This window comes from Psychrobacter urativorans, from assembly GCF_904846695.1.
In the GTDB taxonomy this organism is placed as follows: Bacteria; Pseudomonadota; Gammaproteobacteria; order Pseudomonadales; family Moraxellaceae; genus Psychrobacter; species Psychrobacter urativorans.
Map to the genome: position 1 here is coordinate 1 of NZ_CAJHBR010000021.1, position 47,240 is coordinate 47,240.

The 47,240-nt window shown below is 42.5% G+C and carries 47 protein-coding genes and 1 pseudogene; 20 read left to right on the forward strand and 28 right to left on the reverse strand.

The genetic code is table 11. The features are described 5' to 3' along the window. The first annotated feature begins 325 nt into the window (after positions 1 to 325). Complete coding sequence (gene gorA / locus JMY09_RS11900) at positions 326 to 1,690, forward strand: glutathione-disulfide reductase (protein WP_201623817.1); 1,365 nt, start codon at positions 326 to 328, stop codon at positions 1,688 to 1,690. A 326-nt stretch (positions 1,691 to 2,016) separates the two neighbouring features. Here the strand turns inward: gorA and JMY09_RS11905 are convergent, their stop codons facing one another. From JMY09_RS11905 to JMY09_RS11915, 3 genes are all read right to left on the reverse strand, one after another. After that, a complete protein-coding gene (locus JMY09_RS11905; protein WP_201623818.1) occupies positions 2,017 to 2,385 on the reverse strand; it encodes a hypothetical protein in 369 nt (122 codons plus the stop codon). A gap of 39 nt (positions 2,386 to 2,424) precedes the next feature. Beyond that, the gene (locus JMY09_RS11910; RefSeq protein ID WP_201623819.1) at positions 2,425 to 3,516 is read right to left on the reverse strand and encodes an XAC2610-related protein; all 1,092 of its coding nucleotides are present in this window, start codon (positions 3,514 to 3,516) and stop codon (positions 2,425 to 2,427) included. Positions 3,517 to 3,738: 222 nt separating this feature from the next. After that, positions 3,739 to 4,107, reverse strand: a complete 369-nt coding sequence (locus JMY09_RS11915; RefSeq protein ID WP_201623820.1) for a hypothetical protein — start codon at positions 4,105 to 4,107, stop codon at positions 3,739 to 3,741. A gap of 192 nt (positions 4,108 to 4,299) precedes the next feature. Here JMY09_RS11915 and JMY09_RS11920 point away from each other — a divergent pair, with 192 nt between their 5' ends. Next, on the forward strand, positions 4,300 to 4,512 hold the full coding sequence (locus JMY09_RS11920) for a hypothetical protein (RefSeq protein WP_201623821.1): 213 nt from the start codon (positions 4,300 to 4,302) through the stop codon (positions 4,510 to 4,512). A gap of 126 nt (positions 4,513 to 4,638) precedes the next feature. Here JMY09_RS11920 and bilR read toward each other — a convergent pair whose 3' ends face one another. From bilR to JMY09_RS11935, 3 genes are all read right to left on the reverse strand, one after another. Continuing rightward, positions 4,639 to 6,555 (reverse strand): bilirubin reductase, long form, encoded by a 1,917-nt coding sequence (gene bilR / locus JMY09_RS11925; protein ID WP_201623822.1) that lies wholly within the window; start codon positions 6,553 to 6,555, stop codon positions 4,639 to 4,641. A 224-nt stretch (positions 6,556 to 6,779) separates the two neighbouring features. Continuing rightward, on the reverse strand, positions 6,780 to 7,388 hold the full coding sequence (locus JMY09_RS11930; RefSeq protein WP_201623823.1) for a GNAT family N-acetyltransferase: 609 nt from the start codon (positions 7,386 to 7,388) through the stop codon (positions 6,780 to 6,782). A 155-nt stretch (positions 7,389 to 7,543) separates the two neighbouring features. Continuing rightward, positions 7,544 to 9,151: an FAD-dependent oxidoreductase gene (locus JMY09_RS11935; RefSeq protein WP_201623824.1), complete on the reverse strand. Its 1,608-nt coding sequence runs from the start codon at positions 9,149 to 9,151 to the stop codon at positions 7,544 to 7,546. 363 nt (positions 9,152 to 9,514) lie between these two features. Between JMY09_RS11935 and truD the strand changes: the two genes are divergently transcribed. Further along, positions 9,515 to 10,801 (forward strand): tRNA pseudouridine(13) synthase TruD, encoded by a 1,287-nt coding sequence (gene truD, locus JMY09_RS11940; protein WP_201623825.1) that lies wholly within the window; start codon positions 9,515 to 9,517, stop codon positions 10,799 to 10,801. Between the two features lie 76 nt (positions 10,802 to 10,877). Here truD and JMY09_RS11945 read toward each other — a convergent pair whose 3' ends face one another. Both JMY09_RS11945 and JMY09_RS11950 read right to left on the reverse strand, forming a co-directional pair. Further along, positions 10,878 to 12,350, reverse strand: a complete 1,473-nt coding sequence (locus JMY09_RS11945) for a GGDEF domain-containing protein (protein WP_201623827.1) — start codon at positions 12,348 to 12,350, stop codon at positions 10,878 to 10,880. A gap of 194 nt (positions 12,351 to 12,544) precedes the next feature. Continuing rightward, positions 12,545 to 13,426: a PHP domain-containing protein gene (locus JMY09_RS11950; protein WP_201623828.1), complete on the reverse strand. Its 882-nt coding sequence runs from the start codon at positions 13,424 to 13,426 to the stop codon at positions 12,545 to 12,547. Positions 13,427 to 13,677: 251 nt separating this feature from the next. Here JMY09_RS11950 and ispZ point away from each other — a divergent pair, with 251 nt between their 5' ends. The 4 genes from ispZ to mnmC all read left to right on the forward strand — a co-directional run bounded on the left by ispZ (position 13,678) and on the right by mnmC (position 17,436). Further along, the gene (ispZ, locus tag JMY09_RS11955; protein ID WP_201623830.1) at positions 13,678 to 14,229 is read left to right on the forward strand and encodes a septation protein IspZ; all 552 of its coding nucleotides are present in this window, start codon (positions 13,678 to 13,680) and stop codon (positions 14,227 to 14,229) included. Positions 14,230 to 14,283: 54 nt separating this feature from the next. After that, on the forward strand, positions 14,284 to 14,595 hold the full coding sequence (locus JMY09_RS11960; RefSeq protein WP_201623832.1) for a YciI family protein: 312 nt from the start codon (positions 14,284 to 14,286) through the stop codon (positions 14,593 to 14,595). A gap of 13 nt (positions 14,596 to 14,608) precedes the next feature. Continuing rightward, on the forward strand, positions 14,609 to 15,070 hold the full coding sequence (locus JMY09_RS14560) for a hypothetical protein (protein WP_227677306.1): 462 nt from the start codon (positions 14,609 to 14,611) through the stop codon (positions 15,068 to 15,070). Between the two features lie 143 nt (positions 15,071 to 15,213). Then, positions 15,214 to 17,436 (forward strand): FAD-dependent 5-carboxymethylaminomethyl-2-thiouridine(34) oxidoreductase MnmC, encoded by a 2,223-nt coding sequence (mnmC, locus tag JMY09_RS11970; RefSeq protein WP_201623834.1) that lies wholly within the window; start codon positions 15,214 to 15,216, stop codon positions 17,434 to 17,436. A 51-nt stretch (positions 17,437 to 17,487) separates the two neighbouring features. Here mnmC and JMY09_RS11975 read toward each other — a convergent pair whose 3' ends face one another. From JMY09_RS11975 to ffh, 7 genes are all read right to left on the reverse strand, one after another. After that, the gene (locus JMY09_RS11975; protein ID WP_201623836.1) at positions 17,488 to 18,180 is read right to left on the reverse strand and encodes a DUF4112 domain-containing protein; all 693 of its coding nucleotides are present in this window, start codon (positions 18,178 to 18,180) and stop codon (positions 17,488 to 17,490) included. Then, positions 18,173 to 19,123, reverse strand: coding sequence for a 4-hydroxybenzoate octaprenyltransferase (ubiA, locus tag JMY09_RS11980; RefSeq protein ID WP_201623838.1), 951 nt, complete (start codon positions 19,121 to 19,123; stop codon positions 18,173 to 18,175). Before ubiA ends, JMY09_RS11975 begins: the two co-directional genes overlap by 8 nt. A 28-nt stretch (positions 19,124 to 19,151) precedes the next feature. Continuing rightward, on the reverse strand, positions 19,152 to 19,391 hold the full coding sequence (locus tag JMY09_RS11985; RefSeq protein ID WP_201623840.1) for a hypothetical protein: 240 nt from the start codon (positions 19,389 to 19,391) through the stop codon (positions 19,152 to 19,154). A gap of 72 nt (positions 19,392 to 19,463) precedes the next feature. Continuing rightward, the gene (locus tag JMY09_RS11990) at positions 19,464 to 20,378 is read right to left on the reverse strand and encodes a class I SAM-dependent methyltransferase (RefSeq protein ID WP_201623842.1); all 915 of its coding nucleotides are present in this window, start codon (positions 20,376 to 20,378) and stop codon (positions 19,464 to 19,466) included. A gap of 141 nt (positions 20,379 to 20,519) precedes the next feature. Continuing rightward, positions 20,520 to 21,362, reverse strand: coding sequence for an undecaprenyl-diphosphate phosphatase (locus tag JMY09_RS11995; protein WP_201623844.1), 843 nt, complete (start codon positions 21,360 to 21,362; stop codon positions 20,520 to 20,522). Between the two features lie 191 nt (positions 21,363 to 21,553). After that, entirely contained in the window at positions 21,554 to 22,249 is a 696-nt protein-coding gene (gene tsaB, locus JMY09_RS12000) for a tRNA (adenosine(37)-N6)-threonylcarbamoyltransferase complex dimerization subunit type 1 TsaB (RefSeq protein WP_201623846.1), read from the reverse strand. A gap of 223 nt (positions 22,250 to 22,472) precedes the next feature. Continuing rightward, positions 22,473 to 24,026: a signal recognition particle protein gene (gene ffh, locus JMY09_RS12005; RefSeq protein ID WP_201623847.1), complete on the reverse strand. Its 1,554-nt coding sequence runs from the start codon at positions 24,024 to 24,026 to the stop codon at positions 22,473 to 22,475. 385 nt (positions 24,027 to 24,411) lie between these two features. On the opposite strand from ffh, the gene JMY09_RS12010 reads away from it, so the two are divergent. The 9 genes from JMY09_RS12010 (at position 24,412) to JMY09_RS12050 (ending at position 31,610) form a co-directional block, all read left to right on the forward strand. Beyond that, positions 24,412 to 25,203: a cytochrome C assembly family protein gene (locus JMY09_RS12010; protein WP_201623849.1), complete on the forward strand. Its 792-nt coding sequence runs from the start codon at positions 24,412 to 24,414 to the stop codon at positions 25,201 to 25,203. 394 nt (positions 25,204 to 25,597) lie between these two features. Then, positions 25,598 to 26,482 (forward strand): urease accessory protein UreD, encoded by an 885-nt coding sequence (locus JMY09_RS12015; RefSeq protein WP_201623851.1) that lies wholly within the window; start codon positions 25,598 to 25,600, stop codon positions 26,480 to 26,482. 39 nt (positions 26,483 to 26,521) lie between these two features. Then, on the forward strand, positions 26,522 to 26,824 hold the full coding sequence (locus JMY09_RS12020; RefSeq protein ID WP_201623853.1) for an urease subunit gamma: 303 nt from the start codon (positions 26,522 to 26,524) through the stop codon (positions 26,822 to 26,824). A gap of 146 nt (positions 26,825 to 26,970) precedes the next feature. Continuing rightward, complete coding sequence (locus JMY09_RS12025; RefSeq protein ID WP_201623855.1) at positions 26,971 to 27,303, forward strand: urease subunit beta; 333 nt, start codon at positions 26,971 to 26,973, stop codon at positions 27,301 to 27,303. Further along, entirely contained in the window at positions 27,296 to 29,002 is a 1,707-nt protein-coding gene (gene ureC / locus JMY09_RS12030; protein ID WP_201623857.1) for an urease subunit alpha, read from the forward strand. Before JMY09_RS12025 ends, ureC begins: the two co-directional genes overlap by 8 nt. Before the next feature lie 27 nt (positions 29,003 to 29,029). Next, on the forward strand, positions 29,030 to 29,506 hold the full coding sequence (gene ureE, locus JMY09_RS12035; RefSeq protein ID WP_201623859.1) for an urease accessory protein UreE: 477 nt from the start codon (positions 29,030 to 29,032) through the stop codon (positions 29,504 to 29,506). Beyond that, entirely contained in the window at positions 29,463 to 30,218 is a 756-nt protein-coding gene (locus JMY09_RS12040) for an urease accessory protein UreF (protein WP_227677307.1), read from the forward strand. Before ureE ends, JMY09_RS12040 begins: the two co-directional genes overlap by 44 nt. Positions 30,219 to 30,310: 92 nt before the next feature. Continuing rightward, positions 30,311 to 30,979, forward strand: a complete 669-nt coding sequence (gene ureG, locus JMY09_RS12045; RefSeq protein ID WP_201623861.1) for an urease accessory protein UreG — start codon at positions 30,311 to 30,313, stop codon at positions 30,977 to 30,979. Positions 30,980 to 31,028: 49 nt separating this feature from the next. Beyond that, positions 31,029 to 31,610, forward strand: coding sequence for a HupE/UreJ family protein (locus JMY09_RS12050; RefSeq protein ID WP_201623863.1), 582 nt, complete (start codon positions 31,029 to 31,031; stop codon positions 31,608 to 31,610). A 173-nt stretch (positions 31,611 to 31,783) separates the two neighbouring features. Here JMY09_RS12050 and JMY09_RS12055 read toward each other — a convergent pair whose 3' ends face one another. Beyond that, positions 31,784 to 34,084, reverse strand: coding sequence for an Ig-like domain-containing protein (locus JMY09_RS12055; protein WP_201623864.1), 2,301 nt, complete (start codon positions 34,082 to 34,084; stop codon positions 31,784 to 31,786). A 479-nt stretch (positions 34,085 to 34,563) separates the two neighbouring features. Between JMY09_RS12055 and rpmB the strand changes: the two genes are divergently transcribed. Together rpmB and rpmG are read left to right on the forward strand one after the other, a co-directional pair. Next, entirely contained in the window at positions 34,564 to 34,800 is a 237-nt protein-coding gene (rpmB, locus tag JMY09_RS12060) for a 50S ribosomal protein L28 (RefSeq protein ID WP_201623866.1), read from the forward strand. A 33-nt stretch (positions 34,801 to 34,833) separates the two neighbouring features. Next, positions 34,834 to 34,989: a 50S ribosomal protein L33 gene (rpmG, locus tag JMY09_RS12065; protein WP_062533708.1), complete on the forward strand. Its 156-nt coding sequence runs from the start codon at positions 34,834 to 34,836 to the stop codon at positions 34,987 to 34,989. Between the two features lie 94 nt (positions 34,990 to 35,083). On the opposite strand, the gene JMY09_RS12070 is transcribed toward rpmG, so the two are convergent. From JMY09_RS12070 to ispH, 11 genes are all read right to left on the reverse strand, one after another. Further along, positions 35,084 to 35,395, reverse strand: coding sequence for a hypothetical protein (locus JMY09_RS12070; RefSeq protein ID WP_201623868.1), 312 nt, complete (start codon positions 35,393 to 35,395; stop codon positions 35,084 to 35,086). Between the two features lie 194 nt (positions 35,396 to 35,589). Beyond that, entirely contained in the window at positions 35,590 to 35,901 is a 312-nt protein-coding gene (locus JMY09_RS12075; protein ID WP_201623869.1) for a hypothetical protein, read from the reverse strand. A 150-nt stretch (positions 35,902 to 36,051) separates the two neighbouring features. Beyond that, positions 36,052 to 36,447 carry a hypothetical protein gene (locus tag JMY09_RS12080; protein ID WP_227677308.1) on the reverse strand — a complete coding sequence of 132 codons (396 nt, stop codon included), beginning with the start codon at positions 36,445 to 36,447 and terminating at the stop codon, positions 36,052 to 36,054. Positions 36,448 to 36,616: 169 nt separating this feature from the next. After that, complete coding sequence (gene rpe / locus JMY09_RS12085; protein WP_201623871.1) at positions 36,617 to 37,306, reverse strand: ribulose-phosphate 3-epimerase; 690 nt, start codon at positions 37,304 to 37,306, stop codon at positions 36,617 to 36,619. Positions 37,307 to 37,480: 174 nt separating this feature from the next. Beyond that, a complete protein-coding gene (locus JMY09_RS14825; protein ID WP_373416615.1) occupies positions 37,481 to 37,741 on the reverse strand; it encodes a TIGR03643 family protein in 261 nt (86 codons plus the stop codon). Positions 37,742 to 38,016: 275 nt separating this feature from the next. Next, on the reverse strand, positions 38,017 to 38,943 hold the full coding sequence (fghA, locus tag JMY09_RS12095) for an S-formylglutathione hydrolase (RefSeq protein WP_201623891.1): 927 nt from the start codon (positions 38,941 to 38,943) through the stop codon (positions 38,017 to 38,019). Between the two features lie 232 nt (positions 38,944 to 39,175). Further along, on the reverse strand, positions 39,176 to 40,645 hold the full coding sequence (locus tag JMY09_RS12100) for a C13 family peptidase (RefSeq protein WP_201623873.1): 1,470 nt from the start codon (positions 40,643 to 40,645) through the stop codon (positions 39,176 to 39,178). Between the two features lie 254 nt (positions 40,646 to 40,899). Then, positions 40,900 to 42,903: a molecular chaperone HtpG gene (htpG, locus tag JMY09_RS12105; protein WP_201623893.1), complete on the reverse strand. Its 2,004-nt coding sequence runs from the start codon at positions 42,901 to 42,903 to the stop codon at positions 40,900 to 40,902. A gap of 287 nt (positions 42,904 to 43,190) precedes the next feature. Then, complete coding sequence (locus JMY09_RS12110) at positions 43,191 to 44,006, reverse strand: thioesterase family protein (protein WP_201623875.1); 816 nt, start codon at positions 44,004 to 44,006, stop codon at positions 43,191 to 43,193. 36 nt (positions 44,007 to 44,042) lie between these two features. Then, positions 44,043 to 44,288, reverse strand: a complete 246-nt coding sequence (locus tag JMY09_RS12115; protein ID WP_201623877.1) for a hypothetical protein — start codon at positions 44,286 to 44,288, stop codon at positions 44,043 to 44,045. A 62-nt stretch (positions 44,289 to 44,350) separates the two neighbouring features. Further along, positions 44,351 to 45,307 (reverse strand): 4-hydroxy-3-methylbut-2-enyl diphosphate reductase, encoded by a 957-nt coding sequence (ispH, locus tag JMY09_RS12120; RefSeq protein ID WP_201623879.1) that lies wholly within the window; start codon positions 45,305 to 45,307, stop codon positions 44,351 to 44,353. Between the two features lie 279 nt (positions 45,308 to 45,586). On the opposite strand from ispH, the gene gmk reads away from it, so the two are divergent. Beyond that, entirely contained in the window at positions 45,587 to 46,243 is a 657-nt protein-coding gene (gene gmk, locus JMY09_RS12125; RefSeq protein ID WP_201623881.1) for a guanylate kinase, read from the forward strand. A gap of 202 nt (positions 46,244 to 46,445) precedes the next feature. Then, positions 46,446 to 46,706: a DNA-directed RNA polymerase subunit omega gene (rpoZ, locus tag JMY09_RS12130; RefSeq protein WP_201623883.1), complete on the forward strand. Its 261-nt coding sequence runs from the start codon at positions 46,446 to 46,448 to the stop codon at positions 46,704 to 46,706. 416 nt (positions 46,707 to 47,122) lie between these two features. Here rpoZ and JMY09_RS12135 read toward each other — a convergent pair. Further along, positions 47,123 to 47,240 (reverse strand): annotated as a pseudogene (locus tag JMY09_RS12135) (IS982 family transposase); the annotation flags it as partial.

A 47,240-nucleotide genomic window follows, 5' to 3' on the forward strand; every position in this document is an offset into this window, starting at 1 on the left:
GGTCATTGTTGCTTTAATGCGTAAGATATTAGCCATCGCTCAGGCAGTGTTGAAAAGTCAGCGACCTTTCGATGCTTCTTTACATGTTAATTGAGTCTTTAGGCTTGCTTTTTCTCATGGTATCTACGAATTGTCTAAGCTTATTCAAACTTTCACCTTTTATCTTCTGCACTCATAATTTCACCTACCTAAAAAAACAGCGCAAATTATGCTATCGTAACCTTGGTTTATTATGACCTTGATAAGTCGCTCACCACCCTAATAATAGAGCTACCCAGTATTAACAGACATTGCATCAACAGACATCAAATAAAGAGACTTAACCATGACCAAACATTATGATTATATCGCCATTGGTGGCGGTAGCGGCGGTATTGCTTCAATCAACCGTGCGGCAAGCTATGGCAAAAAGTGCGCGATTATCGAAGCCGAGCAATTAGGCGGCACTTGTGTCAATTGGGGCTGCGTGCCCAAAAAGGTAATGTGGTATGGCGCGCATGTTGCTGAGACTATTCATAAGTTCGCGCCAGACTATGGTTTTGACGTTGAGGTCAAAGGCTTTGACTTTCAAAAGTTAGTGCAAAGTCGCCAACAATATATCGAGAATATCCACCGCGCTTATGATAATAACCTCGCCAAAAACGGTGTTGAAGTGATAAAAGGCTTTGCTAAGTTTGTCGATACCAATACCGTCGAGGTTAATGGCGAACATATTACCGCTGACCATATCTTAATCGCTACAGGTGGTCATCCTATCAAGCCCAATATCAAAGGCGCAGAGCATGGTATCGACTCTGATGGGTTTTTTAAATTAAACCATTTACCAAAGCGCGTAGCTATCGTTGGTGCAGGCTATATCGCGGTTGAGATTGCAGGCGTGCTCAATAGTCTCGGTTCTGAAGTGCATCTCTATGTACGCAAACACTCGCCACTACGTACCTTTGACCATACCATTATCGAGACTTTATTGATCGAGATGGAGCAAGCGGGCATTCATTTGCATACCAATAGTGTAATAGACGAGGTTAATAAAAATACCGATGATAGCCTGAGCTTATCTATCAATGATGATAGCGAAGGCCATATCGACACCGTTGATTGCTTGATTTGGGCAATAGGTCGTGCGCCCTCTATCGATAATATTAACCTGCAAGTCACTGGCGTTGCGACGACTGATGACGATAAAATCAAAGTCGATAAGTTCCAAAATACTAACGTTGATGGTATTTATGCAGTAGGTGATATTATTGAGGACAGCGTTGATTTGACCCCTGTCGCGGTTGCCGCAGGTCGTCGATTATCGGAGCGCCTATTCAATGACAAACCTGATGAGCATCTAAGCTACGATTTGATACCGACGGTGATTTTTACCCATCCTCCTATCGGTACTATTGGCTTTTCTGAGATTGAGGCTGTCAATCAATTTGGTAAAGAGGCTATTAAATGCTATAGCTCAAGCTTTACCGATATGTTTAGTGCAGTGACCCAGCATCGACAAAAGTGCACGATGAAGTTAGTATGCTTAGGTGAGGATGAAAAGGTGATTGGCCTACATGGTATTGGCTTTGGGGTAGACGAGATGATTCAAGGCTTTGCTGTGGCGATAAAAATGGGCGCAACGAAGGCGGACTTTGATAATACTGTCGCTATTCATCCAACGGGTTCAGAAGAGTTTGTGACTATGCGTTAAAGGCTATGCGTTAGAGGCTATGCGTTAACAGCTATGCATCAGGCGCAAGAATTGTGCTTGATGCTGGCGGCGTAGCTTGTGATATCTAATTTATCGAACAGACAATTAAAAATTTATTACTTTCTATAGATTGGAGCCGTTAAAAGTTTCCATTGTCTAGTATCACTATTGGGGGTCACAGCCTGCGCCCAGCCTACTTATTAACTATTATATTTTCGCAATAACCATTTAAAAAGTATTTTAGCCCTGATTGTAGCTAGTGATAACCACAACCCCTCTCTAACCCTCTCTAACCCTTCTAAATAACACTGCTATCAGATCACGGTCTACAGATCCAATAGCCATTCATTATTTGCCTTATAAACTTTGAAATTGCCCTGATTGATACTAGTATGACCGTTCATAGTTTGGGTAATATCAGCGCTACACAGATAAGCATCAACGCTATCAGTAGCTACACAATCGATATTATCTACACTATCAAGAGTGGGCATGGCCTTTTCAATAACGCTGTTAAAAGACTCATTATCTTGCTCATTACCAGCTAAAGTCGTTGTCTTATCAGTCATAGTATCGGTTTGTTTATAGTGCTTTTTAACTAAGCCTTTAACCGTGCGATTAGAAGGATCATCAGAGCAAGCCGTTAGGAATGCTATTAATACAGTGCTAATGGCTAAGATTTTAAAGCTATTCATAACTGTCTCAATTTAAGGTAACCATCAACTTTAACTTCCTTATTTAACGGTCACATTAGTATACTGGGTCAGACTATCGATACTTCCCTGTACGCTTGTCGGTTGTGACTTTAATAACTTGCTGCTGTGAGGCAGCTTTACAGTAATGCCTTGCTTGTTAACTTGATAGAGGACGGGTTTATTAGTGAAGCTCAGAGTTTTTTGCTTAGTATCATAAATAAACGGCCCATCATAATACAGCTCAACTCTGCCCTCTTTATTAGCAAACACATAGTACAGTTGCTCGCTGTCTCCAACAAAATAGCTAGCCAAGACCATTATCTTTTCGTTGTCTAAATGAAACGTATAGATATAAGGCGATTTGCCGTCTGTTTTAGGATCGTACACAGCTAAAGCTTGATAGTTATCTACCCGCATTTTGCCATTAACTCTTGTGCTTTGAGTAATAAAAAGCAAACCTTTCGCTTGGTATTCTTCCTCCACAATGCGTATGGCCACGGGTTTATTATTAATTACTTTATAAGTTGAATACTTATGCCATGCTGCGCCACTCTTGGTCATAGTACTTAAAGTCTGCCTATCATAATCGATATCAAAAAATCCACAGTTACCCTGCGCCAGCTCAGTGAATTCTTCACTATGCACGAAGCTATGGCCTTTTTTTAGATAGACTTGATAAGAAGGACCGCCATAACAACCGTAGCGGCCATCCTTTAGGGCTAAGTCGTTTTTATTATCAAAATTAAAGTCATCATAGATCAGCACGCTACTGTCACCGTAGGGAATATTGACAATATTCGCACTGAGTTTTCCGCCCAGCTGCAATGATGCACTGTCCTGTAGCTCATAATCCATAGTAAGACTAGAAGGCTGAGCTATTAAAGTTTTTTTAGTTTTAGCGTCTATGATTTCGATAATATAGTTTAATTCACTAAATTGTTTATCAGTATAGTCTTTAATGGTGGCGTAGTAGTCGTCAGAGAAATCTTCAATCTGGTACTGGTTTGACGCCTGAGCCAAAGCGGAGTATGGCAAGGAGAGAATAGGCAAAGCCAGAAGCGTTATAGCCGCTTGAAAGATTTGATTAGATACGACTTTAGGCAAGGCATTGAATGTTTTAACCTTAGACATAACCTACTCCTTATTGGCTAGCCGCTACTAGCAAAATAGTTATCACCGCATAATCAATAAGGTAGCATAAAATAGCTCATTGACTAACTATTAAACATTGGTATTAAGTCCTAAATATTGGTGTTAAGTCCTAAACATTGGCATTAATTATTAAGCACAAAAAAAGGCTAGCACTTACGCAGCCTTTTTCCATTATCATCGTCCTGCCAGCTATTTCGATTGCTATTGGGTTAGTACCCAAGTGCCGTTAACATCATTGACCTTGAACACGCCACTATCAGTACGGCTAGTGCCGCCGATAGTTTGGGTAACGTCAGCCGTGCACAAATAAGCATTATCACCATCGGTATTGTCACAGCTCACGTTTTCTACCTTTTCGAGGGTCGGCATCATCCCCTCCATCATGCCACTCATAGCTTTTGCCGTCTCGTCATCACCAGCTTGTGCCATCGCATCATTCATCAGGCTATTGGCTTTATCATACTGAGTTTGAATAAGTTCTTCCACGTCGCTTTCAGAAGGCTTATTAGAGCAAGCGATAAGTATCGGGGTCAACAGCAATACAGCACCTAGCTTTATTAAATAATTCATAACTACCTCAGCGATTAATTAGTGATTAATAAGCAAAATTTTATAGACCTTTAGGCCATCTTAAACAATATTTAAACTATACCTAATTAGCTATTAAAAATCAGCAACATTTATTAATATTTCTTTACTAAGGCGTGTTGAACATTCACAAGTAGACACTGCTATGATGCTCGTAATGAAATTGGTTGCGAGATGACTGTGTGGCAAGTATATTTATTTATTCTTCCTATTGGCTTAGGTATTATGACTTTGGTAGGCAGCCTAATGTGCTTATTTGCTTACCTGATGTCCGATGATAATGCCACGCGCTTACCGGCTTTTACTTGGTTTAAGCGCTTACTTATTGTGGCATTCATACTGATAAGTATTGGGCTGTTTATGACTTTTAAGCATTTTTGGGGCTAGCTGGTGTTAAGTTTACACCGCTTTGCTTTGATTATGGTGTGCACTGACAAAAGCTGGTAGAACAGGATAGTTAAAGGGGCTGAGCTCAAGATTTTAAGCACTATTGCTTTGGGTTTAAAGATAACTTTAAAGCGCATTAGCCGCATCATAAGCTGTTTTTGTAGCATACGAGATATCAGCTACTGTACAACAATCTCCCACTTTTACTACCTCTATCCCCGCAGCGATTAACGCCTCTGCATCAAATAAAACCGGACGTGCGCCACTAGCGATTACTACGTAGTCGTGAGCAATATAGATATTATTACCATAATGATCTTCACAGCGTATCTCATCTGCAGCAATATCCATTACTCTATGGTTAGTGTATATTTTTACCCCATACTGCTCATAGTTCGCAAGCATAGAGGGTAGAATGGTCACACTTATATGATCAGTAATTTTATCCGCTATCTCTACTATCGTTACTTGGCAACCCCGTTCAGCTAGATATTCAGCAGTCTCACAGCCGACTACCCCGCCACCAACTATGGTCACTCGACCAGATACTAGTTGCTCACCGGCCAACACTTTCCAAGAGTCATAAATATTATGGCCTTCTATACCAGCAATGGGTGGCATAAAGCTAATCGCCCCTACCGCTACTATCACCGCATCAGGCTTTAGGGCCATTATACTTTGAGTAGTCGCCGTTTCGCCTAAACGCAATGCCACCCCTTCTCTATGTACTGCCCGTATCAAGTCTTCTGTAGCCCGATGTAGCTCTGCTTTACGTGGTGGCACATCAGCGATATTTAACTGCCCACCTAACTGTGCTTGCTGTTCAAACAGTGTCACGCTATGGCCTTTATTAGCAGCGACCCTTGCCGCTTCAAGTCCAGCAGGCCCGCCGCCAATCACTACTATATTTTTCTTGACCTTTGCCGCAGTAATAACCCTACTCTCTTCAAAGCCATTCTCTGGATTGACAGTACAGATAACAAAAGATCTGTTCATAATAGAGTCAACGCAGAAATTGCAGCTGATACAACGCACAATATCTTTTTGCTGACCTAAGGCGGCCTTATTTGGCCACTCAGGGTCAGCCAGTAGCGCTCGGCCAATGCCAATCATATCGGCTTTACCAGTTTGCAGCATAGTTTCAGCCATGTCAGGATCAATGATGCGTCCTGAAGTACTCACAGGGATAGAAACAGCTTGTCTAATAGCGCCAGCGATATCTGCAAAGAAGCCATAAGGCTGCACACCCATTGGCGGTATAGTATCTGCCAAGTTGACGGTATGGTTAGCCTGACCTACGTGCAACATATTCACGCCTGCATCCTCAAGCCATTTTGCGAACTGCGGGGCATCGACTTCATCAACGCCGCCTTTGCCGCGCACAGGAGTGACTACTGATAACTTATAATCAATGATCATATTCGGCACAGCCTGTTTTAAGGCGCGAACTAGTAGCAAGGCAAAACGGGTGCGGTTTTTTAGTGAGCCACCAAACTTATCGGTTCGGCTATTCATTTTGGTGCTACATAACACCCCTACTAGCCTATCGCCATGTACTTGAATAACGTCAATACCGGCCTGTTGCGCCCGCAGCGCACAAGCACACATCTTATCGATGATCGCCATTAAAGCCGTTTCACTCACCTCATTAACGAAGTGCTCCATGTCATAATGCAAGCGCTCACGTACCTCGTTTTTTTGGCCATTAACCAACATCTCATTGATGGCATCGACATCGTATTCTGGATGAAATATCTGCACCCCAATTTTGGCGCCATAGCTATGAACACTATCAGCAAGCCGACGAAAACTGTCAATTTGACTATCATCAAACAGTTTTGGCGTGGGCGCAAAGCTACGAATGGGCGCAACGTCGCCTAGCACAATATACCCTACGCCCCCTTTGGCAAGACGAGTATAAAAAGCATAGCTTTGTGAGCTGATGCTCCCATCCTTAGCTTCATAACCAGTAGTAAGCGGTGGTAACATCAAACGATTTTTAAAAGTCACACCGCCAATAGTGATAGGTTGTAGTATTTTCATTATTCTTCTCTTCTGCAATAGCCTATAAATAAACTTATTTTACTTTTGTAATAATACAAACACCTAATACATGGTGCTTGTTAGTTAGGATTTACTGTCTCTAGTAAACCAACTGATGCGTCTAGCCCTGATTAGCCTTAGTGAGATTGGTTGCTAAGACTAATCAGCACTATTGATTACTAGTGCTAATTAGAGCTAAAAACCTAGGACAAAACCCTATTTAATCAAAGCTCTGCTAAAGGAAGACTTAGCTTTTCTAATTCTAATAGCTGTAAATCTTTGCGCTTTGGCTCGCCATTATTGCCGTCTTCTGGAAACGGCATAGAGACCCCTGTAAGCTTGTAGCCACGGCGCTCATAGTAAGCCAATAGTTCAGGGCGATGACTCAATATACTCATAGTCAAACGGCTAGGCTGCGCAGCTGACTGACGCTTATTACCTTGTAAATGCCGACTAGCAAAAGTCTCTGCTGCTTGTAGTATCACGTTGCCAACTCCCTCACCTTGCAGCTCAGGATGGACGGCAAACATACCTATATAGGCATTATCGCCAGACGGTACGTTGCTATTAATATCCACAGCAATACAGCCTAGCAACTCGCCAGTCTCTTGCCCCTCTCGATCGCCAGTATTGGTTTTTGGGTAGACGAAAATATAATGCTTAGGGTCAGCAATGACCGCAGCCAGCTCAGCCTTAGTAGTGCGAATACCAGCAACTAAATCTGCCTCATTAGTCCAGCCTTCTGCCTGCCGATAACAACGGTCAAGTAGCTGCTTAAGAGCGTCAAGGTCTTTTGACTGCGCTTGGCGTAAAAACACGGTATCTTTATTCATATGACGGTCACACTTTTTATAGATAAATGGTAAAAAAGACTGCCAGCGTAGAATGGCAGCCTTTATCGTAACTTTATCAGTGCCAAATAAGCGCTAAGATTTACTGTTGCTTAGCACTTAAACGCTTAAGCACTTAAACGCTTAAGCACTTAACACTAACGCGACAAAGCATGCGCTTGCTCGATAATATTGAAGCCGGCATTAATCTGTGCTCGTGTTGGCGCATGACCACGGCGTAATAGTTCACTAAAAGCCACTAACTCTTTATCACGGCCTAAAGTACTAGCAGCGCTGGCACGAGTATCCTCGCCTTTATCATCAAAATAATATTCGATATAGTTGAGCGTATCAGGCGAACCCAGCAATATATTATGATCAGGGGTAGCTGCATGACCACTATAGCGTAAGCTTTTGCCATACTGCATAGTCCAAAAGAAGGGAATTCGCTCATCTAAAGAAGGTACAGTATCGTCTCCTAAGATAGCCGCTGCGGTAACTAAACCATGTTGCAATGCTACCCGCCAATGCTCAATACGCATACGTCCCATCTGTCCAGATGCCTTGGCAATATCGCCTAGCGCATAGACCCCATCACGTAGCTGCAAATGACTATCGACTTGCACACCATCGGGGTCATTGACCTCTTTAAGCAAGTCAGTAAGCGGCGATACACCTGTACCTAAAATTATAATATCTGCGTCTAACTTAGTGCCATTTGCCAGAGTAACGCCACTAACCTGCTGACCGTTACCATTGATTTCATTAACCGTAGCATCCAGTACAAAGTTAATGCCATTGTCTTCATGCAATTTAATTAAAGCGTTGCTCACTGTTTCGGAGATGATAGTCTCCATTACTCGTGCGCTCTGACCGATCACTGTAATAGAGGCCGTATTGCCCGCTTGCGACAAGGCTGCGGCTACTTCCATCCCGATAAAGCCAGTACCGACGATCACTACGTGCTGATCTTGACTAGCCGCTTTGATAGTTTTGGCATCATCCATGCTGCGTAAAGTATAGACTCCTTCTAACTGGGCGCCTGTAATAGGAGGAACAATAGGCTTAGCACCGGTTGCTACTACTAAGAAATCAGCCGTTATATTATATTCAACATGGTGCTCATCTTTAATAATAACCGTACGCTCATTAGCAATAACGGCACTGACCGTTTGCTTTAGGCGTAATTCTATATTGTTTTTTTGTGCCCAATCCGCGCCGCCAAGCAGTAGCTTTTCTTCGGGCATATTACCTGCTAAAAAAGCTTTAGATAACAGCGGACGATTATACGGTGCTTTGTCCTCTTGGCTTAGTAAGGTGATTTTGCCACCATAACCTGTATTACGTAATTGATGGGCAGTCATAAAGCCTGCTGCCCCGCCACCAACGATAACCGTATGCGTGCCAGTGAGCTGATCGTTTTTAACAGCCCTATCTATTTTGGCGGCAGTATTAACGATCAGATTATCCCCATCATCCGTCAACTGATACTGGGTGAGCCCTTCAGTAGCTACTGGCTCTAACAAAGTGCCGTCACGACTATCAAAAGTCGCATGATGCCAAGGGCAGACTACCCGATTGCCACACCGTAGACCTGTGCCTAAGTCTGCCCCAGCATGCGGACACTTGCCATCGAACGCCTGAAAGGTAGTGTCATCGCGGGTGATTAAAATGATACTATCATCCGCTTGCTTATATGACTTCATACCGCCATCTTCAATATCGGCTTTATTAATAGTGACTGTGGTAATAGTGGCCTGAGACATAAGTTATCCTTAACGGTGGCGATTGCTACCTGATGGGTTATGATTGATTGCTATTGATTAGATGGTAAAATATCGACTAGCCTTACTATAAAATAAATATTTCACTCAGCAGCAACTTATTAAACATTATGTTATGCGTTGATAATATGTTATTCATTGATAGTATGTTATTCATTGATCGCATGTTACGCATTGATAGTAACAAGACCCCTTAGCATTCGATGTGTATTTGTATATCTGCCACGTTGCAAAACGTAACTTCTGCATTCAACGACTTAGTTCCACTATAGAAAACCTACTTTTTAAGCCTTCTATTTGCTTATAGGCTGCTTTGCCCTTAACCCTATCATAGACGATCATTTTATGACTTCTCAAGACCCTAATATTACTGAGCCTGTATCTACTCCTATTACTAGTAATCAGCCTTCTGATTCACAACATTTTGACCGCTCAAGCTCAAATGACTCAAGCTCAAATGATTTGAGCTTAGCCATTGCAAACTTCGACAGCTTAAGTTTAGAGGTTGCGACATTGATAGATACGGCGCTACTAGCGCAACCAACGTTGCCACCTATTAAACTAGCGTACTATAAATCGTCTAATGAAGACTTTATAGTCAATGAAATAATGGCTGTAGACTTTAGCGATAAAGGCGAGCACTTGTGGCTACATATCCAAAAATCAGGCATGAATACCGCCTATATTGCCAAACTACTAGCTGAGTGGGCAGACATCCCCTTACGCGATGTCGGCTATTCAGGACTAAAAGATCGGCATGCACTAACAACACAATGGTTCAGCTTACGCATTCCCAAAAAGCAGTTGCCAGCAACCGTTTTTGCCCCAAGCGACTTAGGTGATAACGAGACGGTAGAAATTATTGACCAACGTTGGCATAACAAAAAACTCAACCGTGGCGCACATCGGGCTAATGAGTTTGTTATTACTCTGCGTGATATAGAATTCGCTAATGATCTACAAGTGACGGCTAACCATGAACTTGTCGAGCAGCAGCTAAAAACCATAATGAGTACTGGCGTGCCCAACTATTTCGGTCCACAGCGCTTCGGTCGTCATGCCAGTAATATCAGAGAGGCGCTTAGACTGTTTGCTCAGCCTATTGAAAAAGACAAGCCCAGCGGCAAAAAGAGTAAACGTAAACGTGTGCCACGCGAGCAACATACTATGGCACTATCTGCAGCGCGCAGTGTTATTTTTAATGAAATTTTGAACGCCCGAGTGGTTGATGGCAGCTGGAACACGGGACTGGCAGGAGAAGTATTCAATCTTGACGGCTCAGGGTCGATCTTTAGTAGTGAGCAATTGGACGATACTTTACAAGCACGTCTCGATAGCGGAGATATTCATCCGACCGCAGTAATGTGGGGTGTAAATAACGATAAAGTGGCAGGCCCAGCGGCTCAGTTAGAGACTGAGGTAGTACGGAAAAGCGCTTTATTGACTGTGCTGGCTACAGGTCTAGAGCATCATGATATCAAAGCACAGCGTCGAGCTTTGCGGCTGCCAATAGAAGCATTGTCATGGCAGTGGCTAGATGAGCAATCACTAGTATTGCGCTTTAGCCTAACTACCGGTAGCTTTGCTACTAGTGTATTGGCCAGCTTGACTCAAGTATTAAAGACAGCTTAGGGCCTAGTTTACATAAACGCTTAGCTGCTGTTTCAGTGACTGTTTCAGTAGCTGTTTCAATATCTAGGTCGGGTATTTAAGTACCATAAATCGACTCAGCTACAGGGGGCTCTAAAAGTCCTTCTGCTTGCAAATTATTGGCACTCACTACTTGATTACGGCCACGATCTTTAGCTTTATATAAAGCTTTATCAGCGGTACTAATTAAGTGTTGACAGAGATCTGCAGGCAGCTTTACTTTTGCAAGAGCTAATGCTGCCTTTGATTGACTATGTTCGGCTGATCTAAGAAAGCTCAACTTACTCTTGCCAAGTTTTCGCCTTGCTGCTGGGATGTTGCGATTCGCACATTCTTCTTTAATAAGTCTCAATTTATTATGAGTCAAAGTATAAAGACCAAGGCTAACTGTAACCATCAAGTCAATGTCCTTAGTAACTCGTATAATATGCTGAGCGATATTTACACGCAGTTGCTCAGCGATTGCTAGCGCTTCATCATGAGAAGTATCCGGCAAAGCCATCAAAAACTCTTCACCACCATAACGGCTAATAATGGCTCGATCCGGTACAGTAGTAGAAAAAATATGCGCCACTTCACGCAGCGTTTGGTCTCCCACTTCATGCCCATAACTATCATTAATATTTTTGAAAAAATCTAAATCCAATAACACCACACTATAATCTTTTTCCGAACACTGCATAAGTGTTTGCTGCATCTGTTTAAGACCATGGCGGCGATTATTCAATAAAGTCAATTCGTCTTGGTTAGCGTGTTGCAAGATTTCGTTTTTACTATTGTCTAATACTACTAATAAGGTTCGAAAGGCATAAACTATAAAAATAGCTTTGGGCAATGCCAGATATATATGAGTTAAGCGCCAGAAAAAAGCTGATGAGAGCTGTACTTCATTGACGCTATTCCAGCCTAGTGCATCATTTTTGAAGATTGAGGCCGCAATAGCGTTCTCGATAGCCATGACCTCATTATAAGTAAGATAACTATAAGCATCGAACACAGGGTAAGTTATGGTGAGCTGACGTAGATTGGGTAAATTAATGCCGAAATAAGGAGTAGCAATTGCCAATAAAATCAACACTACTTGTAACAAAAACACGCGCCAGACATACAGACGTTTCATTAGCATCATACCCAGCATCGAGCCACCAACTAGTGACACGCCAGCATATAAACTGCTATAGCCCATCATCACTATGACGGTAGCTATATAGAGGGTATAAGGTAAGATAAGACCGATTTGCCATCTATTTAAAGCATTATCGTCATTTTTGATACCAGATAAGCGTCCTATCATCCACCAAAAAAACAACCCTGAGAGGGTGATACCTAGCCACAACGGATACAAAGAATGGATATCAACGTAACCACTAAGTTCGTCTTGTCGTATCCATACCATCAGACACCATAGCCAATGTAAAGCTACCTCCATCGTTATAAATAATGCTAATAGCGATGCTCGGTCTGCGGCTGGCAAATCAAAGATAATGTGAGTGAGTTTTTTATAGCCAGGTTTATAAATCGAAACTGCCATCAATAACTGCCGCATAAAAATAAATGAGGTTAAACAACTTTATATTGGCAAGCTTTAAATCAATTAGCAATACCTCACTCATAAAGGGCGCTAATTAAAGATGGACGGTCGATATTGCTATCAGAACTGCTGATTAACCTGTAAAAATATGGGCTTTGTCGATGCACAGACTAACATTAACGTCGAATAATAAGTTAGGCTAAACTGGCAAAGGCCTGCCAGATGCCTTGCTGATCAGCATTGACAGTAGGCACGTCACCGATGCGTCGCCAAGGCATATTACTACCATGAAAATCGCTGCCAACAGAAACCGCCAACTTATGCTCAGCAATACTCCGATCTACCATTCTACGGGTACTTAATGGCTCACTGTCAGCCGGCAGCTCACAGCCATCGCCGCCAAGCGCAGCAAATTCTTCAATAAGCTTACGTACTCGAGTTGCCGATAGTTGATAGCGAGTCGCATGGGCCAATACTGCCTTGCCACCACAAGCTTGAATCAATTCAATCCCCTTCTGCATACTCAGGGCTTCAATGGCAACATAAGCTGGCTTGTTATCAGCTAAGTATTTATCAAAAGCTTTTTGTACCGTTTTAACTTCGCCACGCTCGAACAATACTTGTCCAATATGAGCGCGCCCAACTGCTTTAGCGTTGCCGCCAGCTTTAGTCAGAATCTGTTGCCAAAGCTCGTCATAATCAATACCTAACAGTGCGCTAAGTTTTTCAGTAATACGTTGACCACGAGTAGCACGACTGTCTTGTAGTTGTTGTAGAGTGGCATGCATACGCGCGCGATCCGTAAAATCCAAGCCTAGCACGTGGATAATTTTGTTGGTTGATTTGTTCTTACCATAACCACCACTTAGCGTATGCTCACAACTGATCTCTACGCCGTTAATAAGCTGCATACCATGAGAATCGGCGGCTACGCGTGCCTCATCAATGCCTAATAAGGTGTCATGATCGGTTAATGCCAGCACCGTAACCCCAGCGGCGTGCGCCCGTTCTATTACCTCTGTAGGCGCATAAGTACCATCGGAGCAGGTACTATGACAATGTAAATCGACTTTCATGGTTTTGGCCTTATCCTAGCTTTAGATGTTTTAGAGCTAGAGAAATTAGAGGGATAAATAGTCGTTACTTTAAATAAAATAATAGTTCTAAATAAAACTAACGATTCAGAATAAGTTGTGCTAACTCATTCGCTTATGCTTATTATAGCGGTATATTATAATAGATAACGAATATAGACTGTGTTTGCTTTTTTTTAGCCCAGTAGAGGTGTAAACTATCCTCTACGTTTTTGTAGGATATTCCACCTGATATGAAAGCCTTATTAGACTTCATTCCGCTGATTGCTTTTTTTATAGCTGCTCGTACTCACGGTATTTTGGCAGCCGCGGGCGCTTTACTTGTTGCCACCCTGATCATCTATGCTATCCACTTTATCCGTCAAAAAGGTAAATTTGAGAAGCAACAATGGGTAGTTTTATTACTGACTATTGTCTTTTGTGGCGGGACCTTATTACTACGTGATGATATTTACTTACGTTGGAAGTCCCCTATTATCAATGGTATCTTCGCTTTAACCTTAGTAGTCAGTGTGGCTATCAATAAACCGTTGATGCAATTGGCTATGAAGGATGTCTTCAGTCTCTCAATGAGGGGTTGGAAAAAGCTAACTTTGGTATGGGCAGTATTCTTCGCTATGATGGCGGTACTACATTATATCACGGCATTTACTATGTCAGATGAGGCTTGGATTAACTTTAAAACTTATGGCTGGATTCCGATTATGCTAGTGTTTGTAATCGCTCAGTTTGCTGTTTTAAAGAATCATCTCAATCCAGCATTGACTGATAAAACCGCTAAATAAGTTACTAAATCCATATAGTTTTTCCTATTATTTAAGCCTTATTGAGGAGTCCTAATGCCCTTATTTGCGATCATTGGTCATGATGTTGCTAACAGTGCTGAGCAACGCAAACTTACTCGTGACGAGCATTTAGCACGCCTACAAACTCTCGATAGTGAGCAACGTCTACTCGTTGCTGGGCCTACTCCTATTGCACACCACCAAAGCGGCGATACAATACAGATGTCTGGCAGTATTGTCATCGCTGACTTTGTATCCCTTGAGGCGGCACAAGCTTGGGCAAGTGCTGAGCCTTACTTACGTGATGGTGTATATAGCCATGTCGATATTAAACCTTTTATCCACGTTTTACCTAAACCTATATAAAAGGTCCGCCATCGTGAGTGCATTGTTTACCTCAAAATACTCAACACCTACTAATAGGCTAGTGTCCGTTATTTATCAGCGCTCTAGTTATCAATTTATAGCTGTTTGTCTTAGCTTATTTATAGCTTTTTCAGCGCAAGCATTACCAGTAGCAGCTGGTGCTCCTTCAGCTCAGCCTGCTATAGCTACTGAGGCTAATACCGACCAGCCGACAGCTGAAGCTGCGACTATAGATAACACTTTAGCCGCGCAATTAAAGCCGTCAAATCAGGCACTTTCTGCTGCCAATCAAAAGTTGCTTAGCCAAAATGCGCAATTACAAAGACAAGTCAATGACCTGCAAACGCAGACTAATGTCTTAGTATATGAGAGTAAAGGCCAGCTGTTTTTATACGGTGCTTTTACTGTACTAATAAGTCTCTTAGTAGGTATCTTTGTCTCTTGGTTAGTGTTTGTGCGGCGGGAACGTTGGTAGTAGTATGCTAATAGCTGGTTTTTTATAAAAATTGTGCTAACTATTTTCATAATACTAACTATTTTTATAATGCTAATCCTCTAAAACAAATACTCTAAGACCTCTAGCTGTGAATGACGCTACTCTTATAACTGATGGTGTTTATGACCAATAATGCTAATGACCATTCCAATGCCACTAACAGTGCCAGTAACAATGTCGCCAAAACAGACTCCATAGTACTTAGCGCTCCGAACCCTTCAATAAATGAGCAAGTTATTACCCCTGCAAAAATCGAATGGCAAAGGGACGATAGCGGCAATAAAGTGCCAGTATCAGGGGAGTTCGGTGATGTCTACTTCTCTCATGCCGATGGCTTAGCAGAGTCGCGCTATGTATTTATCAATGGTAATCAACTGACTGAACGTTTGGCAAATTTAACTGGGCAGCAGAGCTTTACTATCGTTGAGTTGGGTTTTGGTACTGCCCTTAATCTATTAGCAGTATGGCAGTTATGGCGACAACTGCGTATCACTCAGCCACAGTTAGCTGACGCTCGCTTGCATTTTATTACTACTGAAATGCACCCCTTATCCCTCGATGACTTAACTAAGATACTGAGCTTATGGGCACAGCGTGCGCCTGAACTCGCTGATCTCATCGAGCAGCTACTAGCGACTTATCCAATGCTTGTTGCTGGCGCGCATCGGCTGACCTTCCCTGCTGATAACTTAACCGTCGATATCTGGCTGGGTGATGCAGCCACTAGCTTAGCCAAATTACAGAATCGCACTGCTAGTAATCGAGCGGCGCACGTCGATGCTTGGCTATTAGATGGTTTTGCCCCTTCTTGCAATGAGTCATTATGGGCCGATGCGGTGTTTGCGCAAATACAGCGCTTGTCACAGCTGGGTACTAGTGTCGCTACTTATAGCTGTGCTGGGGTGGTCAAACGTGGTCTACAAAATAACGGTTTTGCCCTAAAAAAGATCAAAGGCTTTGGCCGTAAAAATGAGATGCTTACGGCGGTGATGACGGCAGAATCGTTATCAGCGAATGGCGCTAGCGGCAAGATAATGTCGTCTACTTTAGAGCAAAGTACAACAACTGCTATAGAGTCAACTGTAGAAAAAACCAACGGCCATCAAACTGCCTTGGGTAACCCTAGTCATAGTTTAGTCATTGGTGCTGGAGTTGCTGGCTTATCAACAGCATGGTCATTAGCCAATCGTGGTATTAAAGTGACTTTACTAGATAAAACAGCTCCATTAGCAGGAGCCTCCGGCAATCCACGTGCCCTACTAGCTCCTAAAATGACTCCTATCCATCATGTTGATGAGCATCTGCATACTCTGGGCTATCTGTACAGCTGTCGTTTTTATCAGCAGCTCAATGAGCAAGCCGTTCAATCCAGTACAGCCTTAGTATTAGAGCCAACGGGCGCGCTCGATTTGCTAATCAAAGCCAATGTCAACGTTGAACAAATCTCAGCATATCCTCCTAAGATGGCTACTACCTTGTCAGTCGCACAAGCGCAAGATGCTACAAACTTAGGGCTGCAAGCACTAGCCGAAAACTTATATCTACCACAGTCAGGCTTAGTCAATCCGCGAGCGCTAAAAACCTTGATACTTAACCATCCGTTGATTACCTATCAGCAATTAACGGTGACTGCTATTAATGAAACTACCCTGCAGGTTTGTATTACGGGTCATAGTGCTGATACAGACTATTGCAAAAATGCATGTAGTGACGCTGCTGAAAAGACTATTAAAAAAACTATCACCGCAGATAATGTGATCATTTGTGCCGCTTTTGAAAGTCATGAATTAGATAGGCGTGTTTTTGATTGTCGTAAAATTCGCGGGCAATTATCTTGGTTTACCCCGACAGCAGCACAATGGGCAAAGCTACCTAAACTGCCGCTTAAATATAGCGGTTATTGTGCCTCATTTACGCCGCAAAGGGGCGATAGCAGCATCAATAATGTGGATGAAGGACGCCAGCAACTATTATTAGGTGCCAGCTTTATACGTAATGATATATCTACAGAGATACGGGCTGCTGAACACCAAGTCAGTCGTGATAAACTAATAGCGGCTATCCCTGAGTTAGCAGCAGTAATACCTACGGATACTAGTGGCTGGCAAGCTCGTGCTGGGGTACGCACTCAAACCCCTGACTATCACCCGATACTAGGTCAGTTAGGGTCAGGGCAAAGTCGTATTTGGACCTTAAGTGCGATGGGGGCCAAAGGCTATGCTTATGCCCCACTGTGCGCCGAAATATTAGCAGATATCATGCTGGGTAACTTCGTTCCTGTATCTGCTGCTATGCTCGCCAGACTATCACCACAGCGTAGCCTGTTGCAGACGCCGTTGGTTTAGTGGTAGCGAAATATAAAACAGATCGGCTAAAGTTGCTATAACATAGCCACTCTATCGAGCAAAAAACCCAGTTATCCAAATGATTATTGACCACAGTCCCCATACTAGCGCTATCAGCACAATCATCCCCAAAAAATCAGGTATGTGCAGATAAAGCCAAGCCACAATAGGATTGCGCCAAAAGCAACTGTGCTGCTGCTTATCTTCTAACTGCTGATGCAAAAACGGCCGATCCATATGAATAGTATCCGTAATACCATACTCTTCATGGATATGCTTATGGACGATGCTAAGCGTTTTACGGCTAGGCCGAATAAAAATATCCAATAATGTGCCGACTCCAGGCACGATACCCACCACCATATCAATCAAGGCTAAACGTACTGCTGGAGACATCTTACTAGCAGGAACACCCAATTGCCGACCCAACATAAAGGCATAGCTAGTCAATGCTAATCCTGCTATATCGCCAGCTAGTGGTATCGTCGATAACGCAGCATCTGCGCCAACGCCTTGCTTAGTAAAAGGCACTCGTACTAGCGAATCCATAGTATTAGCGAATTTTGCCAATTTACGCTCAGTGGCAATCACTTGCTCACGAGTCAGCCCCTGCTCTGCAAGCCTTAGCTGATAGTCGATTTTAGGTGCTGTACTAGGAGTAGATTTAGTTAGCTTTGCAGCTAAACCTTTAGTTTTTAGTAACTTTGACCGCTTAGATTCGGGCGGTAAATTTGAGTTATCCATTAAAGCTCGTCCATATACAAGAGGCTGCTATCAGCAAGAACAAGTAACGTCCAACCCAAATATTAGCCAAAAAGGCTTGGAAACAAGCAGCGGCTTGCCGACTGGCGCAAGCGCTATTTTGTTTAGCGAACATCATCGCTACTAATGCTAAGCCAAATACGGGAATAAACCCTAAATGGGTCACTGAGAAATAATGCCACAAAACTATGCCCATTAATAATAAAAACAGAGTTTGCAGTAGCGAGATAATGACTACGTCATAACGTCCAAATAAAATAGCCGTTGATTTGATTCCGATTTTTAGATCATCTTCGCGGTCAGCCATCGCATACTGCGTATCATAAGCCACAGTCCAGCACATATAAGCTAAGAATAACAGCCAACACCAAATATCAGGAGTGCCGACTATCGCCACATAAGCCATAGGTATCGCCCAGCCAAAGGCCGCTGCTAAGAACAGTTGCGGTAACTGGGTAAAGCGCTTCATAAAAGGATAAATAAAAGCCAATACCACGGCGCCAAGAGACCAGTAAAACACTTGCACCGGTAAAAAGAATAGTAAGCTGGCACTCAATGCTACTAATACTAAGAACGCTGCAATAGCCTCTTTACCAGATAAGCGCCCATCAGCCAACGGCCGGCCTTTAGTACGAGTGACGAAACCGTCGACTTTACGATCAGCAAAGTCATTAATAGCACAACCTGCCGCTCGCATCAAAATTGCTCCTAGGGCAAAAATGATAAACACTTTTAAGCTTGGTAAACCTGCCGTTACGCCAGTACTAGAGCCTTGCTGTTGCGCTTGGCTCATTGCTGCAAGCAACACGCCCCACAAAGTTGGCCATAACAATAGCTCAATGCCCACAGGTTTATCAAAGCGCGTCAGCTGCATGTAGGCATGAAGTTTGTCTTTGAGAGTTAAGGCTGGCCGCTTAGATATCATTAGTTAATGGTCTCTATTTTTATAGTATTTATTTTTGCTGCCATAATTGATTGGCTTCTAGCAGAGATAATTCAGGATACTGTTTTCGTAACGCTTTAATCGAAGCTACTTTATCACTCTGTACTGGCTGCTGACGTAAATAAGTCAAATACTCGGTTGGGTCGGTCACTTGCTCTAAGCGCTTTTCAAGCTGTCGAATGTGCCTACGCATAGCAATATGCATCAGTAGCAACCATGCACTTACTAGATAAACCACTATCATTGACATCGATAATCTCCCGTATCACTTAGCTTAAGCAGATAAGCTAAGGCAGCTAAAAACCTTTAAATGAAATAACCTTTAAGTGAAATAACCGTCAAAACGTAGTGCTTCGTTCTGCCAAGTCTCAGTCGGCTGCTGTTGAGCCAGTAACGCGGCCTGCTGCGGACGCTTGACGATAACTCGCCCAGCTTGCTGTTGATTATTGCTCAAAAGCGATTGCGCACTTTGTAGTAACTGCTGCTCTTCAACTAGCGTTGGCGGCTGCGCTAAACCATGCAATGCTTGCATTTGCTTACCAACTTTAGCGCCTTTACCCGTCTTACTATCTTGATAGCTATCCATCGGAAACATAGGGTCTAAATAAATAACATCTACCTTCTGTTTAGTGGCGTCAGAGCTTATAGAATCCTCTGCTTGGATACGCTGTAAAGAGCTGAAATAGCTTAATGCATCAGTATTAACAATATGCAAACGTGACATCAGCTTTTGCCAATTGGGATGGGTACTCATGCGCTGCTGTTCAGTCAATAATAACAGCGCCATTAAAGGCTGCTGCTCTAGCATAGTTACTTGTGCCCCAGTGCTAGCTAATATCAAACTATCATGTCCAAAGCCAGCTGTAGCATCAATAACTTTGCTACCAGCGCTAAGTTTAGCAGCTTGTAATAATAGCTCAGTTTTGCGCCCAGCACTGACCACGCGCCGTTGTAGCTTGTCCCATTCCGGCGCTACACTTAAACCAGCACTCAATAACGATAGCTGGTTTTTAGGGTCTAATAATAGCAGCGCTGATGCCGATTCTGCACTTAGCTGTGCACGGCGCTTTTGAGTAAGCTTGTCAGTGACTAGCTCAGTAGTTAGCTCTAAAGATAAGTTGTGCTGACTGATCAGCGCCTGCAATTGCTGAATTTGCGCTTGCTGGACTTCGTCAACGTAAACCAACTTGCAATGTTGAATGCTGATAGCCGTTGTAGATGTTTGCAAAGTGCTCATAACTGCTATCTCTTATGACTATTCATCAAGCTATTTATCAAGCTATTCAAATATTAATAAAATCGCTTGACGATCGATTGTTGGCAAAGTCTATTGATAAATCTAATTAATATGACCTGCAAAGACTTAGCCTACAAAGATTTAGCCTGCAAACTGATAGCCGAATACCCAAGCCGCTACTAATACCACGATGCCAGTAATAATACGCAACCAAGCAAAAATCTTAAAGTCACGGCGGCTAACCCAAGCCACTAACCAGCGAATAGCCAATAGTGCGACTACAAAGGATACTAGCGTACCTATACCAAGTACCCACCAATCCTCGCTAGTGGACATCACCTCATGATGCTTTATTAAATCGAGCAACCCAGCACCAATAATAACTGGAATGCCTAAGAAGAAGGAAAACTCAGCTGAGGCTTTACGAGAGACGCCAAGCCATAGCGCTCCTACGATAGTAGCGCCAGAGCGTGAAGTACCTGGTATTAAGGCAAAACATTGAAATAAACCAATCATCAAGGCTGTCTTGAGACTGACATCTTCAGCTTCCTCAGCAATAATGACTTTCGGGCGGTTTTCAACATAAAAAATAAGTAAACCACCAATGATCAGCATGATAGCTACAGTGACAGGGTTGAATAAATAAAGCTTAATTTCATCGGCAAAAGTAAAACCAAGGATCATCACTGGAATAGTAGCGACTATCAAGCTAAGTCCGAGCTGGCGAGGGTTTTTTAGCACTTCAGACTTACCAGTAATTAATCCAGTAAGCGCTTGCCAGAGGCGTCCCCAGTAGTCATAAATAACTGCTAAAATAGCGCCTAATTGCACTACTACTATGAACAAATCAACTTTTTCTTTGGTCCAAAAACCCATGACATCAGCTGATAAAATCAGATAGCCAGTACTAGAGATGGGTAAAAACTCAGTGATACCTTCAACAATACCCATGATGACGGCTTGAATTAATAAAACTATATCCACTTTTATTATCCTAAAAACAGCACTACTAACTACTGGGTGCTGTCATGTTATCTGTTGATGACTTTTGTACCTTTAAGTGGTTCATTAGCCGTTATAAGAATACTGTTATAAAAATACTTAGGCTAATATTAATACTTTATTAGCTTAGTACTGACCTTAGCTTAGTACTGAGATTAGCTGCTAGTAAAGCTTTAAGCTTTACCTTGTTCTTTCAGCGTTTTCCAAGCTTGATTACGCAAATATTTTGGTAAAGCCTGCGCCGCCTCGGTACCACCGCTCGCTACAAACTGGGCGATACCTAATTGCCCAATGATAGCCGCATCAGGATTGATATCGTCATAGCTGAGTTGTCCATCATAATGCTTGAGTAAGCTAGCACCATTGCCAACAATAGGTAAATTAAGTGGCGTTTGACTGTCATAATCTAGCAATTGCTCAGTATCCGCTGCATCCATAGATCCTGCATCGACAGGCGCTGGTTGCATAATACCGTCCCTTAGACAATAGTGACCAAAATACACTTGCTGCATCCGCGCATCGAGGGCGCTATACACTTGCGTTAGACCATGCTGTACATAAGCAGACTGCGCTATAGCTTGCAAGCTAGAGATAGCCACGCATGGTAAATCTTGGGCTACTGATAAGGCTTGTACCACAGCAGTATTGATACGAATACCACTAAAAGCACCGGGACCACGATTGAATATCAATGCTTGCACATCTGCCAATCGCAGCTGATTACCCTTTAGTGCCGCATCTATCATCGGCAATATTTGCTGGGTTTGCTGACGCTTACCCGTTTCAGTTTGGTTTGAAATCACTTTGCCGCTGCTGTCTAAAATAGCAATCGAACATTGATCAAAAACGGTATCCATGGCTAAAAACATGCTGACCTCAGTTGTACTTGCTGGCTTTACAAAATAGCGCCTATCATAGCATTTCAATTCAACAACTTTGATGACTTTCTGCACTTTCCACAATTTATCCATCGAAAAGTATTGTCGATGCCGAGGCATTCACTAAGTTAGTAAAACCTATTTATAAAAACCCCAAAGCTATAGCTAGCATTGAGGTTCTATACTGCGGTTATGATATGGCAATCGGGTTAAGCTAAAAGCGCTTTTTGAAGCCTTTTGGTGCTTGATTCTGCAGCTCTTGCATTTGCTTTTGCATATCCTCAGCGCTTGGCAAATTGTTAGGATCCAGTCCCATTTGCTTAGCCATTGCTGCTTGGTTGACATCTTTTATGCCGCCTGATTGACCGCCACCACCGCCAAATAACGGGCCACCGCCACCTGCAGCGCCGCCGCCGCCACCCATTAACCCTTGCATAGATTTCATCATTTTACCGATGCCTTCAGGCTTGGAAATCATTTTCATCATTTTCGCCATTTGCTTGTGTTGCTTAAGCAGGCGGTTGACGTCTTGAATCTCGCGACCAGAACCTGCGGCAATACGACGTTTACGACTAGGGTTAATCTTATCGGGATTTTTGCGCTCAAATGGGGTCATTGAATTAATCAAAGCTTCCATTTCACGTACTTTTTCTTCAGGCTTAGCGTCTTCAACGGCTTTTTGCATATCAGAGCCGCCCATACCCGGCATCTTGTCAAGGAAGCCTGCCATGCCGCCCATACTTTTCATTTGTTGAAACTGAGTCAGTAGATCCTCAAGGTCGAATTCACCACCCTTTTGCATCTTTTTAGCCATTTTTTCGGCTTTGTCACGGTCGATTTTTTGTTCAACTTCTTCAACTAGACTTAATACATCACCCATACCTAAGATACGTTGGGCAATACGTTCAGGATGGAACAACTCTAGCGCGTCTAGTTTTTCGCCGCGACCCAAGAATTTAATAGGCTTGCCAGTGATAGCACGTACTGATAGCGCAGCGCCGCCCCGAGCATCGCCGTCAGTCTTAGTTAAGATCACCCCTGTCAAAGGCAAGGCATCATCGAATGCTTTGGCAGTATTTGCCGCATCCTGACCGGTCATGGCATCGACTACAAATAGAGTTTCAGAAGGATTGACCGCAGCGGTTAAGGCCTTGATCTCATTCATCATAGCTTCGTCAATAGCCAGACGACCAGCGGTATCAATAATCAAGATATCTTGATACTGAATTTTGGCCTCTTCAATAGCTCGTAGCGCAATATCAATAGGGTTTTCGTCGCTGCTTGAATTGACGAATTTGGCATTAACTTGCCCAGCCACTTGCTCAAGCTGCTTGATCGCTGCTGGACGATAGACGTCAGCCGACACTAGCATAACTTTTTTCTTATGACGCTCTTGTAGGAACTTGGCCAGCTTACCAGCAGTAGTGGTTTTACCAGCACCTTGTAGACCTGCTAAGATATAAACTACTGGTGGTTTGCCAGTCATTTCTAACTGTTGATTGGCACTGCCCATCATTTCGGTCAGCTCATCGTGGACGATTTTTACAAAAGCTTGTCCAGGAGCTAACTCTTTTAACACTTCTGCGCCCAGTGCTTGCTCTTTGACTCGTTTAACAAAATCACGAGTCACAGGCAAAGCTACGTCAGCTTCCAGCAGCGCCATACGTACTTCACGTAAAGTGTCTTTGATATTGTCTTCGGTTAATTGACCACTGCCAGAGATGTTGCGTAAACTCGACGATAGGCGTTCGGTTAAGGTATCAAACATAAGTAATTCTCATTAGGTCATTAGTTAATATGTATTCTTTAAATCTGCGTTAGTTAATAGGGTTTTGCTTAGCTATATTGTGGTTAGCGGTATTTTAATTAGTATTCATCACCTGTTGCAAGCCACTGGTTTTAATTCACCCGTTTATTATTTAAGCGCTTATGCTAGAATTTCTCAATAATAGATCAATATTGATCCTGCATCTTCAATAATGAATCAGCAATATTGACTAGGCTAAAATAATAATGGATATGATTCTCAACTGAAGGCTGTTTTATGATAAATTGTAGGCTTATTCTAATCATACCATTTTAGCATTAACTTGAGCGGCCCTGAGTAATAATAGCCACTAGGTTGCGCTGCTGATAATTAATGAGGCTTAGCTGTGTTACTTGCTTTTGTGATAGCCAGTATGGCTTATATCGCGGTCAGTATCTACATCGGTTGGGCACTGACAGCCAATATTACTATTAATAAAGGTCTCAGTTTGGGCCTATTGCTGCTGGGAATGCTTGCGCACGCCACCCTATTGTATCCTTATATATTCACTCTTTATGGGCTGAATTTTAATCTATTTAATGTGCTCAGTCTTATCAGCTTATTTTTCTTATTCTTTTATGTCCTGTTCTCATTGTATAGACCGATTGTCAGTTTAGGTATTTTGGCAGCGCCAACCGCCTTTATCGGCATGACCATAGGATTCATTGGTCGAGTGGCTTACCAGCCTTTAACTCATGTCAGTGTCGGTTTAGAAGCTCACATTATACTATCATTCGCCGCTTACTGTGTGCTACTGATGGCCACCGTACAAGCGCTATTTTTGCGACTGCAAATTGGTGAACTAAAACAACAGACTATTCATCGCTTTTGGGTCAATAAGCTCCCTTCTTTGCAGACTATGGAAGGATTATTATTTGACATGATCCTAGTAGGTTTTGTGCTACTTAGTATTGCGCTGGGACTTGGCTTCGTCTATGTAGAGGACTTATTTTCTCAACATATCGTGCATAAAACAGTATTTAGTGTACTGTCATGGTTATTATTTGGAGTACTGCTACTAGGTAATTGGCGTGCAGGGTGGCGTGGTAAGCGTGCTGCTAACATCACTATTTATGCCTTTATATTGTTAGCTATTGGTTTCGTTGGCAGTAAATTTGTTTTGGAGTTAGTGCTGTAATTAGTACTGTGATAAGCACTGTAACTAGTATGGTAATTAGAGGGTTTACATTAGCATATGATCTGCAACACTGCTTTGTTTCACTAGCAGCTATTTCCAATCTCTAGTGGTCACTATTCAACCCGCCTTAATGTCTTTTTTGATCACCGGCATCATTCTGGCCTCAGCCTTGCAATTTTATGCACTACCTTGGTTTTTTTATAACATTTATAGGGATAAATGTTATAATTTAGCCCGTAATAAGGTTGGCACCAATATTGCATTATAAATGCAACACTGGTTGTTTATAATGCTAACACTAGTATTAATAACTGTATCAGTATTTTGATTATCCAATTATTATACTCGTCTATTACCATAACGATTTGCAACTCTCATAACATGGCCTTCGACAATGAGTTCAGCACCTAGCGCCACCTCCCAAGGTTATGGCAAAAACAGACAATGGCTCGCCGAGCTTGAACTTAAGCTAGTACCAACAGCCAATAAAACCTATCTTAAGCAGCTGTCTTTTAGCGGGCCGCTGCGTATTCAACGTCCCTTTTATCCCGAAGGTGGTGTTTGTCATTTATACATCCTGCATCCACCCGGTGGCTTAGTATCTGGTGACCAATTAAAAATACAAGCTCACTGTGTAGCCGATAGCCAAAGCCTATTAACTACCCCTTCTGCAGGCAAAGTCTATGGGCGTGATAGTGATGGCGTCGCTCAAGGTCAGTCAGTAAAGTTAACTTTGCTGGACAATGCTGAATGTGAATGGTTGCCACAAGAGACTATCGTTTTTCGAGATGCCAATGCCCGCTTAGATACCCGGATTGAATTGTCTGCTAACGCACGGTTTATAGGTTGGGACTTGGTATGTTTAGGACGCCCAGCGGCTAAAGAAGTCTTCGATAAAGGCTCACTGAGCCAGCATATTTCCTTATGGCGTGATGGCCGTTTAGTACTTAATGAGCGCTTACAGCTAACTGCTGGTAGCAAAATGCAGCAGAGCCGAGTGGGGTTGGCAGATAACGTCGTATTTGGCACTTTGCTTGCCAGCGGCTTTACTCTACAACCAGGCTTTGATGCTAGCCCTCAGGCTGATTTAATCAAAGCATTACGCGCCTGCCTGTCTAAGCAAGTTTTTACTATCACTCAGCGCCTCGGGGTACTGCTGGTACGCTATTTGGGCAATGATATGAACGAATGCCGTGATGGCATGTGGCAAGCTTGGGCGCTAATCCGACCTGTGCTACTCCAGCGCCCTGCTTGTATCCCCCGTATTTGGCTTACCTAATTTCACTGACTATATTTAGCCCATCTAAGGAACAACACCATGGAATTAAGCCCAAGAGAAAAAGATAAATTGCTGTTATTCACCGCCGGTTTAGTAGCTGAGCGTAGGCTAGCTCGCGGGTTAAAGCTCAACTACCCTGAGTCGGTTGCTTATTTGTCAGCCGCTTTGTTAGAAGGAGCACGCGATGGCCGTACGGTAGCTGAGCTTATGGGTAGCGGTCGTAACTGGCTGACACGCGAGCAAGTAATGGACGGGGTGGCAGAATTAATACCAGAGATACAAGTTGAAGCTACTTTCCCCGATGGCACTAAGCTAGTTACCTTGCACAACCCTATTCAATAATACTTGCTCTGCTTGTTACCGACAGTATGCTAGAAAAACACATACTCATGGCACAAGGTCATAAATGCTTTTTTTTAACCTAATCGTAGGTCTGATTAAATCCTATCTCCATTAATACTAAATCTTATTTAACACTAGGAACCGAGATGAAACCTGGAGAGCTACAGCTAGCCACTGGCGATATTGAATTGAATGCTGGTCGTGAAAAACGTACTTTGATAGTAGCTAATACTGGTGATAGACCAATACAGGTTGGCTCTCATTATCACTTTGCCGAAGTGAACCCAGCACTGCAATTAGATCGCGAGCTGGCCATGGGCTTCCGTCTAGACATTGCTGCTGGTACTGCCGTGCGTTTTGAGCCCGGTCAGCAGCGCAGCGTGACTTTAGTCGCCCTCGGAGGTTTGCGCCGAGTTTATGGATTTAGAGGCGATGTCATGGGCCCATTATCAACATTAGTAGGAGAAGACCATGTCTAAAATCAGTCGCAGCGCTTATGCAGAAATGTTTGGTCCTACTACTGGCGATAGAATTCGTCTAGCCGATACTCAACTATGGATTGAGATTGAGCACGATCATACTTGTTATGGTGACGAAGTTACTTTTGGCGGTGGTAAAGTTATACGTGATGGCATGGGTCAGAGCCAACTTGGTGATGCCGATACCGTCGACACTATCATTACTAATGTAGTGATTTTAGATCATTGGGGCATCGTCAAGGCTGATGTTGGCATCAAGAACGGTCGTATTAGCGCCATTGGTAAAGCGGGTAATCCTGATATTCAGGATGGCGTGACTATTAATATAGGCGCTTGTAGTGAAGTCATCGCTGGTGAAGGTAAAATCCTGACTGCAGGTGGTGTTGATACTCATATTCATTACATCTGTCCACAGCAGATTGAAGAGGCCATCTGCTCAGGTATTACTACTATGGTTGGTGGCGGTACTGGGCCTGCAACAGGTAGTAAGGCCACGACTTGTACGCCTGGTGCTTGGCATATTGCCCGCATGCTTCAAGCAACTGATCAGCTACCGATGAACTTTGGCTTTATGGGCAAAGGTAGTGCTAGTTTGCCAGGGCCGTTACGCGAGCAGTTAGATGCGGGCGCTATGGGACTGAAGATTCATGAAGATTGGGGCGCAACTCCAGCGCTGATTGATTGCTGTTTATCGGTCGCTGAAGAATACGATGTACAAATAGCTATTCATACTGATACTTTGAATGAATCAGGGTTTGTCGATGATACTTTAGGGGCGTTTAAAGGCCGTACTATTCATACTTATCATACCGAAGGCGCAGGCGGTGGTCATGCACCGGATATTCTAAAGGCTTGTAGTCTTTCTAATGTGCTGCCCTCGTCTACTAATCCGACCCGACCTTATACTGTCAATACGGTAGACGAGCATTTAGATATGCTGATGGTCTGTCATCATTTAGACCCTAATATTCCTGAAGATGTGGCGTTTGCGGACTCTCGTATTCGTAAAGAAACCATTGCTGCCGAAGATATTTTGCAAGATTTAGGGGTTATCTCGATGATTTCCTCTGACAGCCAAGCGATGGGACGCGTTGGAGAAGTAGTGTGTCGTAGTTGGCAAACCGCTGATAAAATGTTCCAGCAGCGTGGTCTATTGCCAGAAGATGAAGCGCTTGGCTGCAATAACTTTCGTGCTAAACGCTATGTAGCTAAATATACTATTAACCCTGCTATTACTCATGGTATTTCCCATGTAGTGGGTTCAGTAGAAGTCGGTAAGCTTGCAGACTTAGTATTATGGGATCCGGCTTTTTTTGGTATTAAACCTGCGTTACTGTTAAAAGGCGGTAGCATTGCTTACGCACCAATGGGTGATATTAACGGCTCTATTCCTACCCCGCAGCCAGTACATTATCGTCCGATGTTTGGCGCGCTTGGTCGTGCAGCCTCTGCAAGCAGTGTAACTTTTGTCAGTAAAGCGTCGCTTGAGCGAGATTTAGTCAGTCAATTAGGATTGACTAGAGAGCTAGTAGCTTGTGTCAATACTCGCAATATTCAAAAGAAAGATATGATTCATAACAGCGCCACTCCAAAGATAGAAGTTGATGCGCAAACTTATGAAGTACGCTGCGACGGCGAGCTGTTAAGTTGTGAGCCAGCTGAAGTATTACCACTAGCTCAATTGTATATGTTGTTTTAAGACGCCCCACCCACTATGGAGAAAGAAGTGTTAAAAATAACTCAATATTTAGCGGATAACCAACAACCAGCTGATGACTATATAACCTTAGCTTTTGAACAGCGCCAAAAAGGTCGCTTTAAAGCAGTGAGCGACCAAGGTATCGAGGTAGGAGTGTTTTTAGAGCGTGGTCAAGTACTAGCTCAGGATGATCGCTTGCAAGCAGAAGATGGTCGTGTCTTCGCGGTAGTCGCTCAACCGGAGTCAGTAGTGACCGCTTATGCCGATGATTGGCCAAGCTTTGCACGTGCTTGCTACCATTTAGGGAATCGACACGTGACTTTGCAGTTAGGCGATTGCTGGCTGCGTTTTCAACCAGATCACGTGTTAGAGCATTTGGCTGAACACTTAGGCTTGCGTTTAGAAGTAGGCGCCGCCCCTTTTCATCCTGAGGCTGGCGCTTATCATGGTCAACACAATCATGACAGCCATGACAGTCATGAATCGGGCCATCATGAACATTGATAGTCCAACTAGTAGTTTGCAAGCTAATGCTGTGCAAACTGGTGCTACGCAGATCGATGCTAGTCAATTACTGGCACTGTTACACTTATCCAGCCCTGCCCTGCCTATAGGTGGTTTTGCTTACTCTAGTGGCTTAGAGTCGGCCATTGAGCTGGGCTGGGTGACTAATGAGGCCGAGCTTGAGAGTTGGCTTGATGGCATGTTACAAGCAATGGCCCATCTGGATATTCCAGTGCTATTACGCTTGTGCGCTGCTAGGATTAACAATGATGCTCAGCAAATAGTGTACTGGAATGATTTTTTGCGAGCCAATCGTGAAACTTATGAGTTACTATTTGAAGATGAACAGCAAGCGCTAGCGTTAGTACGCTTATTGCAAGGTCAACAGCTAGAAGTAGACTCTCTACCTGAAGAACCTGCTTTTATGAGCGTTTATAGCTTAGCTGCGCAGCATTTCGGTCTCAGCGCCGATTGGGCAGCAGTAGGGTATTTATGGAGTTGGCTTGAGAACCAGTTAACTGTAGCTAGCAAAACCATACCTTTAGGTCAGACAGCGGCACAGCGATTATTAGTGTTGCTAAAGCCAATATTATTAGCACACTTTGCAGTGGCGACTACTCTTACTGATGAGCAGCTTGGTTGGAGCCTACCTGGGCAAGTACATGCCAGCTGCTTACACGAGAGCCAATATTCGCGTTTATTTCGTAGCTAATAGCGCTGATACTGAACTAATTTAAAATCGACTGATATTGTCGCTAACGTACCTTAAAAATTCTTTTAAAATCACTGTATTTGGAGCAAATAATGACAACTCAATGTTTACGAGTCGGTGTAGGTGGTCCAGTAGGATCAGGCAAAACAGCTTTACTACGCCAGCTGTGCTTAGCGTTACGTAACCATTATGATTTAGCAGTAGTCACCAATGATATCTATACCAAAGAAGATGCTGAGTTTTTATTACGTCATCAAGCTCTAAGCGAAGATCGTATCTTAGGTGTGGAAACTGGTGGTTGTCCGCATACGGCTATTCGCGAAGATGCTTCTATGAACTTAGCTGCCATCGACACTTTGCAAGAGCGTCATCCCAATTTAGAGTTAGTGTTTGTAGAGAGTGGTGGTGATAATCTATCGGCAACTTTTAGCCCAGAACTATCAGATCTGACTTTATATGTGATCGATGTCTGCGCTGGTGATAAAATCCCCCGTAAAGGGGGTCCTGGGATCACTAAGTCTGACTTGTTGATCATTAATAAAACCGATTTAGCCCCTATGGTCAACGCTTCGCTAGAAGTTATGGATAGAGATGCTAAGCGCATGCGTGGCGAGCGTCCTTTTGTATTTAGCAACTTAGTTCGCGGTGATGGAGTCGCTGAAATCATCAACTTTATTCAGCGCGAAGGTATGCTTAGACCCTTACCAGCTGACTTCTCAGTAGAAGTGACTAGTGTGGCCAGCAATGAACAATTGGCTTAGTAAAATACAAAACATGTTTGACCAGCAAAAATCACTCTAGGAATGAATTATGAACAGAAATAAAATCGGTCAAACCGTGCTACTAATGTTAGTTGCACTAGCACCTTCAGTAGCCTTGGCTCACCCCGGACATGATACTTCAGGCATGCTCGCAGGTATTACGCATCCTTTATTGGGCTGGGATCACTTATTAGCCATGGTGGCGGTAGGTATGTTAGCGGTGATGGGCCGTAGTAAACCGGCATGGCAACTGCCATTAGCGTTTGTGAGCTTTATGCTAATTGGCGCGCTATTCGGTATCAATGGCATGGCTATTCCAGCCGTTGAGAACGGTATTCTACTATCTTTAATAGTACTAGGTGGCCTACTAGCAGTTGGACGCAGCAGTTCGTTATTGCTGCTAACGGTATGCTGTGCACTGTTTGGTACTTTACATGGTAATGCACATGGTATTGAATTAGCTGCCGGTCATGGCGCAATCAGCTATATTGTGGGCTTTATGCTCTCTACTATCGCCCTACACACTATCGGTTACTTAGTGGCGAGCAAGTGGCAAATCATAGCTTTGAGAGTTACTGGTGTTGCTATCGCAAGCATCGGCTTAGTAGCTATGCTAGGGGCTATGGCTTAACGGCTAGCGGTCAAGTGTTAAGATAAGCGATCAATAAAAATACTCCGACTCTACGGAGTATTTTTTTATCTATTATTTGCTAATTTGATCGTTGTACTTTTTTAAGCTTGGGCTCGTTAATACCCAACCCTCCCTGCAAAGTTGATGGCTATTATGTTCAGAATTCCTGATATTTATTCAATAATATAAGTTCGAGTCGTTGTTTCATTATTAGGTGAGGTAACCGATACTTTCAAAGAGTCACCAGCTTCACACTCCTCTAACTTATAAGTATTAATCGTACCGGTGTTATCACTAGGCTTACCTGTACCAACTAAGTCAGCAACCTTTTCAAACCCTACAACCATTTCTACTGTACAGGTTAAACTTTCTTGTTCAACGGTTATATCGCCAGTTGGTGCTACAGTAAACGGTGATGTTTCCCCATTACCTTGTGCATCGGTATCGACTGTAAAAGCAGTATCGCCTTTTTTAACCGTTATAGTAGTATTAGAGTTCGCGCCAGTAACCTTTATAACAAAACCATTAGCAGGCGACTTAGCTGGAATAATTGTAGCGACAGGATTATTTTTTGTTTTATCAACAACTGTTCCTGAGATAGTAGTACCTGATGGCATAGGGTTTAAATCATAAAACCCACCACTATTAATGCGTAAAATAACGGTTTTATCTGCGCTACTTATAATCTGCGAGCTTGGCTGCAATAATGTAAAGCGAGCATTATTACCATTAGATAATAACTGGATTGACTCATTACGTACTACAGTAGACAGCCCTGTATTACAAGTCATTGGTTTATTAGGTGATACAAAGGTGCTGATGAAGTTTCTCTCAAAAGCTTGTTTTTTTAGTTCATCCAGTGAAGGAAATTTCAGGTTTATAAACTGTCTAATGTTATTTTCACATTGCCCGTTTGCTTGAGTAGTCAACGGATAAGTAAATTCGCCTATCTCAAAAGTACCATTTTCATTATCATCACGGAAAGTATCGCCAATGTTATGAACAAGGGTGTCAACTCCTTCATTCCAAGCATTATTTTGATCTTTATCAATATAGGTTTTTTCACCCTCTGCAATCGCTAAGATGGTAACTCGCCCATCACCTGGGCGCGGGTTCTGAGTAGAGAATTCAACGCTACATGCACCGTTAATAGTCCCACAGCTAGAGGGCAGTATCTTACCCCCTTCAGCAGTAAAACTAACTACGGTACCATCAGGCACTTTATTGCCATTACGGTCAACCATGCGCGCCGTCACAGAGGTTGTCTTACCATCTAGACTCCAGTCTAGTGTATTGCTGCCCATAGACAAGCTAAGACCGTTTTGAGTGACTCGAGAGCTGTCAATAAAGATACCTTTTGATAAAGCATTGATACTGCGGTCACTTACTAACGTAGCTTTGATCTCTACTGGACCTGGGGTCACTCCAGGATATATCTGTATAGAAACTTGACCTTTCTCATCTGTTGTAACTGGTATTTCATATCTATTACCTAATACGCCAAATGTTAAATCAAAAGGTGCTCTATTTAGGGTGAGTTTGACTGCTTGATTTGCTAGCGGAATGTTATCCGAATAAACGGTAAACTCTACTATTCCAGTTGCTGATGAGCCGCTATATTTAGCGCCTAATCTAAAAGAGTCTGAGGTAAACACAATAGAGTTTGCCTCAGGTGTTTGAACCACTATGTTAGTAGACTGGACTGTGTTTCCCGTACTTGCTGAAATGTGTACATTACCACTACATAAAGTATTGTCGCTATTAATTGCCTTATAAACTACTTCAACCATTCCATCAGAATCTGAGCTCATTTGGGTCGGCAACTGACCACAACTGCTATTTAAATTAGTGAGTATACCACTCAAAGGATTGCCCGCTATATCACTAACCTTAAATGATACCGTTGTCTGTCCACCTGATGGTAATAGCGAAGTTCCCATCGTTAGTGCGCTGAGCGTCACATTAGTTGCTTGTACAAAAAAATCTAAATTATCAGCAGCAGTATCGCCTCTGTAACTTGCGTTCGCTGAAATAGTATAAGCGCCTGAAACTTTAGGTGCATTGGGTTTTAGGAAAATACGAGCTCTACCTTCACTATTTGTTAAAGTAGAACCAGAAGTTGTTTGCGATAAAACCACACCCTCAGCATCAACTGAAAAGCTAACCTTAGCGCCTATAATCGGACTTTTGTTTGTATCTACTACTTCTATTTGGTAGTAAGCGCCATCGAGACTGACAGTAGTAATTGCGTTGCCGTCAGCATTAAGCAACCTACTTTCATTAATATTAACCGCTACTATAGCTTGCTGATCCTCACTATTATTATTGCCACCACCTATCTGCCCACCACTCTCACTATTATCAAACGGAAGAGCAACTGAATCTACGCTATCGCCACCACATCCTGCTACAGCTAAGGTTGCTGCTAGTATTGTGAATTGAAATAACTTAGAAGTGCGCGGACTATAGGGCATATTTTCGAACTCCAAATTAGCAAAATTTTGCCAAAAAAATAAGGCAGATTGCCGAGTAATTTTATATAAACATCAGGTGATCAACTCACTGGCTTTAAAATAGTATTTGTTAATAATTTGTATATATTTCTAACAACAACCCTACTGAATTTTTTATTTATTTACAACTAAAAGTTTACTCTTTGCATAAACAATCAATAACATTGCTCTATGGATACGAGGTATAATAAGCACTTAGTAGGTTAGCGTTTACTATAAAATAATTTGAATTTTTATTGATTATATGGTATAAATGTCGCCTTTAAAATTTTCTGAATTGGTTACCTTGTCATTTGCCTTTAGATGGCAGAAAATCAGCTCAACCTTCATATAGTTTTGTTTGGTGCAATGTGCCTCTTGCTGTGTCCATGCCGCAAATTTGTGCAACTTGCCCAGACTGGTATGAGAATATCTCATACCTAATAGATTAGGAGTTCACCATGTCTAAAGTTTGTCAAGTGACTGGAAAGCGCCCTATGGTGGGTAATAATGTTTCGCACGCAAACAACAAAACCCGTCGTCGCTTCCTACCAAACCTGCATAACCATCGTTTTTGGGTAGAGTCTGAGAATCGTTTCATACGTCTACGTATATCTACTAAAGGTATGCGCATCGTTGATAAACTTGGTATTGATAAAGTGCTAGCAGATTTGCGTGCAAAAGGTCAAAAAGTTTAAGCCGAGCGCTTCACTATTCAAAGGAAAGTTGTTATGAGAGATAAAATTAAGTTGGTATCAACTGCCGGTACTGGTTACTACTACACCACTACTAAAAACAAACGCACTATGCCTGGCAAAATGGAAATGAAGAAATTCGATCCAAAAATTCGTCAGCACGTGTTGTTTAAAGAAGCAAAAATCAAATAGTAATCATTAATTAATGACTAATATTTGAGCCAATAAAAAAGGGTTTATCAATTGATAAACCCTTTTTTATTGGCTATGATTTTAACTGGACTAGTTAGCTATAATGGCTAGGCTCTTTGTCATAGACATGAGCATGCCAGTGACTCATTTGCTTTTGCATGATGACTTGAATAGCCGCATGGATCATGTGCTGACCTATAGCTTGCGTATCACTGCCTAATAGATCTTTTAATTTATCGGAAAAATCTATAGTCATTAAAGGTTCTTCATCTTTTTCAGTGTCGCGCAATAACAAAGTGCCATTTTCAGCTTCGACTAGCTCAAGAGTAGTCTCTTTGGCAAAGCCAGAAAATTGATCAGCACTATCGTTATCTAATTCTATCTCGTTATCAATATCGTATGGCATTCGGCCTCTTCCTCATTATCCCGTCTTATACTAGCTAACCTGACAATCACTCTAATCACCTGATAGCAATGCGGGTAAAATAGTTCTCAACCCATACAATGGACGCTTTTGCCTTAAATTTCAAGAGCAACCAACTAAGCGTTGTACGAGTTTTAGGATTAACTTGGCAAAATAAGGTTCTTACAGCAATTACTTTAATGCCAATAGCGCAGTTTGCCTATAGTAAATAGTAAAGCGACAAACATACCCATGTAGTAAGTCATTTTTAACTGAAAAGTAGGATCGCGATATTTCATAGGTAGTGCTACTACAGTAGTCGCTAAAGGTAATATCAGCAGCATCAACAGCCAGTTCTCAATAACATTAAGCCAGCCTTGTAGGCCCGTACCGTTACGCAGCGACGCTAGCCCTAACAGAAGACAAGCAACAATAAGACTAGTAAATAAGACGTTAGGCAACTCTTTGGGATAAATGATATTAGCGATACGGGTTGGCATGATTTGCATACGGATGTCCAGTCATAATAAGACTCATGACTTATTTATAAAATTAATAAAATAAGAGTGCCTATTCAATAATGAATTATTGCTTAAGCCTTCTGTGTAATGGCCACTATTTTATAACGGCTACTATTATCTAACAGCTACTGCAGACTGTTAACTATAAGTGCCCATCAACCATAATAACGAAATACAAGAAGTTAAGTATCCTAAACTTATCGCATTCCAGCCTTGAATATTAGTACCTTTGATTTTGTTAAAAATACGGGATCCAATCCAAAAAAGTAAGGGAATACCGATAATAAACGCTGGTACTAAAGTTGCCGCATGACGCAGAACTTCTGCTGTATCATGACCGGCTATCAGACGGGCGCCATAACCCGCTAAGCTGAGTATTAAGGCAAGTACTGCCATACCAATAGTAATACCCTTAGGGACGATGCTAGGCGCCTTAGGGTGCTGATCTAAATTAGGTCGCTCAGCTTGAGGCGTGACAGTATTATGAGCATGGTCAGCTGCTGCTGAACGGGAAATTGCATTCTGTGTGTCCATGAATCACCTCTGTTGATATTACACTCAGTATATAGCTTTTTAATGGTGTTAAATACTGATAAAGCAAGTCACCGCTATTACCGCCTCTTAGTTAAAGCTACTGAACTAAAGCTTATAAATTGAAAATATTAAATTAAAACTTATAATTGAAAGTACCTAATGACAGCTATTAGCCGTTATTGACTGCCGCCAGCTCTGCACGCATGGCGCTGATGGCTACCGCATAATCATCTTGATTAAAAATAGCCGAACCTGCGACGAACATGTCAGCCCCTGCCTCAGCGATAGCACGAATATTATTAGCTTTGATACCACCGTCTACTTCAAGTCTAATGTCGCGACCACTAGCATCAATAAGCTGACGCACGTCACGCACCTTATTCAAGGTACTCTCAATAAAGGACTGACCACCAAAGCCTGGATTAACGCTCATCAATAAAATCTGATCAACTTTATCCATAACATAGTCTAAATAATGTAATGGTGTGGCAGGATTCAATACTAAACCACATTTTGCGCCACCATCTTTGATCAACTGTAGTGACCGATCAATATGAGCACTAGCTTCTGGGTGAAAAGTAATGACGCTCGCCCCTGCTTCTAAGAACTGTTCAATCATACCATCGACAGGCGACACCATTAAATGCACATCAATCGGTGCATCAATACCGTAATTGCGTAAAGCGCTACAAATCATACTGCCGAAAGTCAGGTTGGGCACATAATGATTGTCCATGACATCGAAGTGAATAACATCAGCTCCCGCTTTTAATACCTTATCGACTTCCTCACCTAAACGGGCAAAGTCAGCAGATAAGATCGAAGGAGCGATTAAGTATTGCTTAGCAGGGGAAATCATAATGAGCTACCTAGTTACCGTGATTTATTAAATATGGTTTATTATAAGCCATTTATTAACCGTAGTTTTTTAGCAATTACCTATTCAACGATGCTATTTAAAATTTACTTTTAAAAGCTAGCGGTTAATCGCTACTTGCCAACTAACATATCGGCTAAAAATACTGCGCAGATTTTAGCGCTGCTTGTATTGGGTTTTACAATAAGCTCGGCCCACTTCAAAGCCTCGCTTGGCTTGATGCTTCGTAGCGCGCCCAGTTACTCGCTCTCGCCATAAGCGAAAAGAAGACGGCTTTAACTCTTGACGCATCAGTTTGATTACTGCATCTTCGTTTAAGCCATAGCTATGCTCGATGGCTGAAAATGGGGTTCTATCTTCCCAAGCCATTTCTATTATTCGTGAGAGATGCGACTCATCAAGATTTTCGATATCTATCGCAGTGACTGGTTCTGCTGTTGCCTCATTTACAATAGTAGATCTTGTAGCCCCAGTCTCGCCAAGGTGCTGCCTCTGTTGCAACGCCTTATTCATATCAGCTTGCATAACTGCCAGTGCAGACTCAATGTCGTGCTGCTCAGAAGACGGCTGTTGCAAGACGATCTCATCTATTGATAAATCTTGCGCGTCAGTGATAATGTCATCGGTCATAAATAGCTCCCTTTTGAGTATTTATTTAACTAATAATATCTTTATTGGCAATGAACAATCGATTATCTATTGTTAGGCAAGTCTGCCGCTTTACAATGATGATGAATATGATGATCCATAACACTTTGAATAAAGTAGTAACTATGATCATGTCCAGCCTGATAACGTAGGGTTAAGGGCTGTTGAGCTTTTTCACAAGCTTGCTGCAATTTAGTAGGTTGCAATTGGCCTTGCGCCAAAAAGTCATCAGCAGCGCCTTGATCCACCAGAATAGTTGAGTATTGCTGACCGACAGTTTCGATAGTATGAGAGGCATCAAACTGCTGCCAAAGCGCTTTATCTTCACCAAAATATTCTGTGAAAGCCGCTTGTCCCCATGCTGACTCACTGGCGGCACAAACTGGTGACAACGCTGATACACTGACAAACTTGCTAGGGAATTTAAAGCCTAATAATAGAGCGCCGTGACCACCCATAGAGTGACCCATGATACCGATACTACTGATAGCGAATTCTGCACGCAGCAAATCATAGAGCTCATCAACGATATAACTTTGCATATTGAAGTTTTCTGACCAAGGCGCACAACTAGCATCGACATAGTAGCTGGCCCCTTGTCCGACAAAATAACGCTCATCGTTAGGGACTTCATTTTCGGCACTAGTATTTTCAGCATTAGTATCAGGCGAGCTACGTGGTGAAGTATCAGGAGCAATGAATATTACCCCCAGCTCGCTGCATTTCTTTTGAAAATGCGCTTTATGAGTAACATTATCCGCATTACAGGTTAATCCTGAAAGATACATAATCGCTGGGCAGCGTTGGCCTGTTAAAGCTTTATCAGGAAGATAAATACTAAAAGTCATCGAGGTTTTGGTAGCGGATGACTGATGGCTATAATAGTGCTGCTCGCCATCAAAACAGCGATTAGCACTCTGTTTGGTCAACTGAGTATTAGCAGGTAAGCTATGAGCATAATAATTATTCATCATTAAAATTCCCTCTGGTAGTCCTCGAGTGGTTGTCATTGATTGCTAGTCGCTGATTGGTAATCATTGATTAGTAGTCATCGAGTAGAAACTTGCTGCTGGTTAGCATAGATACTTAATAGGCGCTTGCTGATTATTAAGATAGCCATTTAACACTAGCCAGATTAGCAGCGATAGGGTGTTATTATACGAACTTTACTAAAGCTATCCGTTGGTTTTCTATAGCTGTTTGTTAGGGGCGAGTTGCTCCGGAGGCAATAGCAGGCGAGATAGCAAAAGATTTGTCATCGATAGCGCCATTATCAGCACTAATACTAGACACCGAAGGGCGAGATTTATCGAACAATACTTGCTCAAAAGCTGGTAACGCTGTTTGCATCAAACTACCGATAACCATTTGTGGCTCGGAAGGCTCAAAGCCCATAAATTTTTCACGCTCACTAACCCGTAAGCTAGCATCTTTAAAGGCCGCCTCAAAGCTAGTATTCTCACGCAAACTCTCAGCAAAAAACGCTTGACCAAAATAAGTCATCTCAGCACTGTTAGTACAACCAAATGACATTTTATCAGCGGCTGAGGCGGTAATAACTACCGTCGTTGGTGAAGTCAGATCATCAATGAATGACCCTGAATAACAAGCAGAGACCACGATTACTCGCCAGCGAATACCGGAAGCATCCAGAGCCTCTCGTAGCCAAGCAGCATCTAAATTATCCATCTCTAATGGGGGGTTAGATAACTGCACAATATCCTGATCGCCATGAGAAGATAAAGTCAAGAATAGTACGTCTTCATCAGCATTCATCTGCTGACCTATTCTCTTTAGCCCCTGCAATATGCTAGTTTTGCTAGCTATTGGCTCATCAAGCCAGCTATAACTATTATTAATCAAAGACAGCGAGCGACCGCTAGTGCCGAAACGTATATCGAAGAGCTCACGCACTTTGTTGATTTCAGAGCGAAAGACGTTTTGTTCGGAGAAGCCGGCGACACCCATGAAGTACCAATCACTCGCACCTGGCACACTAGAATCGATACCATTAAGGGCTTGTTGTAATAAGCGCGGCTGCTCATAAAGGGCGGCCTCTTCTAATACTGGCTGCACTGGAATCTGCTTAAAGATAGGCTGGTCGGCCACGTTATTTTGCCAGATAGTCAATAGGGCAACAGCCCCTAGCAATACAATAATACGTTCCCACCAAGGCATACGTAGACGACGAGCAAATATCCATAACAGCGCTAGCGTTTGCCAGAGGAATAATATTAAAAACAATATAGGTAAAAAAGAATAACTCCAATCTGGCAACCAGCCTTGACTACCAATAAACTGCACGATACTTTGTAATAGCGCTGATAGAGTATCAGCCACCAACCATAGCACTACTGGCACGAACAACATACCTTGATTGCTGGTACGCCGTGCAAGGATGATGCCGCCTAACAGGATAATAGTCGGCCAAATCAAATAGCTGACTAGTCCTTGCTCATTAAAAACACTGCCATTCTCAGCGGCTAACCATGAGAACAGCACGTTGCTGCCTAAGGCTAATGAGGCAAACACCGCAAACTGCATAAAAGTCGGCTTTACCCAAGAAAAGGCACGAGTCGACCCTACTAACATCCAAAGTGTGGCGATAATATTAGCAGCGAAATTAAGCGAAAAGCGCTGAAGAGAAATGGTTTTTAGCGATGAAATTGACAAAGACTTTGACCTCTAAGCAGTCAAGAAAAATAAAGAGATGGCGAATACTGAATATTATAACTGAATTGAGTAATTTGTCCTGTCAATCTAACACAGATGTAACAGATTGTGAGTTAAGACTACAATAATAATTTGTAAAATGGCACAAAAAAGAGGCCTTAATACTAAGACCTCTCCATTAATGCAACTGCACTACTTTAACCGCACAACTCTTAGTAAATAACAGCGAGCAATGACTAAATAACTAGTAAGAATTAACGCATCAAAAGCTCATTAACTCGTTTAAGATAAGCGGCTGGATCTTCTAACTGTCCACCATCAGCCAATAACGCTTGATCAAAGATCACTTGCGCTAGCTTATCAAAGTCAGCATCAACGTGCTCGCTAGACTCAAGCTTTTTGATCAATGGATGATCAGGATTGACTTCAAGCGTCGGCTTGCTCTCTGGCACTTCTTGACCCATTTGCTTGAGCATCTGAATCATCTGCGGTGACAGCTCGCCTTCACCTACTACTAAACAGGCTGGACTATCTACTAAGCGAGTAGAAACTTTAACGTCTTTAGCACGTTCGCCTAGCGCTTTTTTTAACTTATCGATAACCGGTTTTAGAGTCTCTTGTGCCTTTTGCGCTTCAGCCTTTTCTTCTTCATCTTGCAGATCGCCTAAATCAACCGCCCCTTTGGCGATATTTTGTAGCGGCGTCTCATCAAATGAGGTCAAGAAGTTCATTGCCCACTCATCAACCCGACTAGTCATCAAAATAACTTCGATGTTTTTCTTTTTAAACAGCTCAAGTTGCGGGCTATTTTTAGCCGCTGCTAGACTATCAGCCGTTATATAATAAATGGCTTTTTGACCCTCTTTCATTCGGCCTTTGTAGTCTTCAAAGCTAGTGGTTACGCTGTCTTGAGTACTAGTTGAATAACGGAGCAACTTGGCAATGCGTTCTTGATTGCCCATGTCCTCGCCAAGACCTTCTTTGATAACGTCACCGAACTCAGTATAGAACTGGGCGAACTTCTCTTGCTTTTCGCTGTCTTCGCTATTGGCCAAACTTGCCAACGTAGTCAGGATACGACGCGCGTTACCATCACGGATTGACTTCACATCGCGTGACTCTTGTAGTAATTCACGGCTGACGTTCAGCGGCAAATCTGCTGAATCAATTACCCCTTTTACAAAGCGCAGATACATCGGTAGTAGCTGTTCGGCATCATCCATAATAAACACGCGCTTCACATACAGCTTAAGACCATGCTGCTGCTCACGAGTATATAAATCTACTGGTGCGGTCTTAGGAATATATAACAGCTGAGTATACTGGACACGGCCTTCAACACGGTTATGAGTCCAAGTTAATGGCGCATCCATGTCATAAGTGATGTTTTTATAGAAGTCGACATACTCTTCATCTTCGATTTCTGCTGCTGAGCGAGTCCATAAAGCGCTGGCTTTGTTGATAGTTTCCCAATCATCAGTAAGTACCATCTCGCCACCAGCTGGGGTGTCACTGTCCTCTTCGCTATCGACTACATCTTCTTGCCAAACTTCTTTGCGCATCTGAATTGGTAGACTGATATGATCAGAGTACTTATTGACCAAACTCTTAATTTTGCTACGGTCTAAATAACTGTCTTCACCTTCAGAATACTCTGGTTTGAGATGCAAAGTAATAGTAGTACCGCGGGTCGCTTTGTTGATAGGCTCAACAGTGAACATGCCCGTACCATCAGATATCCAGCGTACGCCTTTGTCAGCAGAATCGCCCGCTTTGCGTGATTCAACACTGATAGTATCAGCGACGATAAAACCTGAATAAAAGCCAACCCCAAACTGACCAATCAACTGGCCTTCTTGTTTTTGTGATTCAGACAGTTTGTCTAAAAACGCTTTAGTACCTGATTTAGCAATAGTTCCTAAATTCTCAATAGCGTCAGCTTCATTCATACCAATACCGTTATCGATAAGGGTAATAGTCTTCGCCTCTTCATCGATCGCAATACGAATACGCAAATCACCATCATCTTCATACAGACTATCATCGTTAGTAGCTTCAAAACGCAATTTATCACAAGCGTCAGAGGCGTTAGAGACCAGCTCACGGACGAAGATATCGGCATTAGAATACAGAGAATGAGTGACTAAATGTAGTAATTGTGCCACTTCAGCTTCAAAGCTATGTTTTTTTAATTCTGGGCTCTGACTGGTGGTATTTGCCTGATCAGTGCTCGCTTGATCAGTGCTTTGGCTATCCATTTCTTTTCCATCCATATTTTGGTTATCAGCTTGTTCACTCATAAAAACTCCTTTAATTTTGATTAGAACTTATTATTAAATTAAGCCCACTGCTAATAATAGCTGAGCTTAACTTTAAATACCGCTAGACTGTTTATAAAGTAGGGGCACGGCAGAATATTTCAAGCCACGCCGCTCATTTAATAGGTTTTTTGCTGATTTGTGGAGTTTTTACCCCTATCAAGCAGCTTTTATTTTTATTAAGCGGCTGGTATTGCCCTGCTTAGAATAAACGGCCTGCAGGCAAATTAGACTGGTAACGGACGGATAGTGAGAATTTGTTCGCTACGGCCAAAGGGGCCATGAACATCATGAAGCACAGCACTAGTGATACCGATACCGTCAGTGCCGTACTGCTGCACGGCCTCAATACCTAGCCAGTGGCCTTTAGGCAGACGATGCATATGAATTTGTAAATCAGTATTAGGAAACATCCAGGCTGAGTCGTTCAATCCTAGACCTGCTCTAGGCACTACTCCATTAGCAGTATCGACCATACCTAAAATATGCACTAAGTCAGAAGTCGTCACTCCCGCTATCATCTCTACATTATTGGTCATCCATACCATGCCACGGCCCGGTCGACGCTCTGGCTCTGAAACTAAGCGCAAGGTTTTGATAAAGCCACCCGGCCATTTGTGCATCTCCTGCCACTCTGCTAGCTCATCAGGCTGATGCAACGCCTGCTGATCCTCAAGACCTGCAATACTACTAGTGTCTTGGGTTATCAGTCGCCAAGCACGCGCAATGATGCAATCGCGACCACGGCTGCTTAATACCGCTTCTATTAGCTCAATAGTCCTACCAGGACGAATACAGCGAGTAGTGATAGTCGAGTCATCTAAAGGGATTTGACCCAATATATCAAGGCTAATACGGGCAATACGCATATTAGCTTGGACGGCAAACTCACTAAGCTCATGGGTGAGCAATCCCGTTGCCGATGACATGTGCTGATCGTCCGGATTCCAAGTACCTTGAGTATGCTCAGTAGGATGGTAGTGAGCTAGACTGCTGCCATCTGCTTGCCACTCACGATTAATAAAATGATAATACGCGCTCATAATAGGCCTATATTTTATTTTGTTTTATATTCAGTTTTACTCACTAAGCTGCTGTTTTCTTGACTTGAGAATGTCACGACTCTTAGCGATAAGAAATAATAAAAAGATCATAAGTACAATCAATACAGCAGAGAACACACTTTTTTCTCTGATAAAATATAAGCTATTTAGGCCTAATAAAAATAGCACTAGTACAATAACCAATAAGTTTATTTTCAGTTGCTTGTTAATGTCATCAATACTAGCTTCTGCCAACACAAATTTAGATTTTCGCTTTTCCATATTATTTTCTCTTTGACAGCCTATCTCAAAAAGCATTTATCTTACTTAGCTACTTGTTGCCCTTACTTACCGACTTCAGTTACCGGAATACGTAAAGCTTTAGGTAAGCTGAAAATCACATTTTCTTCTATACCTGCCAGCTCATGCGGTAGTTCACCACCCCAGTCCTGCAACTGTTGTAGTACCTCTTGAATCAATACCTCTGGGGCGGAAGCACCCGCTGTGACCCCAACTTTTTGAATGCCATCGAACCACTCAGACTTGATTTCATTAGCGTTATCGATCAGATAAGCTTTACAACCCATGCGTTCCGCTAGTTCACGCAGACGATTTGAGTTCGATGAATTCGGCGAGCCTACTACTAATACCACTTCACAGCGACTGGCTAAGTCTTTTACTGCATCTTGACGATTTTGGGTGGCGTAGCAAATATCATCTTTGCGTGGGCCTTGGATATTAGGAAATTTATCACGTAGAGCATCAATGACACGAGCGGTGTCATCCATAGACAGAGTCGTTTGGGTGACAAAGGCTAAACGATCGGCATCTTGCACCATTAGTTTTTGTACATCGCTTTCGTTCTCGACTAAATGAATCTGTCCCCCATGACCACGGTTAAAGCGCCCCATAGTACCTTCTACTTCAGGGTGTCCAGCATGACCAATCAGTACTGCATCCATGCCGTCCTGAGCGAACTTAGCCACTTCGATATGTACTTTTGTTACTAGAGGACAAGTAGCATCGAATACAGTGAGATCACGGCGTTTAGCCTCATCCTCAACGGCTTTAGAGACCCCATGAGCTGAGAAAATAACGATAGAACCATCAGGTACTTCATGCAGCTCTTCAACGAATACCGCACCACGATTGGCTAAGTCCGAAACGACAAACTTGTTATGGACCACTTCATGGCGCACATAAATGGGCGGCTCAAAACGTGTTAACGCTTGATTAACAATTGCAATAGCGCGATCAACACCAGCACAAAACCCACGTGGATTGGCAAGATAAATTTGCATAAGGCGGCCTATCGTTAGATAATTTAGATAAAAAAGTAATGAATCAAAATAATGTCCCTACTTTAGCATAATTTACTTTTATTACCTTTTAAAATACTATCGTCTCAGTCGTCTTTAAACGGTATTGAGCTAGCAATAGATTACCACCGAGCTACAACCATGTAATGAGTACTAAAGGCCACTTAGTTAACCGCATTATTACAACCCCCTTTCTAAGCCTAAGCTTGATTATTCATAATATTTATTATTCCCTATCTTCTACTACTAGGACACTTTTGTATGACAGGTTCATTGTTTATTATTACTGCCGCTTCTGGCACTGGCAAGACCTCACTAGTCAAGCAGCTGTTAGCCACTACCAATGACTTAACAGTTAGTGTCTCACACACTACTCGTGCCCCGCGGCCAGGCGAGATTGATGGCCAACATTATCACTTTACTGACGTTGATACTTTTACTACTGCTATTGCTGAAAATAACTTTTTAGAGCACGCTGAAGTTTTTGGCAACTACTACGGCACCTCTGAGCAAAGCGTTCGCGCTCAGCTACAAGCAGGTGTTGACGTCATTTTGGAGATTGACTGGCAAGGGGCATTACAAGTTAAAAAAGTATTCCCTGATGCCAGAATGATTTTTATTCTGCCACCGAGTCTTGCTACTTTGCGCCAACGTCTCTCCACTCGCGGCCAAGACAGTATCGAAGTGATAGAACAACGCCTTAGCGGCGCAGTCACTGAGATGCAGCAGCATATCCATTTTGATTTTGTCATTATCAATGATAATTTTGAGGTGGCACTGACTGAACTCAAGGCTATAATTGTCGCCGACAGACAGACGCTCAAACGTCAACAGCGCCGTCATCAGCGTACTATTACTACTTTACTTGCTAATAGTACTGAAGATAGCTTGGACAGCGATGATGGAATGGCAAAATAGCAATGACTGTCAGTTTAGCTTGCCATCAAATATTAACTAAAAAGCTATTACGTCCTTGAGTGAAAAATGCTATAATGATTGGTTGTTTCAACTATAAATTTTTATATTTGTTTTTTTATAATTTAAACAAAATATTTATTACTACGTTTATCATAAAGCGTCAATCATTCAGCGCTGATAAAAAAACATGAGGTAGCTATCTATGGCACGAGTAACGATTGAAGATTGTTTGGATAATGTTGATAACCGCTTTGAGTTGGTTTTAGTTGCTAGCAAACGCGCGCGTCAACTGGCTAAAGGTATTGCTGAGCCGATGGTTAGTGTTGATAATGACAAACCTACTGTATTAGCGCTACGCGAGATTGCTGCTGGTAAAATCACTCGTGATATTCTTAATCAGCCTGAGCATAATTTTGCAACTAGCTCTTTAGACTTAGCTTTGTCAGGTGATCATAGTTTCTAAGATTTAAAACTTGTTCAATAATAATGACTTGAACTACTTAGAGCTCATTATGAAGGTACCAATCAAAAACCACAGTCTAATACTGTGGTTTTTGCCGTTTATGTGTAGTTACTTGGTTTTTTGCTTACTGTGCTTAGTATATATTTAGCTTAAAGATGGTTATGGTTGCCTTTTAGTCGCTGTTAAACAACTATATGAGAAAAATAGCGAAAACCACTGTTCATGAGACGCTAAACAATACCTTGTAATTTTTATCAAGTCTCTAAGCTTAACAGTTGACATTTACTGTAATTTAATATTAATTAGAGGGTGATTATGGGTTCCGTATACCTACTTATTAAAACCATAATTGCCACGAAACTATAATCAACTCTGCCCTTCCATTTTGATGTGATAAACCCTAACTAACCCCACTCTCAACTTGAAATAAGCAAATCAAACTGAAGAGGCGGATTACCAAGTTTTTTGTTGAGTACAAAGCACAGATTGTGTGACAGGATTTTACGAATCAATCGATGAGACAAATGCCATAAA

What these genes read in the sequence shown, in the direction of transcription:
- ubiA (WP_201623838.1), bottom strand. Translation starts at nt 19,123, where the DNA reads ATGATATCTAAGCGGCCAGCCTTAACTCTCAAAGACAAACTTCATGCC.
- JMY09_RS12050 (WP_201623863.1), top strand. Translation starts at nt 31,029, where the DNA reads ATGAACAGAAATAAAATCGGTCAAACCGTGCTACTAATGTTAGTTGCA.
- rpmG (WP_062533708.1), top strand. Translation starts at nt 34,834, where the DNA reads ATGAGAGATAAAATTAAGTTGGTATCAACTGCCGGTACTGGTTACTAC.
- JMY09_RS11950 (WP_201623828.1), bottom strand. Translation starts at nt 13,426, where the DNA reads ATGAAAGTCGATTTACATTGTCATAGTACCTGCTCCGATGGTACTTAT.
- JMY09_RS11905 (WP_201623818.1), bottom strand. Translation starts at nt 2,385, where the DNA reads ATGAATAGCTTTAAAATCTTAGCCATTAGCACTGTATTAATAGCATTC.
- JMY09_RS12055 (WP_201623864.1), bottom strand. Translation starts at nt 34,084, where the DNA reads ATGCCCTATAGTCCGCGCACTTCTAAGTTATTTCAATTCACAATACTA.
- bilR (WP_201623822.1), bottom strand. Translation starts at nt 6,555, where the DNA reads ATGAAAATACTACAACCTATCACTATTGGCGGTGTGACTTTTAAAAAT.
- JMY09_RS12070 (WP_201623868.1), bottom strand. Translation starts at nt 35,395, where the DNA reads ATGCCATACGATATTGATAACGAGATAGAATTAGATAACGATAGTGCT.
- gmk (WP_201623881.1), top strand. Translation starts at nt 45,587, where the DNA reads ATGACAGGTTCATTGTTTATTATTACTGCCGCTTCTGGCACTGGCAAG.
- JMY09_RS11930 (WP_201623823.1), bottom strand. Translation starts at nt 7,388, where the DNA reads ATGAATAAAGATACCGTGTTTTTACGCCAAGCGCAGTCAAAAGACCTT.
- JMY09_RS11990 (WP_201623842.1), bottom strand. Translation starts at nt 20,378, where the DNA reads ATGAGCACTTTGCAAACATCTACAACGGCTATCAGCATTCAACATTGC.
- mnmC (WP_201623834.1), top strand. Translation starts at nt 15,214, where the DNA reads ATGACCAATAATGCTAATGACCATTCCAATGCCACTAACAGTGCCAGT.
- JMY09_RS12080 (WP_227677308.1), bottom strand. Translation starts at nt 36,447, where the DNA reads ATGGACACACAGAATGCAATTTCCCGTTCAGCAGCAGCTGACCATGCT.
- tsaB (WP_201623846.1), bottom strand. Translation starts at nt 22,249, where the DNA reads ATGTTTTTAGCCATGGATACCGTTTTTGATCAATGTTCGATTGCTATT.
- ureC (WP_201623857.1), top strand. Translation starts at nt 27,296, where the DNA reads ATGTCTAAAATCAGTCGCAGCGCTTATGCAGAAATGTTTGGTCCTACT.
- JMY09_RS12110 (WP_201623875.1), bottom strand. Translation starts at nt 44,006, where the DNA reads ATGAGCGCGTATTATCATTTTATTAATCGTGAGTGGCAAGCAGATGGC.
- htpG (WP_201623893.1), bottom strand. Translation starts at nt 42,903, where the DNA reads ATGGATAGCCAAAGCACTGATCAAGCGAGCACTGATCAGGCAAATACC.
- truD (WP_201623825.1), top strand. Translation starts at nt 9,515, where the DNA reads ATGACTTCTCAAGACCCTAATATTACTGAGCCTGTATCTACTCCTATT.
- JMY09_RS11935 (WP_201623824.1), bottom strand. Translation starts at nt 9,151, where the DNA reads ATGTCTCAGGCCACTATTACCACAGTCACTATTAATAAAGCCGATATT.
- JMY09_RS12075 (WP_201623869.1), bottom strand. Translation starts at nt 35,901, where the DNA reads ATGCAAATCATGCCAACCCGTATCGCTAATATCATTTATCCCAAAGAG.
- JMY09_RS11960 (WP_201623832.1), top strand. Translation starts at nt 14,284, where the DNA reads ATGCCCTTATTTGCGATCATTGGTCATGATGTTGCTAACAGTGCTGAG.
- JMY09_RS12115 (WP_201623877.1), bottom strand. Translation starts at nt 44,288, where the DNA reads ATGGAAAAGCGAAAATCTAAATTTGTGTTGGCAGAAGCTAGTATTGAT.
- ureG (WP_201623861.1), top strand. Translation starts at nt 30,311, where the DNA reads ATGACAACTCAATGTTTACGAGTCGGTGTAGGTGGTCCAGTAGGATCA.
- rpoZ (WP_201623883.1), top strand. Translation starts at nt 46,446, where the DNA reads ATGGCACGAGTAACGATTGAAGATTGTTTGGATAATGTTGATAACCGC.
- gorA (WP_201623817.1), top strand. Translation starts at nt 326, where the DNA reads ATGACCAAACATTATGATTATATCGCCATTGGTGGCGGTAGCGGCGGT.
- JMY09_RS11945 (WP_201623827.1), bottom strand. Translation starts at nt 12,350, where the DNA reads ATGGCAGTTTCGATTTATAAACCTGGCTATAAAAAACTCACTCACATT.
- JMY09_RS11985 (WP_201623840.1), bottom strand. Translation starts at nt 19,391, where the DNA reads ATGTCAATGATAGTGGTTTATCTAGTAAGTGCATGGTTGCTACTGATG.
- JMY09_RS12020 (WP_201623853.1), top strand. Translation starts at nt 26,522, where the DNA reads ATGGAATTAAGCCCAAGAGAAAAAGATAAATTGCTGTTATTCACCGCC.
- JMY09_RS11915 (WP_201623820.1), bottom strand. Translation starts at nt 4,107, where the DNA reads ATGAATTATTTAATAAAGCTAGGTGCTGTATTGCTGTTGACCCCGATA.
- rpe (WP_201623871.1), bottom strand. Translation starts at nt 37,306, where the DNA reads ATGATTTCCCCTGCTAAGCAATACTTAATCGCTCCTTCGATCTTATCT.
- JMY09_RS12015 (WP_201623851.1), top strand. Translation starts at nt 25,598, where the DNA reads ATGAGTTCAGCACCTAGCGCCACCTCCCAAGGTTATGGCAAAAACAGA.
- JMY09_RS12040 (WP_227677307.1), top strand. Translation starts at nt 29,463, where the DNA reads ATGACAGCCATGACAGTCATGAATCGGGCCATCATGAACATTGATAGT.
- JMY09_RS11920 (WP_201623821.1), top strand. Translation starts at nt 4,300, where the DNA reads ATGACTGTGTGGCAAGTATATTTATTTATTCTTCCTATTGGCTTAGGT.
- JMY09_RS12025 (WP_201623855.1), top strand. Translation starts at nt 26,971, where the DNA reads ATGAAACCTGGAGAGCTACAGCTAGCCACTGGCGATATTGAATTGAAT.
- ffh (WP_201623847.1), bottom strand. Translation starts at nt 24,026, where the DNA reads ATGTTTGATACCTTAACCGAACGCCTATCGTCGAGTTTACGCAACATC.
- fghA (WP_201623891.1), bottom strand. Translation starts at nt 38,943, where the DNA reads ATGAATAATTATTATGCTCATAGCTTACCTGCTAATACTCAGTTGACC.
- JMY09_RS11975 (WP_201623836.1), bottom strand. Translation starts at nt 18,180, where the DNA reads ATGGATAACTCAAATTTACCGCCCGAATCTAAGCGGTCAAAGTTACTA.
- JMY09_RS11910 (WP_201623819.1), bottom strand. Translation starts at nt 3,516, where the DNA reads ATGTCTAAGGTTAAAACATTCAATGCCTTGCCTAAAGTCGTATCTAAT.
- rpmB (WP_201623866.1), top strand. Translation starts at nt 34,564, where the DNA reads ATGTCTAAAGTTTGTCAAGTGACTGGAAAGCGCCCTATGGTGGGTAAT.
- ispZ (WP_201623830.1), top strand. Translation starts at nt 13,678, where the DNA reads ATGAAAGCCTTATTAGACTTCATTCCGCTGATTGCTTTTTTTATAGCT.
- ispH (WP_201623879.1), bottom strand. Translation starts at nt 45,307, where the DNA reads ATGCAAATTTATCTTGCCAATCCACGTGGGTTTTGTGCTGGTGTTGAT.